This is a genomic window from Streptomyces sp. NBC_01498 (assembly GCF_036327775.1).
Lineage (GTDB): Bacteria > Actinomycetota > Actinomycetes > Streptomycetales > Streptomycetaceae > Streptomyces.
The window spans coordinates 6,994,312-7,051,982 of record NZ_CP109598.1 but is presented as its reverse complement, the minus strand read 5'-3'; the positions used below and the strand labels follow the sequence as shown (position 1 = coordinate 7,051,982).

39 protein-coding genes and 4 pseudogenes (2 of these 43 only partly in view) are annotated in these 57,671 nt (G+C 72.0%); 22 read left to right on the top strand and 21 right to left on the bottom strand.

The window, feature by feature from the left end:
• The 3 genes and pseudogenes from OG875_RS29975 to paaI form a co-directional block, all read left to right on the top strand.
• On the top strand, window positions 1-389 hold the 3' portion of the coding sequence (locus tag OG875_RS29975) for an MDR family MFS transporter (protein WP_443079300.1). Its footprint begins 1,174 nt before the window's first position; only the last 389 of its 1,563 coding nucleotides appear in the window; the start codon falls outside the window, past its left edge; the stop codon is at window positions 387-389.
• Between the two features lie 241 nt (window positions 390-630).
• Window positions 631-2,008, top strand: a pseudogene (locus OG875_RS29970) (cytochrome P450).
• A gap of 63 nt (window positions 2,009-2,071) precedes the next feature.
• Window positions 2,072-2,494 carry a hydroxyphenylacetyl-CoA thioesterase PaaI gene (gene paaI, locus OG875_RS29965; RefSeq protein WP_330177366.1) on the top strand — a complete coding sequence of 141 codons (423 nt, stop codon included), beginning with the start codon at window positions 2,072-2,074 and terminating at the stop codon, window positions 2,492-2,494.
• 74 nt (window positions 2,495-2,568) lie between these two features.
• Here the strand turns inward: paaI and OG875_RS29960 are convergent, their stop codons facing one another.
• Window positions 2,569-6,060, bottom strand: coding sequence for a phosphodiester glycosidase family protein (locus OG875_RS29960; RefSeq protein ID WP_330177365.1), 3,492 nt, complete (start codon window positions 6,058-6,060; stop codon window positions 2,569-2,571).
• Between the two features lie 313 nt (window positions 6,061-6,373).
• A pseudogene (locus OG875_RS29955) lies at window positions 6,374-7,969 on the bottom strand (SpoIIE family protein phosphatase); the annotation flags it as partial.
• Between the two features lie 434 nt (window positions 7,970-8,403).
• On the opposite strand from OG875_RS29955, the gene OG875_RS29950 reads away from it, so the two are divergent.
• Complete coding sequence (locus OG875_RS29950) at window positions 8,404-8,682, top strand: chaplin (protein WP_330177364.1); 279 nt, start codon at window positions 8,404-8,406, stop codon at window positions 8,680-8,682.
• Between the two features lie 154 nt (window positions 8,683-8,836).
• Here the strand turns inward: OG875_RS29950 and OG875_RS29945 are convergent, their stop codons facing one another.
• The 4 genes from OG875_RS29945 to OG875_RS29930 all read right to left on the bottom strand — a co-directional run bounded on the left by OG875_RS29945 (window position 8,837) and on the right by OG875_RS29930 (window position 12,165).
• Complete coding sequence (locus tag OG875_RS29945; RefSeq protein ID WP_330177363.1) at window positions 8,837-9,706, bottom strand: tyrosinase family protein; 870 nt, start codon at window positions 9,704-9,706, stop codon at window positions 8,837-8,839.
• Window positions 9,707-9,723: 17 nt separating this feature from the next.
• Complete coding sequence (locus OG875_RS29940; RefSeq protein WP_330177362.1) at window positions 9,724-10,284, bottom strand: tyrosinase family oxidase copper chaperone; 561 nt, start codon at window positions 10,282-10,284, stop codon at window positions 9,724-9,726.
• Window positions 10,285-10,453: 169 nt separating this feature from the next.
• Window positions 10,454-11,314, bottom strand: coding sequence for a glycoside hydrolase family 19 protein (locus OG875_RS29935; RefSeq protein WP_443079299.1), 861 nt, complete (start codon window positions 11,312-11,314; stop codon window positions 10,454-10,456).
• Window positions 11,315-11,658: 344 nt separating this feature from the next.
• Complete coding sequence (locus OG875_RS29930) at window positions 11,659-12,165, bottom strand: GNAT family N-acetyltransferase (RefSeq protein ID WP_443079226.1); 507 nt, start codon at window positions 12,163-12,165, stop codon at window positions 11,659-11,661.
• A 278-nt stretch (window positions 12,166-12,443) separates the two neighbouring features.
• Between OG875_RS29930 and OG875_RS29925 the strand changes: the two genes are divergently transcribed.
• Complete coding sequence (locus OG875_RS29925) at window positions 12,444-13,472, top strand: fibronectin type III domain-containing protein (RefSeq protein ID WP_330177359.1); 1,029 nt, start codon at window positions 12,444-12,446, stop codon at window positions 13,470-13,472.
• A gap of 49 nt (window positions 13,473-13,521) precedes the next feature.
• On the opposite strand, the gene OG875_RS29920 is transcribed toward OG875_RS29925, so the two are convergent.
• From OG875_RS29920 to OG875_RS29910, 3 genes are all read right to left on the bottom strand, one after another.
• Window positions 13,522-14,706: a DUF6397 family protein gene (locus tag OG875_RS29920; RefSeq protein WP_330177358.1), complete on the bottom strand. Its 1,185-nt coding sequence runs from the start codon at window positions 14,704-14,706 to the stop codon at window positions 13,522-13,524.
• A 105-nt stretch (window positions 14,707-14,811) separates the two neighbouring features.
• Window positions 14,812-15,225: a roadblock/LC7 domain-containing protein gene (locus OG875_RS29915; protein ID WP_330177357.1), complete on the bottom strand. Its 414-nt coding sequence runs from the start codon at window positions 15,223-15,225 to the stop codon at window positions 14,812-14,814.
• 111 nt (window positions 15,226-15,336) lie between these two features.
• Complete coding sequence (locus OG875_RS29910) at window positions 15,337-16,746, bottom strand: NADP-dependent succinic semialdehyde dehydrogenase (RefSeq protein WP_330177356.1); 1,410 nt, start codon at window positions 16,744-16,746, stop codon at window positions 15,337-15,339.
• 283 nt (window positions 16,747-17,029) lie between these two features.
• Between OG875_RS29910 and OG875_RS29905 the strand changes: the two genes are divergently transcribed.
• Both OG875_RS29905 and OG875_RS29900 read left to right on the top strand, forming a co-directional pair.
• The gene (locus OG875_RS29905) at window positions 17,030-17,335 is read left to right on the top strand and encodes a hypothetical protein (RefSeq protein WP_330177355.1); all 306 of its coding nucleotides are present in this window, start codon (window positions 17,030-17,032) and stop codon (window positions 17,333-17,335) included.
• A gap of 132 nt (window positions 17,336-17,467) precedes the next feature.
• On the top strand, window positions 17,468-18,385 hold the full coding sequence (locus OG875_RS29900) for a hypothetical protein (RefSeq protein WP_330177354.1): 918 nt from the start codon (window positions 17,468-17,470) through the stop codon (window positions 18,383-18,385).
• Window positions 18,386-18,440: 55 nt separating this feature from the next.
• Here the strand turns inward: OG875_RS29900 and OG875_RS29895 are convergent, their stop codons facing one another.
• Window positions 18,441-18,623: a hypothetical protein gene (locus OG875_RS29895; protein ID WP_330177353.1), complete on the bottom strand. Its 183-nt coding sequence runs from the start codon at window positions 18,621-18,623 to the stop codon at window positions 18,441-18,443.
• A 128-nt stretch (window positions 18,624-18,751) separates the two neighbouring features.
• A complete protein-coding gene (locus OG875_RS29890) occupies window positions 18,752-19,831 on the bottom strand; it encodes a fatty acid desaturase family protein (RefSeq protein ID WP_330177352.1) in 1,080 nt (359 codons plus the stop codon).
• A gap of 329 nt (window positions 19,832-20,160) precedes the next feature.
• On the opposite strand from OG875_RS29890, the gene OG875_RS29885 reads away from it, so the two are divergent.
• From OG875_RS29885 to OG875_RS29845, 9 genes are all read left to right on the top strand, one after another.
• Window positions 20,161-23,301, top strand: coding sequence for a DEAD/DEAH box helicase (locus tag OG875_RS29885; protein WP_330177351.1), 3,141 nt, complete (start codon window positions 20,161-20,163; stop codon window positions 23,299-23,301).
• The gene (locus tag OG875_RS29880; protein ID WP_330177350.1) at window positions 23,298-24,620 is read left to right on the top strand and encodes an SWF or SNF family helicase; all 1,323 of its coding nucleotides are present in this window, start codon (window positions 23,298-23,300) and stop codon (window positions 24,618-24,620) included. The genes OG875_RS29885 and OG875_RS29880 overlap by 4 nt, the downstream gene beginning before the upstream one ends.
• 171 nt (window positions 24,621-24,791) lie before the next feature.
• The gene (locus OG875_RS29875; RefSeq protein ID WP_330177349.1) at window positions 24,792-26,045 is read left to right on the top strand and encodes a GAF domain-containing protein; all 1,254 of its coding nucleotides are present in this window, start codon (window positions 24,792-24,794) and stop codon (window positions 26,043-26,045) included.
• A 103-nt stretch (window positions 26,046-26,148) separates the two neighbouring features.
• Window positions 26,149-27,672, top strand: a complete 1,524-nt coding sequence (exaC, locus tag OG875_RS29870) for an acetaldehyde dehydrogenase ExaC (RefSeq protein WP_330177348.1) — start codon at window positions 26,149-26,151, stop codon at window positions 27,670-27,672.
• Window positions 27,673-27,946: 274 nt separating this feature from the next.
• Complete coding sequence (locus OG875_RS29865) at window positions 27,947-28,144, top strand: hypothetical protein (RefSeq protein ID WP_330177347.1); 198 nt, start codon at window positions 27,947-27,949, stop codon at window positions 28,142-28,144.
• Window positions 28,145-28,239: 95 nt separating this feature from the next.
• On the top strand, window positions 28,240-29,301 hold the full coding sequence (locus OG875_RS29860) for a CdaR family transcriptional regulator (RefSeq protein ID WP_330177346.1): 1,062 nt from the start codon (window positions 28,240-28,242) through the stop codon (window positions 29,299-29,301).
• Between the two features lie 201 nt (window positions 29,302-29,502).
• The gene (locus OG875_RS29855; protein WP_330177345.1) at window positions 29,503-30,630 is read left to right on the top strand and encodes a glycerate kinase; all 1,128 of its coding nucleotides are present in this window, start codon (window positions 29,503-29,505) and stop codon (window positions 30,628-30,630) included.
• Window positions 30,631-30,735: 105 nt separating this feature from the next.
• Window positions 30,736-32,166, top strand: coding sequence for a GntP family permease (locus OG875_RS29850; RefSeq protein ID WP_330177344.1), 1,431 nt, complete (start codon window positions 30,736-30,738; stop codon window positions 32,164-32,166).
• Between the two features lie 686 nt (window positions 32,167-32,852).
• Entirely contained in the window at window positions 32,853-33,671 is an 819-nt protein-coding gene (locus OG875_RS29845) for a MucR family transcriptional regulator (protein ID WP_330177343.1), read from the top strand.
• Between the two features lie 101 nt (window positions 33,672-33,772).
• Here the strand turns inward: OG875_RS29845 and OG875_RS29840 are convergent.
• A pseudogene (locus OG875_RS29840) lies at window positions 33,773-34,279 on the bottom strand (molybdopterin-dependent oxidoreductase); the annotation flags it as partial.
• A 211-nt stretch (window positions 34,280-34,490) separates the two neighbouring features.
• Here OG875_RS29840 and OG875_RS29835 point away from each other — a divergent pair.
• The 5 genes and pseudogenes from OG875_RS29835 to OG875_RS29815 all read left to right on the top strand — a co-directional run bounded on the left by OG875_RS29835 (window position 34,491) and on the right by OG875_RS29815 (window position 39,587).
• A complete protein-coding gene (locus OG875_RS29835) occupies window positions 34,491-36,080 on the top strand; it encodes an ABC transporter substrate-binding protein (protein ID WP_330177342.1) in 1,590 nt (529 codons plus the stop codon).
• A gap of 20 nt (window positions 36,081-36,100) precedes the next feature.
• Window positions 36,101-37,068, top strand: a pseudogene (locus OG875_RS29830) (ABC transporter permease).
• Between the two features lie 5 nt (window positions 37,069-37,073).
• Entirely contained in the window at window positions 37,074-37,964 is an 891-nt protein-coding gene (locus tag OG875_RS29825; protein ID WP_330177341.1) for an ABC transporter permease, read from the top strand.
• Window positions 37,965-38,008: 44 nt separating this feature from the next.
• A complete protein-coding gene (locus tag OG875_RS29820) occupies window positions 38,009-38,947 on the top strand; it encodes an ABC transporter ATP-binding protein (protein WP_330177950.1) in 939 nt (312 codons plus the stop codon).
• The gene (locus OG875_RS29815) at window positions 38,931-39,587 is read left to right on the top strand and encodes an ABC transporter ATP-binding protein (protein WP_330177340.1); all 657 of its coding nucleotides are present in this window, start codon (window positions 38,931-38,933) and stop codon (window positions 39,585-39,587) included. The genes OG875_RS29820 and OG875_RS29815 overlap by 17 nt, the downstream gene beginning before the upstream one ends.
• Before the next feature lie 646 nt (window positions 39,588-40,233).
• Here the strand turns inward: OG875_RS29815 and OG875_RS29810 are convergent.
• The 3 genes from OG875_RS29810 to OG875_RS29800 all read right to left on the bottom strand — a co-directional run bounded on the left by OG875_RS29810 (window position 40,234) and on the right by OG875_RS29800 (window position 45,248).
• Entirely contained in the window at window positions 40,234-42,225 is a 1,992-nt protein-coding gene (locus OG875_RS29810; protein ID WP_443079225.1) for a CocE/NonD family hydrolase, read from the bottom strand.
• 228 nt (window positions 42,226-42,453) lie between these two features.
• Entirely contained in the window at window positions 42,454-44,607 is a 2,154-nt protein-coding gene (locus tag OG875_RS29805) for an MMPL family transporter (RefSeq protein WP_330177339.1), read from the bottom strand.
• A gap of 161 nt (window positions 44,608-44,768) precedes the next feature.
• On the bottom strand, window positions 44,769-45,248 hold the full coding sequence (locus OG875_RS29800; protein WP_330177338.1) for a MarR family winged helix-turn-helix transcriptional regulator: 480 nt from the start codon (window positions 45,246-45,248) through the stop codon (window positions 44,769-44,771).
• Between the two features lie 577 nt (window positions 45,249-45,825).
• On the opposite strand from OG875_RS29800, the gene OG875_RS29795 reads away from it, so the two are divergent.
• Window positions 45,826-47,361 carry a GMC family oxidoreductase gene (locus OG875_RS29795; RefSeq protein WP_330177337.1) on the top strand — a complete coding sequence of 512 codons (1,536 nt, stop codon included), beginning with the start codon at window positions 45,826-45,828 and terminating at the stop codon, window positions 47,359-47,361.
• 129 nt (window positions 47,362-47,490) lie between these two features.
• Here OG875_RS29795 and car read toward each other — a convergent pair whose 3' ends face one another.
• The 6 genes from car to pabB form a co-directional block, all read right to left on the bottom strand.
• A complete protein-coding gene (gene car, locus OG875_RS29790; protein ID WP_443079298.1) occupies window positions 47,491-50,973 on the bottom strand; it encodes a carboxylic acid reductase in 3,483 nt (1,160 codons plus the stop codon).
• Window positions 50,974-51,076: 103 nt separating this feature from the next.
• Window positions 51,077-52,738, bottom strand: coding sequence for a carbamoyltransferase N-terminal domain-containing protein (locus OG875_RS29785; protein WP_330177335.1), 1,662 nt, complete (start codon window positions 52,736-52,738; stop codon window positions 51,077-51,079).
• A gap of 72 nt (window positions 52,739-52,810) precedes the next feature.
• Entirely contained in the window at window positions 52,811-54,049 is a 1,239-nt protein-coding gene (locus OG875_RS29780) for a cytochrome P450 family protein (RefSeq protein ID WP_330177334.1), read from the bottom strand.
• Between the two features lie 28 nt (window positions 54,050-54,077).
• Window positions 54,078-55,499 (bottom strand): 3-deoxy-7-phosphoheptulonate synthase class II, encoded by a 1,422-nt coding sequence (locus OG875_RS29775; protein ID WP_330177333.1) that lies wholly within the window; start codon window positions 55,497-55,499, stop codon window positions 54,078-54,080.
• A 40-nt stretch (window positions 55,500-55,539) separates the two neighbouring features.
• Window positions 55,540-56,469, bottom strand: coding sequence for an AurF N-oxygenase family protein (locus tag OG875_RS29770; RefSeq protein WP_330177332.1), 930 nt, complete (start codon window positions 56,467-56,469; stop codon window positions 55,540-55,542).
• A protein-coding gene (gene pabB, locus OG875_RS29765) for an aminodeoxychorismate synthase component I (protein WP_330177948.1) crosses the window boundary here: on the bottom strand, window positions 56,466-57,671 show its 3' portion. It continues 912 nt past the right edge of the window; 1,206 of the gene's 2,118 nt are visible here — the last part of the coding sequence; its start codon lies beyond the right edge, outside the window; it ends in the stop codon at window positions 56,466-56,468. The genes OG875_RS29770 and pabB overlap by 4 nt, the downstream gene beginning before the upstream one ends.

Here is a 57,671-nt window from a genome sequence, read left to right as displayed (position 1 = left end):
CCGCCACCTCCGTGCTGTCGTTCTTCCGCAGCATGGGCGGCACCATCGGCACCAGCGTTCTCGGCGCGATCCTCGCCAACCGCGTGGCGTCCGAGATGGCCAAGAGCATGGGAGCCGCCGGTGGCGGGTCGGGCGGAACGAGTGACGCCGTCCCGGACGTCACCGAACTCCCGGCGCCGGTACGGGAGATGGTGGAGCACGCGTACGGTCTGGCCACGGCTGAACTGTTCCTGGTCTCCGCACCGTTCGCGGCGCTCGCGCTGGTGGCCGTGCTGTTCATCAAGGAGAAGCCGCTCAAGACGACCAGCGGCATGGAACGGCTCGCCGAGGAGGCCCGGCAGAAGGTGGCCGACGGTGACAAGCCGTCCTCGCCGAGCCCGGTGAGCTGACGGCACCCGCACCTGACGAGGGCGGTCGTTCCCCCTGTCGCCGGACGGCGTCGCGGGGAACGGCCGCCCTCACGGCGTCCGGCCCGTGGTCACGCGATCACGGGCCGAATGTCGTCTGGCGCCCGGCGCGCGCGGCGGCTTGGCTGAAGACCGTACGGCCTTCCGTACGTCCGTACGCGGCTGACTAGCGCGCGGGCTTCCGTACGCGCCGCCAAGCCGCCCCCAGCACCGAGGACTTCAGATGACCACGGGTACGTCTTCCCCGACCGGCCGGGGCACCTCCGCACCGGGTCCCTCCGCCACGCCGGTGCCCGGCCCCCGGCAACTGCCCCTGATCGGCAACCTCCCGGCCTTCTCGCGCGACCCGCTGGCCTTCTTCGGGCGGCTGCGCGGCCACGGCGACGTCGTGTCCTGGCGGCTCGGCCCGCAGCGCGCGCTGTTCCTGTCCCGGCCCGAGCACATCGGGGAACTGCTCGCGGGCGTCGAGACCGAGTACCGCCACCCCGAACTCGGCTGGGCGTTCAAGCGGGTGCTCGGCGACGGCGTCGTCACCACGGAGGGCGCCGCGTGGCGGCGCAAGCGCGCGCTGGTCCACCCCGGTGGTCCGGCCGCGCCAGGTGCGCGGTTACGCGGGCACGATGACGGACTGCGCCACCTCGCTGGCCGACACCTGGAAGCCGGGCAGCCGGATCGACGTACGGCGGGAGATGCTGGGCCTCACCCAGCGCATCGCCGTACGGACCCTGTTCGGCACGGACACGGCGGGCCGCGAGGACACCATCGGGCCGGCCATGGATGTCGCGCAGGCGGCCATCGGCGACGAGTTCCGGGGCCTGACGCTGTTCCTGCCGTCGTGGGTCCCGACGCCGGGCAGGCAGCGACTGAAGAAGGCCGTCGCCGTCATCGACAGCGAGGTGAACCGGGTGACGGAGGAGCGGCACCGTGACGGCGCGGACCGCGACGACCTGCTCAGCAGACTGCTCGCGGCCCGCGACGAGCGGGGCGACCGGCTGTCGGACAAGGAGATCCGGGACGAGGCGGTCACGCTCTACATCGGCGGCCACGAGACCACCGGTACGACGCTGACCTGGGCCTGGTACCTGCTCTCGGCCAACCCGGAGGCGCGGGAGCGGCTGGCCGGCGAACTGGACCGGGTGCTTGAGGGGCGCCCGCCGGGCTTCGACGACTTCAAGGAGCTGCGCTGGACGGAGCAGATCATCAAGGAGACGCTGCGGCTCTACCCGCCCGTGTGGCTGCTGACGGGAATCGCGAAGGACGGCTCGACGCTCGGCGGCCGTCCGGTGCCGGAGGGCACCGTGCTGTGGGCGAGCCAGTGGAGCGCGCAGCGCGACGAGCGGTGGTTCCCGGAGCCGGACGCGTTCCGGCCGCAGCGGTGGGACGAGGGCGCTCCGGCCGTGCCCGACCACGCGTGGTTCCCGTTCGGGGGCGGGCCCCGGGCGTGTCTGGGGGCCCGGTTCGCGACGGTGGAGGCGGTGCTGGTCCTGGCCACGCTGGCGCAGCGGTTCCGGCTGGACCTGGAGCCGGGCGAGATCCCGCCGAGGCCGGGCCTGACGCTCCAGCCGGGGCGACCGGTACGGGCGACGCTGCGGAGCGCGTGACGGGGCCGGGCGGGACGGAGCGGACGCGGCGGGGCGTCGCAGGGGCGGCTTGGGATCGGCGGCATGGCGGACGGTGACGAGCAGGGGATTCCCGGCGGTGTGGGGCACGGGCGGGCGTACTTCGACGCCGACCCGGCGGCGCGGGGTCTGGGCATCACGCTCGTGGACACCGGCCCCGGGCGGGCCACCCTGCGGATGACCGTGCGCGCCGACATGGTGAACGGGCACGGCACCGCGCACGGCGGGTATCTCTTCCTGCTCGCCGACAGCGCCTTCGCGTGCGCCTGCAACAGCCACGGCCCGGTGACCGTCGCGTCGGGCGCCGACATCGACGTCGTCCGTCCGGCCCGGGAGGGGGACGTGCTGACCGCGACCGCGCGGGAGCGGACCCGGCCGGGGCGGGGCGGGATCCACGACGTGACGGTGAGTCTCGGGGACGACGTACTGGCCGAGTTCCCCGGTCGCGGCCGGGCGCCGCGGTCCTGACCGGGAGCGGATGACGGCAGGGTGGCCCGCGTCCGGGGTCGGACGCGGGCCACCCTGCCGTGGCCGGGGCTCGGTCAGGCGGCGGACCGGATCGCGGGCGCCCCGGCCGCCGCGACGCGGATCTCGGCGCGCTCCGTGACGCCGTTGACGGTCACGGCGAGGGTGACCGTGCCCCGGCGCAGCGCCGTGAGGGTGCCGGTGGCCGGGTCGTACGCCGCCACGTGGCGGCGGGTCGCCCGGTCCGGGTCACCGATGTGGACGTTCGGCGAGCCGGTCCAGTCCGCGCTCATCGGGAAGCCGACCGGTACCTGTCGTGTCCCCTGGGTGACGGTGGCGGTGACCGGTGCGTGCTGTCCCGGCTCCAGTGTCGCGGGCGCGTCCAGAGCCAGCGCGTCGGTGTGCGCCCGTGTCTGTACGGAGACCCAGTCGGGCCCGCCCGTCCACGGCCGGTGCCGGGCCGCCGACTGCTCGCCGCCGGAGACCCGGTCGACGCCGACGAGCGACCAGCCGGTGAAGCCGCCCTCGCCGGCCGGGGCGGCCGGGTTCTTCCCGGAGTTGCCGTTGATCAGATACGGGACGCCGTCGACGCGTGAGGCGTCGAAGACCCCGACATGGCTGCCGATGAACCCGGCGCCCTTGCCGCTGACGCGCCGGAAGTCCGCCAGCCAGTCCTCCAGCAGGGCCGCCTCCTTGCGGTCGCCGAGCTGGCTGGCCTTCTGGGCGGTCGGGTCGCGCGGCGGCACATGCGCGAGGACCATCACCGAGCCGACCCGGGGATCACCGGCCGCCGCGTCCAACTGGGCGCGCAGGGCCTCGATCTGGGCGAATCCGCCGCCGCGCAGGGAGAGCGCCGAGGTGTCGAGGGTGACGAACCGGGTCCCCCGGTGGTCGAACACCCGGTGCGCGGGCCCGAATTCGGCGACGAAGTTGTCGATCCGCCCGCCCATCACCTCGTGGTTGCCGGGCACGTAGTACCAGGGCACCTCGTCACCCAGCTCCTCGGTGAGCACCCGCCGCGCGAAGGCGAGATCGGCGGGCGAACCCTCGTCCACGAGGTCGCCGTTGATCACGAGGAAGTCCGGCTTCGCCGCCCTGATCTCGCGCAGGGTGCGCCGCGCCCGGAGCACGATCGCGCCGTCCGGCTCCCGGGCCACGAACTGCGCGTCGGACATCACCGCGAACCGCCAGTCCCGGTCCTCGGTCCCGGCCGCCGTGTCGATCAACGGGTCGGCGGCGGGCCGCTGTTCGGGCAGGTCGACGGTGGGCGGCACCTGTGCGGTCAGGCCGTCGATCAGGATCTCACCGGTGTACTGCTTGTCGGCCGCCGTCTCCGCGAGATAGAAGCGGTGCACGGACAGCGGCGTCGCGACGCCCTGCGGCACCGCGAACGTCACCTGCCGCCAGCCGGTCCAGGTCACGTACGGGCCACGCAGCAACTGATCCGAGCCTGCGGCGTCCTTGAGGTGCAGCGTCGGCCAGGCCCCCTTTCCGTCCCCCTTGATCCACAGGGTGAACGACTGCGGCTGGCCCGGTACGGGGATCTGCCGGGGCGGGTTCGCGTAGGCGGCGCGGGTCGCGGTCGAGAGGCCGAAGTCGTACGTCAGCCTCAGTCCGGTGCCGGTCTGCCCGTCGGGTACGGCCCCGACCGAACCGGCGGCGCGGGCATGGCTGAACGTCCAGTCGGCGGCGTCGTCCAAGGCGGAGACCTGCTGCTCCTGAAGGCCGACGCTCACCGCGAGGGAGGTCGTGACGCCGTCGACGGTCGCCGTGATCAGCCCCGCCCCGGCGCCGGTCCGGGAGGTGACGGTGAAGGCCCCCCTGCCGTCGTCGGCGACGGTGAACAGCGCGCGGTCGTAGGTGAGTTCCACGTCGCGCGGCTCGACGGGCGCGGAGGCGCCGTGCGCGTCGAGTCCGACGATGCCGAAGGTGCCGGTGGCGTCGCCGTCGGCGAGGCCGACGCGGGTGGTGGTCGGCCGGAGGCGGGCGAGGTCGCCGAGGACGGTCAACTCGATGGTTCCGCCGGCGGGTCCGCGTTCCGCGTGGACCTCCGTGGTGCCGCCGCCGCGTGCGGTGAACAGGCCGTCGCCGTCGACCCGGCCGACCCCCGGCCGTTCGGCGCGCCAGCGCGGTTCGCCCCGCGCGGGGCCGTAGGTCTCGTCGTACCCGGCCGCCGTGAGGGCGCGGGTCAGTCCGGGGAAGACGCGCTCGGGTCGGCCGCCCCGGACGGGGTCGTCGCCGGGCGCGGTGGCGGCGGGCGTACGGGTCTCGACCCAGAAGCCGTCGAGGCTTCCGCTGCCGTCGGGCGCGGTGAGGGCGAGGCCGTTGGGGACGGTGCGCTCGCTGCCGTCGGAGGGGGCGTTCTCCACCTGGAGGGTGTCGCTGCCGGGTTCGCGGGCGACGAGGGTCGAGGAGCCTCCGCCGTCGAGGTTGAGCGCGTGGTACGCGCCGGCCCGCCGCATCATCACACCGAGTTCGGTGAGGGTGACTCCGCCGCTGTCGGCCTGCCTGCCGTCGACGGTGAGGACGGTCATCTCCCGGCCGTCCGGGGAGAATCCGACGGCGGTACGGGGCGCGGCGGTGTTGTTGCCCTGGCCCTCGTGGTTCTGCGGGACACCGTCCACGACGAGGAGTTCACGCCCGCCGACGGCCGTCCGGGGCAGGGGGCCGCTGTCGGTGCGCGGGCGGTACTCCATGGCGACCGGGTCTCCGGGGCGCAGTGCCCTGAGCCGTACGGCTCCGGCCTCCCGCCCGACCAGGACGGTGCTGCCCGGTTCGATCGGGCCGCTGCCGGGTGCGTCGGTGACGGTGACGACCTTTCCGTCCCGTACGACGGCCTCGGCGGCGGGGGTCGCCCTGTCCACGGTGAGCGCGCGGTCGGCCCGGCCCCAGGCGGGGGTGTAGGCGCCGATGCCGCCGGGCGGCACGTTCGCGGCGTTGTACGCGGCGAGGGGGTGGGTCCCGGTGGGCAGCGTGAGGGTGCCGTCGAAGTACAGCTCCAGTACGCGCCCGGCGTTCCCGGGGCCGATGCCGACGGCCCGGTGGGCACCGGCGGCGGGCGAGTGGGTGAGGGCGCCGTCCCTGATCCCGGGTCCCTGCGGGGCCCCGGTCTCGTTGATGTCGAAGAAGTCGGCGTTGACGGCGGCGACGGTACGTCGGCCCTCGCCGGGGTCGTGCGCGGCGGCGAGTTCGGAGACGCTGCGGCGGTCGGCGACCGTGCCGGAGGACAGGTAGTCGGCCCGGACACCGCCGGCGCCGAGGTCCACCGACAGCGTGTCCACGCGCAGCCATTTGTCGGATTCGAGCCGGTCGTAGGAGGTGAGACCGATGCCCGGTGCGACGGGCCGGGTGCCGCGCGCGGTCTCGATGCCGTCGCCGTCCACGACGGACCTGGGGGCTCCGCCCGGTCTGCCCGCCGGTGGCGGGGTGACGGGGCGCAGCACCTCGGCGGCGTCGCGCGGACGGGGGTCGGGGGTGGAGTCGGCGAGGGACGGGGTGATGGCGCCCGTGGTGAGTGCGGTGACCGCCGCGATCAGCACGACGGACCGGCGGGCGATGCCTGGGCCCACAAGTTCTCCTGGTGTATGGGGGGTTGGCGCGGGAGGTACGCGCTGTCAGCGGCCCAGCATCGCCGGGGTACCGCTCGTTCGCCAGAGGTCCGGGGACACGCCGGGGAGAACAGGGGGCACCGGGGAGGTGACGCGGGGTGACCACCGTTGTGGGCGGGCGGAGTGCTTTCGCCCGGCACGCCGTCGGCCCCACAGGTGGGTACGTGTATGACGATCCGTCAGCCGCCACATCCTCGTATGTGAGCGCCGACGATCTGTCAGCCGTCGATTCCACGTATACGACGGCCCGTCAGGCGCCTTGCCGCGTGGGGTCCCTGCGCATGAGCAGCAGGGCCATGTCGTCGCCGCCGCCGTGTTCCCCGACCAGTTCGCCGAGGCTGTCCGCCAGGTCCTGGATGCCGGGGGGACCGTCCACCACCGCGCGGGACAGCCGGTCGAGCCCTTCGTCCAGGGTGGCTCCGGGCCGCTCGACCAGTCCGTCGGTGTAGAGGAGCAGGGTGTCGTCGGGCGCGAGGGTCGTCCGGGTGACGGGGTAGTCGGCGCCGCCGCGCCGGTCGGCCCCGTAGGAGAGACCGAGCGGAAGTCCGCCCTCGGTGTCGATCGTGACGCAGCTGCCGTCGCCCCGGCGCACCATCGGTTCGAGGTGTCCCGCGCGGACGATCTGGAGCGCCCCTGTCGCCAGGTCGACCTCCACGTAGGTGCAGGTGGCGAAGCGGTCGGTGTCCAGTTCGCGGAGGAAGACGGAGGCGCGGGCCATCGCCGTGGCGGGCGCGTGGTCCTCGGAGACGTACGCCCACAGCACCATCCTCAGCTGTCCCATCACGGCGGCGGCGTCGGTGTCGTGGCCCTGGACGTCGCCGATCATCAGTCCGGCCCGGCCGCCGGGCAGCGGGACCACGTCGTACCAGTCGCCGCCGATGTCACGTCCGGCCCGCGCCGCGCGGTAGCGGACGGCGATCCGGGCGCCGGGGACGTCGGGGATGCGGTGGGGCAGCATCGCCCGTTGGAGGCTCTCGGCGAGGTCGTGCTCCTGCTCGAAGAACATGGCGCGCTGGAGACTCTGGGCGATGGTGCTGCTGAGGGTGACCAGGAGATTGCGTTCCTCGCCGGTGAAGCCGCCGTGCCGGGAGTAGAGGAGCCCGAGCGCGCCGATCGTCCTGCCCTGGACGATCAGCGGCAGATAGGCGCCGGAGGCCACCGGGAGGTGGGCGATGTGTTCCCAGAGCGGCGGGAAGCAGCGCCGGAACTCGTCGCGCGAGGTGATGTAGCGGGGCTCGACGGTGCGGACGACCTCGCTCATCGGGAAGCGCGCGTCGATCCGGGTGTACTGGAGTTGCGGGACGTACAGCCCGAACCGTCCCTCCGTGACGAGGTGGACGCGTCCGTTCTCGACCACGCCGAGCATCACGCTCACGGCGCCGAGACTGCTGAGGGCCTCGGTGTCCTTCAGGGCGTCGGTGACGTCGTTGACGGTGGTGGCGCGGGCGAGGAGGGCGGTGATCCGGCGGACCATGCTGGTGAGGCGGCGCCGGGTCTCGACCAGTTCGCTGCGCAGTGCGGCGTCGTCCAGCTCGCGGGCGGCGTCCCGGACGATGCCGATGGCCCGGTACGGGTTGCCGTCCTGGTCACGGACGAGGTGGCCCTGGGTGTGGAGCCAGCGGGGCGAGCCGTCACGGCAGCGGATGCGGAAGTAGGCGCCGTAGACGTTCCTGCCGTTCTCCAGCGCCCGCCGGATGAGCGTGTCCAGCCGTTCCAGTTCCTCGGGCGCCACCCGGTTGGCGACCGCCATGTGGCCGTCGTACTCGTCGGGGCGCAGGTCGAAGACCTCGAGCGCGCCGGGGTCGAGGTGCATGCGCTCGCTGGCCAGGTCGATGTCGAAGCTGCCCATGCGGTTGTACGCGAGGGTCAGGTCGGGGCCGGCGGGCCAGTCCGGTTCGTACGCCTCGGGAGGGCCGGGCGGTTCCGGCGGGCCGGGTCGGGGAGGGCCGGGCGGCGGGTCGACACTCACAAGCCCCTCTTCCCAGTCGCACGGGTACGGCGGGTCGTTCTTCGGCGGGTCGTTCTCGGCGGGTCACTCTTCGGCGGGTCGTTCCGTTCTGTGCCTTCTGCTTGTTCCGCACCTTCTGCGATCAATTGTGTGCCCGGCACCGGTCCGTACCGCAAGCGGACGGAACGGCAGGATACGGCGCCGTACGCGTACCGCCGGGCCCGGGCGCGCGGCCGTCCGCTCCGTTCCGTCGACCGATTGGCACAGATCCGTTACCGAGGGTGAGTTTGCGCGTTGAACGTGCGTGAAGGCCGCACCTCCTGCGGCTGGACTCACCACGTTCAAGGAGAATTCTGATGTCGCGTATCGCGAAGGCCGCCGCTGTTCTCGCCGGCACGGGCGCCGTGCTGGCCGGCGGTGCCGGTATGGCCGCCGCCAACGCCGGTGCCGAGGGTGCGGCCGTCGGTTCGCCCGGGGTCCTGTCCGGCAACCTGGTCCAGGTGCCGGTGCACATTCCGGTCAACCTCTGCGGCAACACCATCGACGTGATCGGTCTGCTCAACCCGGCGTTCGGCAACCAGTGCGCGAACGTCGACCTCCAGCCCGCCCCGGTCGCCCCCGGTTACGGCTACTGAGCCCTCCCCCGGCACCGGGGCGCCATGTCCCCGGGGTGAGTGAGGGATGACGCAGGTGCCGAACGGCCTCCCGCAACGGATGCGGGAGGCCGTTCGGCACTGTCGCCGGCCGGTGGGCCCGGACCGCCCGGCTGCCACGGCCCGGCGGCACGGGTCAGGTCTCGTACCGGTACAGACTCCGATGGCCGAGCATCTCCGCCGGGGTCGTCCGCCAGGGCGGCATCGGCTCGTCCAGGGCGATGGCACGGCCCGCCTGCGGATCGCCTGCGGACAGCTTCCGCGCGGGCAGATACCCGGACTTCGGGTGCTTGCGCTGCCAGCGGTCCCAGAGCAGGTCGACAAAGGCGTGGTGAAGCCAGAAGACCGGGTCGTGGGGTGCGGCGGCCCCCAGCATCTGGCCGCCGATCCAGCGGTGCACCCGGTTGTGGTTGCGCCACCGCGCCGTGCCACTGCCCGCCGCCCAGCCCTCGAGACGGTTGCGGAAACCACGGGCGACCGTGGAGTCCCAGGGAGCGGCGTCGTAGAGGGACTCGTTCATCGCCCAGTCCAGCTCGTCCTTGGTGGGCAGCGCGATCGGGGAGGAGGGGCGGCCGAGGGCGCGGACGAGGTAGGTGCGTTCCAGCACCCCGTCGTCGATGGTCCAGTTGCCCGTCGCGTACGCGAACGCCCCCGTCGTCACCTGCCCGTCGGACCGGCGGCCGTCGCCGCCGAGGAAGTCCTCGGACCAGAGGGAGGCGGCCGGCGTGTTGTCGGTCGTCCAGTCCCAGTACGGTACGGTCACCGCCGGGTCGATCACCTGGAGAGCCCGCTCGAACTCCAGCAGGTACTTGCGGTGCCAGGGCAGGAACGACGGCGCCATGTGTCCGGTCCGGAGACCGCCGGTGCCGTCGGCCCGGTAGTGGCGGACGTGCAGACGGACGAGTTCGTCGTACACACCCCGCCGTTTGAGCTCCAGGAGCGCGGCGACGAAGCGCTTCTTCTCCGCGCCGGTGAGGTTCCGCTGGTTCTTTCTGATGTGCGCCATGGAGATCCTCCCCGCGGTCAGTGGGGTGCCGGGCCGGCGGGCACCAGCCGGGTCCCGCCGAGGTCGTCGACCGCCGCGCGGGTGGCCGCCAGTGCCGTCGGGAAGGACTCGACATGGTTGACCACGCTGACGTGGCCGCCGTCGGCGCGCCGCATGAGGTGCAGGGGCCGGCCGTCGATACGGACACCGGTCCCGGTCCCCCGCAGGTGCCGGCCGCGATACATCTCGTCGAAGAACTCCGGGAGCGGTGGGCCGCCCACGGCGCCCTCGGCCTTCTCCGCTCCTGCGGCTCCGCCGGCTTCGTCGGGCCGTGCGGCGGCCTCGTGGTGTGGGCCGGCCCGGAGAACGGGCACCAGGGCCGCGGCCGTACCGCCGCTCACACCGAGGGCGAACGCGGTGCGCAGCACCAGCCGCCGGGCGCGGCCGGGCGGGGTGGGCGGCGCGGGCGGAGGCGCCGACGCGAGAGGGCCCGGCGACTCAGGGGGACGCGGCGATTCGGGCGGGGGCGCCGCGAAGGTCGTCGGCCCCTCGGCCCGTACCTCCGGGGGCCTCGGCTCCAGTTTCGTGACGTCTGTCATGGCGAACCTCCGCTCTCGGCCGTGCCCCGCCCCGGGGCACGGGGCGGGGCAGGCGCACTGATCCGGTGTGGGGCGGAGTGATCTCCGCCCCACACCGGTCAACGAGGAGGTCCCGGAACAGTTCTGCGAACTGGGTTCCGATTGTCTTCGTGCGGGTACGGGCGCGGGCTCAGCAGTACAGGTTGCCGCCGGGCGTCGTGCCGAGGATCTGGGTGAAGCGCTGGTAGTTGTTGATGCGGCTCTGGACCTGCGCCGGGTTGCGGCCGTCGCATTCCAGGGAGCCGTTGATGGAGCGGATCGTCTGGCCGAAGCCGGCCTGGTTGACCATGGCGTTGTGCGGGGTCATGGTGCCGGGGCCGTTCTGGGTGTTCCAGTACCAGAGACCGGTCTTCCAGGCGACGGCCGCGTCGTTCTGGACGAGCCAGGGGTTGTTGAGCAGGTCGATGCCCAGCGCGTCGCCGGCGGCCTTGTAGTTGAAGTTCCAGCTGAGCTGGATCGGACCGCGCCCGTAGTACGCGGCCTGACCGGCCGGGCAGCCGTAGGACTGCGAAGTGTCGCAGTAGTGCGGGTAGTTGGCCGTGTTCTGCTCGACCACATGGACCAGCCCGCCGGTCTCGTGGCTGACGTTGGCGAGGAAGGCCGCGGCCTCCTGGCGCTTGACGGTGTCACTGCCGGTGTTCGCGAAGGCCGGGTAGGCGCTCAGCGCGGCCTTGAGACCGTTGTAGGTGTAGAAGGAATTGCGACTCGGGAACATCTGGTTGAACTGCGCCTCGCTGACCACGAAGCCACCGGCGGGCGGCGGGTCCGTGGGGCCACCGCCGCAGGCGCCGTTGTCGGCCCAGACGTCGACCGTGCCTGGTCTTTCGTTCTGGGTCCACCACTTCGCGGTCCAGTTGCGACCGTTGTACGAGGCGACATCGTTGCCCCAGTACACGGTGGACGCGTTCCAGGGGGTGACGCACGCGGCGGCCGTGGTGGCCGCCGCCGAGGTCGAGGCGGGCAGGAACACCGCGAGGGCCAGGGCCGACATCAGTGCGGTGAACAGGGAAAGGATTCGCTGTCGCAAGCGACTCACTCCTTCGCGCGGCCGGCGTTGAGCGACGGCCGCCATGGGGGTGAGGGAACCAAACCGGAAACCCTTGGGGACTGTCAAGGTCTAGACCAACGGATCAATTTCGGCCGGGCCTGGCCAATCGGCCGGTATGGGGCCTTCGTCGACCGCGCGGGGCGCCGGTCGGCGGCGGACAGCCGGAGCGCATGTCCGCAGCCCCCGCCGTCACGCCCGGTGGGCCGTCGCCCCGTCGGCCGGCGGTGGCACGGCGGTGCGCCGAGCCCGCCGTCCGGCGGGATCTGACGCGATCTCGCTCACGCGCGTCACAGGGAAGGGCGGCCACCCTCACTTCCGGGGCCCGCGTTTCCGTCCGGACCGGGGTGCCAGCGGTAGCGCACGTCCGGCTCGTTCTCCTCGTTGCTCCGGCCGTCGGTCTCCTCGACGGCGACGAAGCCGTGCCGCTCGTAGAACCGCCGCGCCGGACCGTTGATCTGGAACGTCCACAGGGACAGTCCGTCCGGCCGTCGCCGCTTCGCCAGATCGAGCAGGCGCGCTCCGATGCCGCAGCCCCGGTGGTCGGGGTCCAGATACAGCTGGTCGACGTCCCCGCCCTCGATCACCATCATGCCGACGACCGCCTCTCCGGAGGTCGCCACCCACGTCTCCTGGGTCGGCAGGACGATGTCACGGATCCAGGCGTGCACCCGCTGCTCGGAGTGGGGGCGCCGGACGCTCGGGAGGGCAGCCGCGAAGGATCGCAGCCACAGTCCGGAGATGTCGGACGCGTCGGCGGGTACCGCGCGACGGACGACAAGTGTGTTGGTCTGCACGACGAGCCATCCTGTCATCAATCCGGCCCCGGCAACGGGGAGTCGACGCCCGGGGAGCCCTCCGGGGACCGCGAGGACGGACAGCCGTCGCGGGGCCGCTTGCGGGGGCGGCGCCGGGTGGAGGCGGGGAGGGGCAGCCGTCGCGGGGCGGTCGCGCGAGCGGCGCCGGGGCGAGGCTCGGCGTCACGACCGGGCGACCCCGTCGGCGTACCGGCTTTCGCCGTTTTCCCATTCCGACGGGCACCGACTCTTGAAGTGAACCCGACACTGTGTCATATATGTCTAGACCAATCCCCTGGCTCTCGACGGAGGAGACGACCGTGCGACGGACCCCCACCCAGGTCGCGCTCGTTACCGCTACCGCCCTCACCCTCGTCGCCTGTGGCGGTGGCGGTGACGACAAGGACTCGCAGGCGCCGTCGGCCCCGACCGGTGTCAGCGTCCAGGCCGGCAGCGCGCTGTCCGCTCACGTCATGTGGGGCAAGGCCAAGGACAATGTCGCGGTCAGCGGCTACGTGGTGTATCGCGGCAAGGAGAAGGTGAAGGACGTCTCCGCCGATCAGCTGATGATCGACGTCACCGGGCTGAAGCCGTCCACCGCCTACTCGTTCTCGGTGCGGGCCAAGGACGCCGCCGGGAATCTTTCCTCGCACAGCGACAAGAAGGCCGTCACCACACCGGCAGCGGCGGCCGAGGACAAGAAGGCGCCGGCGCAGCCGCTGAAGTTGCGCGGCAAGCACGAGGGTTCGCGGGGCGCGGCGCTCACCTGGAGCGCGCCGGCCAAGGACGAGGGCATCACCTCCTACGACGTCCTCCAGGGCGGCTCGAAGATCCACAGCGTGGGCGGGGACGCGACCTCCGCCAAGGTCACCGGCCTCCGGCCCGGCACCGACTACTCGTTCACCCTCCAGGCCCGCGACGCCGCCGACAACGCCTCTCCGGCCAGCGCCCCGGTGGAGCTCAGCACCCCGAAGGGGTCGGGCGACGACCCCGACACCGCGCCGCTCGCCTTCGAGGCCAACCGCAGCAAGAGCGACAAGGACGGCGCGTACTACCTCGACCTGTCGTGGCTGCCGCCCGAGATCGACGGCGACGTGCCCTCGTACGAGATCCATCTCAACGGGAAGCTCACCACCACGCTGGTCTGGGGCAACAATCCGCCGGTGGGCCGCAGTACCGAGAGCGTCTACGCGGGCAAGAAGCCGGGTGTCACCTACAAGGTGAAGATCCGCGCGAAGCTGCCGGACGGCGAGTGGGGCCGCTTCTCCCCCGAACTCACCGTGGTCACCGGCGAGGCCAACTCCTGACCACCGGGCGACCGGGCCGCCGGTCCACGACCGGATCGGGCGGCCCGTCTCACCGGGCGGCACCGGCGCCATGGTGCGTGGTGGCAGCCCGCCGGGGCCGGTTCGGACTGCCGTCCGGGACCCGGTCCCGGTGACGCCCGATCCCCAGCCGCGTCAGCAACGGACGTCCCCTTCCCCCACCGCCCGCCCCGGTCCGTACCGGTTCGGCGGCGCGTTCCGGTACGGACCGGCCCGCCCGCTCCGGAGTCGGGGCCGGGGCTGGGGCCGGGAGGACCGGAGCGGGGGGCGGCGACGCGATCGGTCCCGGGAGCGGGTCGGGCGTGCCGAACGGGTCGGGCGCCGCCCCGGCCACTTCGGAGGTCCGGTCCCGGTCGGGTGTCCCGGACGGGTCGTGGGCCGGGGCGCTCGGGCGTGGCGCCTCCCGCTCCCGCCGGGCGTCGGCCAGCAGCGCGGTCAGGCTGGACCGGTGCCAGCTGATCTCGTCCGGATCGTCGGCGGTCAGCAGCCGTCGTAGGGCTTCCCGCCCGACCTCCGTACCGGGACGGCCCGGTGCCAGGTCCGGCCGCAGCCGGTTCAGACACGCCCGCTCGTACGGATCCGGCACCAGCTCGGCCAGTTGGAGCGGATCGAGGACGGACCCGACGATCGCCGCCCGCTCCCACCGGTCGTCGCTCTCGTGCAGGAGCAGACCGATGCGACGGCCGCGCCAGTTGCGCGGGCGGCAGTCCTCGACCGGGGCGGACCCGGAGCCGGCGATGCCGGCCGACTCCCCCGGCTCCGGGTGCGCCCGCGAGTCCTCCCCCGCGCCCTCGCCCGTCCGTGTCCGCGGCAACCGGCCCGTCAGCAGGCCCGGTTCACCGCTCGCGAACAGACGGAGATCCTCGGCCAGATAGAGCCAGACCACCGCCCGATAGCGATTGAGATAGAAACGCACCGGCACCAGATACCCCGCACGGGCGAGCCGGGTGAAGCGGCCGGAGCTGACACCCAGCAGCTCCGCCCCTTCGGCGGTCCCCACCGTCCGCACCCGTTCGCGCAGCGCTTCCGGGAAGCCCGGGGACCTCCGCAGCCGCTCGATCTCTCCCCGCGCGACCCTGCGGCGGCCACTCACGAGCCCGCCCACGGTGCGCACATGACCCAACTGGGCGGCCAGCTCGAACTCGCCCCGCTTCAGGCGCAGTTCCTGGGCCGCTCGGCCGGCGGCCAGTGTTTCCGAGATTTCCCTGACAGACATGACAGACATGACGTCTCCCCCGCGAGCGATTGACTACTCTCGGTGACGAATCTATCTCCCCGCCGGACATCCCGCTCGGCCTGTGGATAACTTTCCCGAGGCCCCTCAGATGTCCCCGACCGTCGTCTGTCCCGACTGCCGTGCCCCGATGCCGAGATGCTCCCCGACCCGGTTCACCAACAAGGTCATCTCGTAGGCGATCTGGCCGACGTCCGCCTCCGCGTCGCTCAGCACGCACAGGCAACTGCCCTCGCCCGCGGCCGTGACGAACAGCAGCGCGTCATCGAACTCGATCATGGTCTGCCGTGCCCGCCCCGCGTTGAAGTGCCGGCCGGACCCCCGCGCCAGGCTGTGCAGACCGGACGAGACCGCGGCCAGATGCTCGGCGTCCTCACGCGCCAGACCGGAACTCGCCCCCGTCACCAGCCCGTCGTTGGACAGCACGAGTGCGTGCCGTATCGGCTCGACCCGTCCGGTCAGATCCTCCAGAAGCCAGTCAAGTCCGTTTTCCAACGCCATTGCCGACCACTCTCCCCGTTCGGACAGGTACCGCGCCCTGTGCCCCGTATCTCCCCCGCCGGTCGCCAGCCTTGCGCACCGAATGCTCACGGGCAAGCGGTCCGCCCCCTCTCAGCCCTCGTCGCCCGGTGCGGCGCCGTGCCAGACGGTCGTCACGTTGCAGAATTCTCGGATCCCGTGCTCCGACAACTCCCGCCCGTAGCCGGAGCGCTTGACTCCGCCGAAGGGAAACGCGGGGTGGGACGCGGTCATGCCGTTGAAGAAGACCCCGCCGGCCTGAAGGTCGCGGACGAAGCGCCGCACCTCCGTGTCGTCACGCGTCCAGACGTTGGAGCTGAGACCGAAGGGTGTGTCGTTGGCGACACTCACCGCCTCGTCGAGATCGGCCACCCGGTACAGGGTGGCGACCGGGCCGAACGCCTCCTCGTGGTGGATGCGCATGTCGGGGGCGATATCCGTGAGGACGGTGGGTTCGTAGTACCAACCGCGGTCCAGGCCCTCGGGGCGCCGTCCGCCGCAGCGGGCCATGGCGCCGCGGTTGACCGCGTCGTCGACGAGTTCCTCCAGGTCGGCGCGGCCCTGCCGGCTGGCGAGCGGCCCGATGTCGGTGGACTCGTCCAGGGGGTCGCCGACGGTCAGCTTCCGCATCCCGGCGACGAACCGTTCGCCGAACGCGTCGTAGACATCGGCGTGCACGAGGAAGCGTTTGGCGGCGATGCAGGACTGTCCGTTGTTCTGTGTACGGGCGGTGACGGCCGTACGCGCGGCGCGGTCGATGTCCGCCGAGGGCATCACGATGTACGGGTCGCTGCCCCCGAGTTCGAGTACGGTCCGCTTCACCTCGTCGCCGGCGACCGCAGCGACGGCGCGCCCGGCGGGCTCACTTCCGGTGAGGGTCGCGGCAGCCACCCGGCGGTCGCGCAGAATGCCCTCGATCGCGTCGGATCCCACCAGCAGCGTCTGGAAGCAGCCCTCCGGAAAACCGGCCCTCCTGAAGAGGTCGTCCAGATACAGCGCGGTCTGCGGGACGTTCGAGGCGTGCTTGAGCAGGCCGACGTTGCCCGCCATGAGCGCGGGGGCGGCGAACCGTACGACCTGCCAGAGCGGGAAGTTCCAGGGCATGACCGCCAGGACGACTCCCAGGGGGCGGTAGCGGACGTACGCGCGCGACGCGCCCGAGTCACGTACGTCGGCGGACGACGGGTGTTCGTCGGCGAGCAGTTCCGCCGCGCGACGCGCGTACCACCGCATCGCCGTGACGCACTTCGCCGCCTCCGCGCGGGCGGCCCCGATCGGCTTGCCCATCTCCGTGGTCATGGTGCGGGCGATGTCGTCGCGGTCCTCCTCAAGAAGGTCGGCGGCGCGGTTCATCAGGGTCGCCCGGTGGTCGACGTCGGTGGTGCGGTGGCGGCCGAAGGCGGCGGCAGCCGCGGCCAGCCGCCGCTCGATCCCGTCGGGCCCCAGGGCGTCGAACGTCTTCAGGGTCTCGCCGGTGGCGGGGTTGACCGTGGCGATGGGCATGGGACAGTCCCTCCGATTCGTGCTTCCTCACTCGTGTCCCGACAGTCGCGCGGCACCGCCGGAGCCGCAACGCGGGCTCCCGGCGCCGGGCGCGCCCGGACGGCCCTGTGGGACGCCGTGGGGCCGCGGGTCGGAGTGCCGGGCGCCGGGTCCGATCGCAGGGACGTTCGCGGCGGCCGTACGAAGCGGTCCGGACGGGTGCCGAGTGCGGCGCCGTATGAACGGGTATCGAACCTGTGTGTAAGGCGGAGACCCCGGCAGACGCGCGGAAGGTGGACGGACCATGTTCGACAAGCTGCGCCGGTTGTTCGTACCGAACCGGACCGCCGCACCGGTCGCGGAGCCGGGAGCGTCGCCCCGCGCGCGTACGCGGCAGCACAATCTGTTCGAGGCGGCGGCCACCTACGTCTCGGCGACCGCCGACGACGACCAGGACCGGATGGACGAGGCGTCCGGGTGGGTCTCCCCCGAGGCGCTCTCCTTCGGGGTCAGCGAGCTGGCGTGCCGGGCCGTGACAGCCCTGGCGCGCGAGCGGGACGAGTCACCCCAGACCGTGGCACGGAGCCTTCTGGGGCTGCCCGCCGCGTAACGGCGCATCACGGACGCGTGACGCCTCCCGCCGACCTCCCGTCCACCTCTCGACGGCCGGGCGGCCGACTGGCTAAGGTGCGCCGACACCGATCGGACACGACCGATCGGATGGGTCGGATGGGGAGGGGTCATGACAGGTGCGGACGAATCCGTAGACAACGACGCACTTTTCGTGCTGTCGGCCGTGCTGCTGACACCCGCGCGGTTCCCCAGCGTGCTCGGCGACGACTTCCCGGAGGCGTGCGCGGCTCTCGGGCTGGAGCCGTACGAGCGCGGTTACGGGCTGGTGCTGGGCCAGGACGGCACGGGCGCGCGCTGGACGGTGGCCGTGCACGACGTGTCACTGGTCGCCGTCGCCATCGCCGCCTGGGACTGCGGCATGGACCACGATCTGTCTCCCGACGAGCGCACGGTGGTCGCGGCCCTGCCGGGCTGGCCGGTGGCCCTCTCGGTCGCGGCGCCCGGAATTCCCGCACCGCACGATCCGGATCCGGAACCGGGCCCCGGGGGCGACGGAGAGAGACCGCCGCTCGCGCCGCCGGACACGGCGGGCTGGGGCCCGGCGCAGCGCCGTCTCGGCGCCGACGAGATCGCGCTTCAGTGGGAGGTGTGGCGGGAACAGTTCGACGCCGAGGACGAGCCACCGCCGGGAGAGTCGGACGTGCCGACGTCGGACGGCCGATCCGGGCCGGACCGCAGCGGCGACGAAGCCGACGAGGGCGACCAGGAGCCGGACGTGCTCCCGGCCACGGACGGGGACCCCGACGGCCCGGACGTCCTGCACGACGGCGTACGGCACGTCCTGAAGCAACTGCGCGGCTATCTGGAGGCGCCCCCGCCACCGGGCCGTGTCCGCTCCGCCTTCGCCCCCGCCGGCGCCCGGACGCTCCGCGCCGACGGCCCCGGCTGGTCCCTCGTCGCCAGGACCGACGACATCGCCTACATCCTTCTGGACGACCAGCCGAACGAGGTCCTGCCGGTGGGGCGCGGATCCGAATTGCCGAAGCTCCTCGAAGCCCTCGACAGGATCGCCGTGCGCCCTTCCTGACCAGTCGCTTCCCGACCAGATGCTTCCCGACCGGGCCCGGCCCGCCCGGCCGGGGTCAGCGGCCGATCTCCTTGCGTGAGATCCGCCGGAGCCGGCGGCGCTGGGACGGGTCGAGCATCAGATAGGCCACGGCGGGCACGCCCAGCACCACCAGCAGCGAGAACCAGAATCCGATGAACGGGATCAGCAGCAGACCGACGGCCACTCCCCCGACAGCGATCTTCGCTCTGTTCGACATTTTCGACGCCTCCTTGCGCGGCCGAGGCCGCTCACTGCTGAATCAACGCGCGCGGGCATCCGCCAGTTCCACTATGCGTCGCCCGCGCGCGTGACGCTCCGGTGAGCGGCACTCCTTTTCCGGCGAGGTCAGGCCGCGGCCCGCAGCGGGGCGCCGACCTCGTGCAGATGGCCCAGTGCCTGCCGGTACGAGTCGACCAGTCCGGTCTCCACGTAGAGGACGTCCAGTTCCTGGCAGTGCGCGCGGACCAGCGGCTGGGCGAGCCGCAGGTGGGGGCGGGGCATGCTCGGGAAGAGGTGGTGTTCGACCTGGTAGTTCAGACCGCCCAGGAACCAGTCGGTGAAGAAGCCGCCCCGGATGTTGCGGGAGGTGAGGACCTGCCGGCGCAGATGTCCCCAGCTCGCGAACTCCTCCTCGGTGGGGATCTTCATGCCCTTGTGGTTCGGCGCGAACGCCATGCCCAGGTGGAGGCCGTACATCATCTGGTGGATCAGCAGGAAGACCACGGCCTGGCCGACGCTGAGCGTCGTGAAGAGGAGCGCGAGGTAGGCGACGACGTGGATGACGAGCAGGGAGCCTTCGAGGAGCCGTTCACGGGGCGTCTGGCGGCTGCCGGCGCGGGAGAAGACGGACCGGAAGCCGTACACCTTGAGGGCGATGCCCTCCAGGGTCGTCAGCGGGAAGAACATCGCCGCCTGGTGGCGGGTGAGCCAGCGGCGGAAGCCCGTGCGCCCGCCGGTCTGGTGCTGCGCGAAGACGAGGATGTCGGCGCCGACGTCCGGGTCCTTCTCCAGGTGGTTGGGGTTGGCGTGGTGCCGGTTGTGCTTGTCGTTCCACCAGTCCTGGCTCATTCCGAGCAGAAGATTGGCGTGGAAAAGCTGTACGAGACGGTTCCGCCCCCGGGTGGCGCATATCTGCGCGTGGCCCGCGTCGTGGGCGACGAACGACATGCGGGCGGACAGGAGCGCCAGCGGCGGAGCCAGCAGCAGGGCCCACCAGGACGCCCCGACGAGCACCAGGCCGGTCACGACGGCGACGAGCCCGAGCAGATTGACGGCGATGCCGCGGGCGTACCAGGCGGTTCGCCGTTCGAGGAGGCCCTGCTCCCTGACCGTGCGCAGCAGGGGCGCGAAATCGCTGCCGCCTGTGCGGGCGGCAGCGGAGCCGGGGAGAGTGGTCTCCGCAACTTCTGCGGGGGCCTGGGACATGTGGTCTCCGGTCTGTAGGCCGACGATCGCATGGATCGTTGAGGTGAAGATATGGGGAGGTCTGTAGGGCCGTTCGAGTGGCGCCGCCGAAGCATGATCGCGCCGATCGGGAGAAACGTACGCGGAGTTGGCCCTCCAGGGCCATGCGGCCACCACCCCGGGACGGCGGGGGGTAATTCCCGACCGCGGGGGTGGTGCTTCCTCCACCCCCGCCGCCTCCCGCACACGGCGCATGATTCTTGTCACCGCATCGCGTCGCCCGTGACCCCCGTGTACGAGGTATCGTCGGCCCTCCTTCACTAGTCAAACTTGAGGAATGCGTCATCGCCGTGTCCCGGCCCTTCGCCGTTACGCCGTTCCCGATCGCCGAACTCGCCCGTTGCCACGCGCTCTTCCTGCCCGCCGACCCGGCCAGGGTCGGCCGGGTCGCCTTCTGGTGCCCGGACGGCACCGCTCCCCCGGGCACCAGGGCCTCGGCGGGCACCGTGCCCCCACCGGATCGCCCGGCCACCGCCGCCCGCCCGACCGACCCGGACACGACCGACCCGGACGCGACCGACCCGGCCGGTCGCGTCGAGGACCTGACCGTCGTCGGCGACGACGTACGCGCGCGTACCGTCCGCGCGCTCGTTCTGCCCGTCGGCATCGCGCTGCCCGTGCTGACCCGTGCCAGGACAACGGCCGACGCCTCCCCCGCCGTGTCGTTCTGGGCCGCCGCCGCGCTGCTCGCCCTGCAACTCGCCGCACGCGGACTGCTGTTGCCGGGGCTCTCCGCCTCCGGCCACGACGCCTGGCGGGTCGGCCCCCTCACCGCCGACGACCTGGAGCGGATCCGCGCGCTCGCCGCGTCCATGCCGCCCGCCGCGCACGCCGTACCGCTCGACAGGGCGACACCGGGTCCGGTGCTGCTCGCCGAGCCGGAACGGCTGCTGAGGCAGTTCCTCGACGCCGTCGCCGACGGCATCGTGCGCACGCCCGCCGCGCCGCTCGCCACCGGATCGCCGCTCCTCACCGCCGTCGCCCCGCGCCGAGCGCCCGAACTGCGCGACTGGGCGGCCGACGTGGCGGCCGGGCACGACGCGGGGGTACGGCTGTCACTCCGGATCGAACTGCCCGGCCTGACCGCCGCGTCGGACGACGACGCCCGTGCGTACGGCCCCTCCCGCGGACAGGACGGCCCCTCCCAAGGAGGTGACCCGCTCGACGGCGACCTCGACGGCGAAGCCGTGGGAGCCGCCCCCGCATTCCGCGCCGTCCTACAGATGCACCGCGTGGGCGATCCGGCGGTGGTCGCCGACGCGGCCCAGGTGTGGGCGGGAGAAAGCGCCACGGGCGCCTCGGGCGGGGTGTTCGGCCCACGGGCCCGGATGGACGCCCTGCTGGCCCTGCGGCGCGCCGCGCGCGCCTGGCCGCCCCTGACGCCGCTCCTGTCGGCCACGGTGCCCGACTCCGTCGACCTCGCCGACGAGGACATCACCGACCTGCTCGGGGAAGCCTCCCGCGCCCTGGCCGCCACCGGTGTCCAGGTGCACTGGCCGAAGGCGCTCGCGCGCAAGCTGACGGCGCGCGCCGTCATCGGACAGCCCGGCCACGGAAAGGACGTTCCGCCCTGGGGCGCGGGCGCCGACACGCCGGGCGAGGCCCACGACGGCAACGACGACACGCGCGGCAACGGAGCCTCCGGCAGGGACGGTTCGGGCCTGCCGTCCTTCCTGTCCGCCGACGCGCTGCTGGCCTTCGACTGGCGGTTCGCCCTGGGCGGGCGGGAGTTGACCCGTACCGAGCTGGACCGGCTCGCCGAGGCGACACGCCCCGTCGTACGGCTGCGCGACCAGTGGGTGCTCATCGACCCCGAGGAGGCCAGGCGGGCCAGGGAGAGCCGGGACCGCAAGCTCACCCCCGTCGACGCGCTCGGCGCCGTCCTCACCGGGTCCGCCGAGATCGACGGCCGCCGGGTCGAGGTCGAGGCGGCGGGCCCGCTCGCCGCGCTCCGGGACCGTCTCGCCGACCCGGAGGGCGCGGACCTGGAGATCGCGCAGCCCGCGGCCCTCACGGCCACCCTGCGCGACTACCAGCTGCGCGGCCTCAACTGGCTGCACCGGATGACCTCGCTCGGCCTCGGCGGCTGTCTCGCCGACGACATGGGGCTCGGCAAGACCGTCACCGTCATCGCGCTCCATCTGCACCGCCGGACGGACCCGTCGGCGGCCGGCCCCACGCTGGTGGTCTGCCCGGCGTCGCTGATGGGCAACTGGCAGCGCGAGATCGAACGGTTCGCACCCGGCACTCCCGTACGCCGCTTCCACGGCGTGTCGCGCGGCCTGGACGCCCTCGCGGACGGCGAGTTCGTGCTCACGACGTACGGCACGATGCGGATGGACGCGCCGAGGCTCGCGGCCGTCGGGTGGGGCCTGGTCGTCGCCGACGAGGCCCAGCACGTGAAGAACCCGTACTCCTCGACCGCGCGCCAACTGCGCACCATCAACGCCACGGCGCGTGTCGCCCTCTCCGGCACGCCGGTGGAGAACAACCTCTCCGAGCTGTGGGCGATCCTCGACTGGACCACGCCGGGGCTCCTCGGGCGGCTCACCGCCTTCCGTACCCGCTATGCGCGGGCCGTCGAGGGCGGTGACCCGGCGGCGGCGGAGCGGCTGTCCGCGCTGGTACGGCCGTTCCTGCTGCGCCGCCGCAAGTCGGACCCGGGTATCGCGCCCGAGCTGCCGCCGAAGACGGAGACCGACCGGGCGGTGTCGCTGACGACGGAGCAGACGGGGCTGTACGAGGCGGTCGTACGCGAGACCCTGGCGGCCATCTCGGGGGCGGACGGCATGGAGCGCCGCGGCCTCGTGATGACGCTGCTGACCTCGCTCAAGCAGATCTGCAACCACCCCGCGCAGTTCCTCAAGGAGGAGGACGACCCGGTCCGCGTCGCGGGGCGTTCGGGCAAGGTCGAGCTGCTCGACGAACTGCTCGACACGATCCTCGCCGAGGGGGCGAGCGTGCTCGTCTTCACGCAGTACGTGCGGATGGCGCGGCTGCTCGAACGGCATCTGGCCGCGCGGGGAGTCCCGACCCAGTTCCTGCACGGCGGCACACCGGTACCACTGCGGGACACGCTGGTGCGGCGGTTCCAGGACGGCGAGGTGCCCGTCTTCCTGCTGTCGCTGAAGGCGGCGGGCACCGGGCTCAATCTGACCCGCGCCGAACACGTCGTGCACTTCGACCGCTGGTGGAACCCGGCCGTCGAGGCGCAGGCGACGGACCGCGCGTACCGCATCGGCCAGGACCGGCCGGTGCAGGTGCACCGCATGATCACCGAGGGCACGATCGAGGACCGGATCGCGGACATGCTGGCGCGCAAGCAGCGTCTCGCGGACTCCGTCCTCGGCGCCGGGGGCGAGGCGGCCCTGACCGAACTGACCGACGACGAGCTGGCGGAGCTGGTCGAGCTGCGAGGGAGTACGCGATGACCGGGGCCGACAGTGGTGGCGACGGCCTCCCTGCGGAGGGCGACGAGCGCACCTTCGCCGCACTGCCGCCCGCACCGGGCCGCGCCTTCGCGCGGACCTGGTGGGGACAGGCGTGGCTGAAGGCCCTCGAGGGCACGGCACTCGATGCGACGCAGCTCAAGAAGGGGCGCCGGCAGGCCCGTGCCGGGGCGGTCGGCGCGGTGTCCGTACGGCCGGGCAGGATCACGGCCGTCGTGCGCGACCCGGACGGCACGGCGTGGCGCGGCGACGTGCTGTTGCAGCGGCTCGGTACGGAGGAGTGGGACCGTTTCCTGGACATGGCGGTCGAGCGCGCCGGGCACGTCGCCGCGCTGCTGGACCGCGACATGCCACCGCACCTGGTGGAGGACGCGGCGGGCGCCGGAGTGGAACTGCTGCCCGGTATCGGGGATCTGGAGCCGGAGTGCGGGTGCGGCGCCTGGGACCTCTGTCCGCACACGGCGGCGCTGTGCTATCAGGTGGCGCGTCTGCTGGACGAGGACCCGTTCGTCCTCCTCCTGATGAGGGGCCGGGGGGAGCGCCGGCTGCTGGACGAGTTGCAGGTGCGCTCGGCACGGGCCGCGCGGACGAGCCGGAGTACGGCGGGCGACGTGCCCGGGACCGGCGCGGGCGGTGCGGAGCCCGAGGGCGTACCGGCGGACGAGGTGTTCGCCGCGCGGGACATCCTCCCGCCGCTGCCGCCTCCTCCACCCCTTCCGGGGGAGCCCGGTGCGCCGCCGTCCTTCGACACGGAGGCGACGCCGCCGGCCGGGATCGATCCGGCCGCGCTCGGTCTCCTGGCCGCCGACGCGGCGGCGCGGGCGGTCCGGCTGCTGGCCGACGCGCTGTCGGCCGGGCACACGCGGCAGCCGTTGGAGACCGGGTTGACGTCCCGTCAGGACGCGGTGCGGCTGGCCGCGTCGTCCGGCGGTCCGCTGATCGCGGCGCGGCTCGCCGAGGCGACGGGCCGGCGGCGCGCGGACCTGGAACTGGCGGTGGACGCCTGGCGGTACGGTGGCCCGGCGGCGCTCGCCGTACTGGAGGAGGAGTGGCAGCCGGGACCGGAGGCGCTGGCGCGCGCCGAGGCGGAGCTGGCGGGGGCCTGGGAGGACGGCGAACGGCCGCGCCTGCGGGCGGGGGCGGGCGCCCGGTGGACGGTCGTGGGGACGGACACGCAGCTCCGCCACGACCGCGACGGGCGCTGGTGGCCGTACCGCAAGGTCCGGGGCCGCTGGGGCCCCGCCGGCCCGTCGGCGCCCGATCCGGGGTCGGCCCTGGCGAGTCTGTCGGTGGAGGACTGACGGGCCCGCCCTGAGCGGCCCTGCCCGTACGGGCGTAGGGGCAGGGCCGTCCTCCTACGGAGGCGACCGTCCGCCGGACGGCGTCTCCATCGGGTGACCGCGGCCTTGCCCGGGGGTGCACGCCGGGCGACCATGGACAGGCCGGTGCAGTAGTGGCCTCGGGAGGCCGAGTTGACCGACACGTGGGTGGCCCTGGCAGAAGGAGCCGATCCGGCGGAGCGGCGCGGGGCGCTGGGTCGCGCGTACGAGTCGTTCGCGACCGCCGGCCGGGTCGAGCGGCCCGTACGCGCCGTGGTGGCCGACTCCTGGCAGCGCTCCGCCCGCGCGCGGGTCCGCCCCGAGGGAACCGCCCGCGTCGAGCTGTCCGACGACGACCTCGGTGCCTACCGGGACGCCCATCCCCTGGCGCGTGTGATGCCGCTCTTCCGCGAGCTGATGGGCGCGTACGCGTCCGACGGCGAGCATCTGATCGCCGTGTGCGACGCGCACGGACGTCTCCTGTGGGTCGAGGGCCCCGCCGCGACCCGGGCTCGGGCGGGCGGCATGAACTTCGTTCCCGGTGCCCGCTGGTCGGAGCCCGTGGTGGGCACCAACGCCCCCGGTACCGCCCTCGCCGTCGACCGGCCCGTCCAGGTGTTCGCCGCCGAGCACTTCCTGCGCCCCGCGCACCCGTGGACCTGCGCCGCCGCGCCGCTGCACGACCCGCGTACCGGGCGGCTGCTCGGCGCCGTGGACATCACCGGCGGCGACCGGCTGGCGCACCCGCACAGCCTGGCGTTCGTGGGCGCCGTCGCCAGGGCCGCGGAGTCGCAACTCGCCCTGCTGGCACCGCCGCCGGAACCCGGCACCGTACAACTGTCCGCCCTGGGGCGCGACGAGGCCCTGCTCGTCGTGGACGGCCGCAGGACCCGGCTGAGCCGCCGCCACAGCGAGATCCTGACCGTCCTCGCGCACCGCCCGGAGGGCGTCTGCGGCGACGAACTGCTGAGGGAGCTGTACGAGGACGAGTCCGTCCCGCCCGTCACGCTGCGGGCGGAACTGTTCCGGCTGCGCGGTCTGCTCGGTCCCGACCTCCTGCGTTCGCGGCCGTACCGGCTCACCGCCGTCGTGGACACGGACTTCGACACCGTCGGCAGGCGGCTGGCGTCCGGGGCGGTCACCGGTGCCATGGGCGCGTACGCGGGACCGCTGCTGCCCTCCTCCCTGTCCCCCGCCGTCGTACGGCTGCGCCGCAGGCTCGCCGACCAGCTCCGGGCCGCGCTGATCGCCCGGGGTGATCCGGCGCTGCTGGCGGACTGGGCGTACAGCCCCTGGGCCGAGGACGACCTCGCCGTCTGGTGCGCGCTGGCCGACGCGCTTCCCGCCCGACAGCGGCCCGCCGCCCTCGCGCGCGTACGCGAACTCGACGCCTGGCAGCGGTCCTGACCCAGCGGGGCAGGGACGCAACCTGGTCGCAACGTCCCCGCTCCTAGCCTCGCGACGAGCGCCGCCCAAAGGCGGGCGGCACCCTCACCGGGAGGCCACAGAGATGACCCGATACGCAGCGCCGGGCACCGAGGGCGCGATCGTCTCGTACGAGTCCCGCTACGACCACTGGATCGGTGGCGAGTACGTCCCGCCCGCCCGGGGCCGGTACTTCGAGAACCCGAGCCCGGTCAACGGCCGCCCCTTCACCGAGGTCGCGCGCGGCACCGCCGACGACGTGGAGCGCGCGCTGGACGCGGCCCACGGAGCCGCTCCGGCCTGGGGCAGGACCTCGGCGGAGACCCGCGCGGGCATCCTCCACAAGATCGCCGACCGTATGGAGGCGCACCTGGAGGAACTGGCCGTCGCGGAGACCTGGGAGAACGGCAAACCGGTACGCGAGACCCTGGCCGCCGACATCCCGCTCGCCATCGACCACTTCCGCTACTTCGCCGGCGCGCTCCGGGCCCAGGAGGGCACGCTGAGCGAACTCGACGACGACACCGTCGCGTACCACTTCCACGAGCCGCTGGGCGTGGTCGCGCAGATCATCCCGTGGAACTTCCCGCTCCTGATGGCGACCTGGAAGCTGGCGCCCGCGCTGGCGGCGGGCAACGCCGTGGTCATCAAACCGGCCGAGCAGACCCCCGCCTCGATCCATCTCTGGATGAGCCTGGTCGCCGATCTGCTGCCGCCGGGGGTGGTGAACATCGTCAACGGTTTCGGCGCCGAGGCGGGCAAGCCGCTCGCGTCCAGCGCGCGGGTGGCGAAGGTGGCGTTCACGGGCGAGACCACCACGGGGCGGCTGATCATGCAGTACGCCTCGGAGAACATCAAACCCGTCACGCTGGAGCTGGGCGGCAAGAGCCCGAACATCTTCTTCGACGACATCTGGTCGGCCGACGACGACTTCCGTGACAAGGCGCTGGAGGGCTTCACCATGTTCGCCCTCAACCAGGGTGAGGTGTGCACGTGCCCGTCCCGCGCGCTGATCCAGCGCGGTCACTACAGCGAGTTCCTGGAGGCGGGCATCGCCCGCACCGAGGCGATCGTCCCGGGCCACCCGCTGGACACGGACACGATGATCGGTGCCCAGGCGTCCAACGACCAGCTCCAGAAGATCCTTTCGTATCTGGACATCGGCCTTCAGGAAGGCGCGAAGATCCTGACGGGCGGTCGGCGGATCGAGCACGAGGGCGAACTGTCCGGCGGCTACTACGTCGAGCCCACGATCTTCGAGGGCGACAACAGGATGCGGGTCTTCCAGGAGGAGATCTTCGGCCCGGTCCTCGCGGTGACGTCCTTCAGCGACTTCGACGACGCGATCAAGACGGCCAACGACACACTGTACGGCCTCGGCGCGGGCGTCTGGACCCGCGACATGAACACGGCGTACCGCGCGGGCCGCGCGATCCAGGCGGGCCGGGTCTGGACGAACTGCTACCACACCTACCCGGCCCACGCGGCGTTCGGCGGCTACAAGCAGTCGGGCATCGGGCGCGAGAACCACCGGATGATGCTGGAGCACTACCAGCAGACGAAGAATCTCCTGGTCTCGTACTCACCGAAGAAGCTGGGCTTCTTCTAGGCACCAAGAAGGGGCGCCTGACCTGGGCGGATGCCCGTCAGGTGCCCTGGTCCGTACACACCTGGGCCGCGAGTTGAAAGTTCCCTCACTCCCCTGTCTCCCACCGCTGTCCCAGCTCTGACCAGCGGTTGCGGGGCATTTCCGGGCCAGGATGCCCCTGACGCGGCCTCCGTGTCGTCCGTGGACTCCTCCTCCCACCGCCGCATGGAGGTCTCGATCAGGTGGTTGGCGTGGTCCCGCGCTTCCGCCAGGAACGTGGCGTGGTGCCACGGCCGTGACCGAAGCGGCGATCGTGAAAGCGGGTTCGACCCTGACCATGTCGCCCTTCGACTTCGACTCCGACTTCGACGTGATGGTCACATTGAAGGGCGGCACTCGCCGGCGGGAGGGTGACGCGGTGAAGTTCACGCTGCGCTTCCGCCACAGCGGCTCCATGGAGGCAGTCGCAACGGTGGTCCGGCCGGGAAGCTGACAGATTCCGCGACGAAACCTTGAGGGTCGGCTGACGTGGGATGTGGTGTGGGGTGACGTTCGGGGGTGATTCGGGCACGCGACTATATTCCGGGGGTGCTCTCGGAATCCGTCGCCCAGTCGATCGTCGATGATGTCGTGGCCCGTCTCGGGGTCCCGGTGAACATCATGGACGAGCGTGGGGTGATCGTCGCCAGCAGTGACCGCAGCCGGCTGGGCCGTGTGCACGAGGGGGCCGTGCGGGTGCTGCGGACGGGTGAGCCACTGTCCCTGACGGAGGAAGCGGCGCATGCGCTCGGCGGGACCCGGGCGGGGGTGAACCTTCCGCTGCGTGTGGACGGCCGGCTTGTCGGGGTCGTCGGGGTACGGGGCGCGCCGGAGTCGGTGGGGGAGATCGCGCGAGCGGTCGCCCGGCTGGCCGAACTCATGGTGATGCGCGAGACCTTCGCGGGCGAGTCCGACTGGCGCCACCAGGTGCGGCGGCAAGTGATGCTGGATCTGCTCGCGGGGCAACTGCGTGAGGAAGCCTGGGTGCAGGGGCAGCAGTTGGGCGGTTGCCGGGTCGATCCCCCGTACGCGCTGTTCGCCGTGCGGTCCTCCGCTCCGGCGCCGGAAGCCGGGCCGCGTGGATGGTACCGCGCGCTGGAGATCGACGAGGGGTCCGCGCTGATCGCCCGGGACGGAACCGGCACGGTGTGGATCGTGGTCGGTGGCATCGCGTCCGCCGCGCTGCGCGACCGGCTGACCCGGCTCAGTGACACGAACGCGGACGTACTCGACGCCGGTCCGACCAGGGGCTTCGCCGATCTGCTGGAGCAGGCGGAACGGGCAAACCTGGCGATACGGCGCCGACTCGCGGGGTCCGTACGGCTCGCCGATCTCGAACTTCCCGTGCTGCTGGCCCGACTCACCCCGGAGATCCGGAACGCGACGGCACAGCGGGTGCTGGGGCGCCTTCCGGCCGAGTACCGCCGGACCTTGGGTGTCTACTTCGCGCACAACTGCTCCGCCGCCGAGTCCGCCGAGCGGCTGAGGGTGCACCGCAACACCCTGGCGTACCGGCTGGGGCGGATCACCGAGCTGACGGGCCGGGACCCCCGGGTCTTCCAGGACGCCGTGGTGCTCCAGGCGGCGCTGTACCTCGTCGAGGACAGCTGAGGCGGGACGGCTGAGCGGGTCCTGCCCGGCCCGTGGTCGCTCGGACGCGAGTTGTGCGCCGTGCACAAAATCGGGATCGAGACCAGGGTACAAATCCGTTCACCGAACCAATGTTCGGGAATGAAAGCGTGCACCTACAGTGCCGATACGGCTCAACAAGCGCCGGGCAAAGCGAATCTCCTTCCGAAATGGTTACTTTCTGTGCGTGTTGTCCTTGCCCCCGACTCCTTCAAGGGCAGCCTGAGCGCCACCGCGGTCTGCGCCGCGATGAAGACCGGTGTCCTCCGCGCGGTGCCCGACGCCGAGGTCCTGAGCGTGCCCATGGCCGACGGCGGCGAGGGGACGCTGGACTGCGTCGGCGCAGCCACCGGAGGCCAGGAGATATCCCTCGATGTCACCGACCCCCTCGGCAGGCCGGTGACCGCCCGGTACCTGCTCGCCGCCGACGCCACCTCCGCGGTGGTCGAACTCGCCTCCGCGTCCGGTCTTACGCTGATCGATCCGACTGACCTGGCGCCCCTGCGTGCCGACACCCACGGCACGGGCCAGCTCATCGCGGACGCCATCCGCCGGGGAGCCCGTTCCGTGCTTGTCTGTGTGGGGGGCAGTGCCTCCACCGACGGGGGTACGGGACTGCTGCGCGCGCTGGGTGCCCTGTTCCTGGACGCCTCCGGGGCCGAACTCCCACCCGGCGGGGGCGCGCTGGCCGACCTGGAGCGAGTGGACTTCACCCACGTACTCCCCGAGGTCCACGCCACACGCTTCCACATCGCGTGCGACGTCACGAACCCCCTCGTCGGCGCCCGGGGAGCCGCTGCGGTCTTCGGCCCCCAGAAGGGCGCCGGCCCTGACGAGATCGCACTCCTCGACCGGGGTCTGGCCCGACTGGCGGACGTATTCGCCGGCGCCTTCGGTACCCCGGTGCACCATCTTCCCGGCGCCGGAGCGGCCGGCGGCACCTGTGGCGGCATGCTCGCCGCGCTGGACGCCACCGCCGAGCCCGGCTGTGAGCTGGTCGCCCGGAGTGTGGGACTGGCCGACGCGCTGACCGGCGCGGACCTGGTCCTCACGGGCGAGGGACGGCTCGACCGGCAGAGCGCCGACGGCAAGGTCGTCTCCCATGTCGCCCGGCTCGCCGCCGAACAGGACATCCCCGTCGTGGCCCTCGCCGGCCAGACCGTCGCACCGCTGGACGACCTGTACGCGCTGGGCCTCACCGCCGGGCTCAGCATCGCGGACGGCCCCCGCACCCTCGACGCCATGACCACCTCGGCCGCCGAACTGCTGGCCCACGCCGCGGAGCAGACGCTCCGGCTCCGCCTCGGCTGACCGCCCCGGGCACCCGCCACCCGCCCGCGCGTCCCCTCAGACTTCCCACGCTCACCGCACCCCCAGGGCACACCCGTGCCGCACCTCGCTAGGAGTTCCGTTCCCATGAGCACCGCCGGTCCCGCTCTGCTCGCCGCCCTCGCGGCAAGCATCGGGCTGATCATCCTTCTGTGCGGACGCTTCCGTCTGCACCCCTTCCTCGCCATCGTCCTGTCCACCTACGTCTTCGGACTCCTGGCGATGGGCATCGGAGCCGCCACCGGCTCCGACCGCAAGTTCGTCGACAACCTCGCCGGAACAATCGCCGAGGGCTTCGGCTCCATCCTCATCAGCATCGGCCTGGTGATCCTCTTCGGCACGATCATCGGCAAGGTCCTGGAACGGACCGGTGCGGCCGTCACCCTCGCCGAAGCCGTGCTGAAGGTCGTCGGCAAGCGGCACCCCGCCCTCGCCATGTCCCTCATGGGCTGGGTCGTCTCCGTACCGGTCTTCTGCGACTCCGGTTACGTGGTGCTCTCCCCGCTCCAGCGCTCCATCGCCCGAAAGACAGGCAAGAACCCCGTCGTCCTCGGCACCGCACTCGCCACCGGTCTCTACGCGTCCCACACCTTCGTCCCGCCCACGCCCGGACCGATCGCCGCCGCGGGCAACGTCGGCATCGGCTCCGAAGGACTGATCTGGGTCATCCTCTTCAGCATTCCCGTCTCCCTCGCGGCGGCCGGCGCCGGTCTCTTCTGGGCCCTGCGCCGCACCGGTGACCTCGAAAGCAAGCTCCCGGACGCCCAGCAGACCTTCGAGGAGTACAAGGCCCAGTTCGACCGGCTGCCCTCCATCGGCCGCGCGCTGGCACCGATCCTGGTCCCCATTGTTCTGATGGCGATCGGCTCCGTCGCGGCCTTCCCGGCCGACGGCGGCGGCACCCTCGTCGACGGGGCATTCGGCACTCTCCTCACCGATCTCGGCAGCCCGGTGAACGCCCTGCTCATCGGCGTACTGCTGGCACTCGGCCTGCTGCCGCCCAAGCGCGATGCCACGGCGCTGACCACCTGGGTCGCCGAAGGGCTGGCAGACGCCGCCCCCATCCTCGTCATCACCGGCGCCGGCGGTGCGTTCGGCGCCGTCATCAAGGGCACCCCGATCGCCGACTACATCGCCTCGCTCATCGGCGACGGCTCGGCCGTGAACGGAGTCACCGCGCTCCTGGTCCTCTTCGGACTCTCCGCGCTCCTCAAAACGGCTCAGGGCAGCACCACCGCCGCACTCATCATCACCTCCACCCTCGCGCAACCCCTCCTGCCCGCCCTCGGCCTCGACGGAAGTCTCGGCTCCATACCCATCGGCCAAGTCATGGCCGTGCTCGCCATCGGCGCCGGTGCCATGGTCGTCAGCCACGTCAACGACTCGTACTTCTGGGTCGTCTCCCAGTTCTCCGGCATGGACGTGAAGACCGCCTACCGCGCCCACACCGCCGCCACCCTGGTACAGGGCCTCACCGCGCTCGCCTTCGTCCTCGCCCTCGGCGCGGTGGTGCTGTAGAGGTGACCGAGAAGGGGCCGTCGCGTCTGCGCGGCCCCGCCCGGTCCGCCTGTCACGGAGTCTCCGCAGAACCGCGAAGAGATGATCACGGAGTCGCCCACCCGCTCACCGAGGGTGTCCGTCGGCGGGTGTCTTCCAGGGCCCAACCGCGGGCGTGCGCACCCTCTCCAGCTCATCCGTCCCTTTCGGTGGTCGATGAGACTCGTGCCACCCCAGTCGTCGGTGTGGCAGACGGCGATATTCGCCACCCGGCCTGCGGTCTGCTCCAGTTCAGGGCTCATCGCGTTCAGGAGACCCACCACGGCGCCCTGCGACCGCCAGTTGCGCCGCCTGACGATCGGTCTCACGCGTGGGTCATCGATGTCCGCACAGGGCCTCCGCAGGATGGCGCGCTGATCTCCGTCGACCGCACCGCACCCCGCTCCATTCTTATTGCGTATAGGTTGCAATTAAGATTCATGTGCAGAAAGGTCGGGCTGGTGAAGGCTCCGGTGGTGCTCGGCATTGAACCCCCGTGCGACGAGACCGGCCCGGGGCTGTCGGGCGCGCTTCAGAAGCCTCCCGTGCGGCGAGGGCGGCGGCGCCCGGCAACCGGCCCAGGGCAGCGTGCCCGCCGACCGCCTGCCCGGCCTCCTCGCCTCGCTGCACACCACCTGACCTCGGACCGAACTCGAAGAAGAACAACCGTGAGCCGATTCAACGGATCTCAGGACGTCGTACAGGGGGCCCGGCATTCCCACTACGGGCAGCTGATCCGCGATGAGGACACCGACACCGTCGTGTGCCACGTCTGCGGACGCGCCTTCCGCTCGCTCGGCGCCCATGTACGTGTCCACCGGATGACCGCAGCCGAATACCGTCAGGAGTTCGGGCTGCTGAGGACCAAGCCACTGAGCGCCAGGTCCCTTTCACAGGAGCAGTCCCGCGCCCACGTGGCGATCTACGCGGCCTCCGAGGAAGCCCGGGGTCACCTGTCGGCAGGCCAGGACATGGCCCGCTCCGGGGAACTGTCCCGCAAACGCAGGGACGCGGATCGGGGAAGGCCGGATCCGCCTCAGCTGCGACAGACCCAGCAGGACTCCCTCACGGCAGGCCGGGGCACCCGCGCCTCGGCCGCGGACGCCCGGCTGGCCACTGCCCTGCGAGCCGGCGGCTTCGGGGACCTCGGCCAAGCGCTGCACGCGCTCTACGTCACCAGCCAGCACAGCATCGATGACACCGCACGCGCCCTCTCCATCGGCCGGGGCCGAGTACGGCGACTGCTGGCCGAACACGGCATCGCGATCCGGTCCACCGGACAGAACTCCGCCGCCGGACGCCGCGCCCGAGCCCTGCTCAACGACCGGAAAGCCGCCCAACGGGTCGGCACTCCGGACATCGCGTCCTGGCTGCGCGAGCGGCGGAAGGAGGGCGCCACCTTCCGGGAGCTGGCGAAGGCGACCGGTCGCAGCATCCCCTGGGTGACGGCACGAACAGGCACTTGCGGACCGTCGCGCACCCAATAGGGCCACAACCCGCCGACCGCCTTCAACTCCTGTCTGAGCAGCGGGTGGGTGACACACCATCACTCGGGCTCGCCGGTTCAGCCGACGGTGAGGACGACGGACGGACGTCGGCTGTCGATGCGGCGCTGCGTCTTGACCGGCGCCTTGCGCGCCCAGGTGCGTTTGACCCAGTACGACTCGACGTCCGTGAACGTGGTCAGCTCGATGTCCTGAATCCACTTGCGCGCCGAAACGTATCCGTACAGTCCCGGCACGAGCATCCGCACGGGGAAGCCGTGGTTGAAGGGCGGCGGCTGCCCGTTCATGCCCACCGCCGGCATCGCTTCGCGCCCGTCCATCACGTCCTCGACCGGGGTGCCGAGCGTCATGCCGTCCACGGAGCGCGAGACGAGCCGGTCGGCAGGGCCGCCCCTGGACGACGGCCTGACACCCGCTTCCGCCGGCGGATCGGCCAGTTGTCCACCGCGCCCCCGCGCGTCGCCGACGCAAGGCCCGTCCACCTCGTTCGACAAGCACCTCAACGTGGTCTCCCGCTCGATCAGCTCACGCCGCAGCAGATCCTCGGAGGTGACGGTGACCGGGCGAGTGACACCTTTGCCGTGGATGCGCGGCCCGCAGAACCAGAGGCCGTACGACCCCTCGGAGGGCCGTGGGGCCGTGCAACCAGGGGGCGGCAGCTTCGTCACGGCCACTCCCCTCGCGGCTTTCTTGTTCGCGGGGTTCATCTCCCCTGCCCGATATCCCAGGTGTACCCGCACGCGCTTTGCTGCACATAATGTGCAACAACGAATCGGTAGCGATACGAGTGTGGAGTTCGTGATGACCCGTCGAATACGAAGTGCCGCCCTCGCGGCGGCGATGGTGACGGCGGCCGGTGCCGCCGCCTGCTCCGCGCCCAGCGACGGCAGCGAGGGCGGCGGCGCTGCCGCATCCGTCGTCATCGGGGTGGCCTCCGAGCCGGAGACGCTCAGTCCGCTGCTCGGCTACGGCAAGGACGGCAACTCCAAGCTCTTCGACGGCCTGCTCGCCCGGGACGTCGACCTGAAACTCAAGCCGGCTCTCGCGACGGCGCTTCCCGAGGTCGCCGACGACGGGCTGCGCTACACGTACACCCTTCGCAAGGGTGTGAAGTTCAGCGACGGCGAACCCCTCACCCCCGCCGATGTCGTCTTCACCTACAAGACCGTCCTGGACGCGAAGACCAACAACGCCCACCGCACCGAACTGGACGCCATCAAGGACGTCCGGGCCGACGGCGGCGACAAGGTCGTCTTCACGCTCAAGTACCCTTACGCGCCCTTCGCCGCGCGCACGGTGATGCCCGTGGTCCCCGAGCACGTCGCCGGCGGGCAGGACCCCAACACCGGTTCCTTCAACACCGAGCCGGTAGGCACCGGGCCGTACGTCCTCTCCGCCTGGAGCAAGGGCGAGAAGCTCACCTTCAAGGCCAACCCGGACCACTGGGGCGGCACGCCGCAGGTGAAGACCTTCACCACGGCGGTCGTCGCGGACGACAACGTACGCGCCACCCGGCTGCGTGCCGGCGATCTCGACGGCGCGATCCTCCCGCCCAGCCTCGCCGCCACCTTCAGGAGCGACGACGGCATGAAGACGTACGAGGCCAAGTCGTACGACTTCCGGACGGTCACCCTGCCGACCGGCAACAAGGTCACCGGTGACCGGGCGATCCGGCAGGCGCTCGACGCCGCCGTGGACCGCGAGGCGATGGTCGACAAGATTCTCGACGGCGCGGGCACACCGGCGTACGGGCCGCTGCCCGCCGACGACCCTTGGTATGCCCAGGGGATCGAGCGCCCCCAGGATCTCGACAAGGCCCAGCGGATCCTGGACGGGGCGGGCTGGAAGGCCGGCGACGGCGGCATTCGTGCCAAGGGCGGGCTGCGGGCCGCGTTCACGCTGTTCTACCCGTCGGGTGACAAGGTCCGCCAGGACCACGCGCTGGCGTACGCCTCCGACGCCAAGAAGGCCGGCATCGAGGTGACGGTGGAGAGCGGCACGTGGGAGGTCATCGAGCCGCGGATGAAGACCGACGCGGTCCTCGCCGGCAACGGCAGCACGGGCGACCCCGACTTCGGCCTGTACACACTGCTGTACTCCTCCCTCGCGAACGACGGCTTCAACAACATGGGCGGCTACCGCAACCCGGCCGTGGACGAGGCCCTGGACACCGGCCGCCGCACCCAGGACCCGGCGCAGCGCGAGGTGGCTTACGAAGGGCTCCAGCGCGAGCTGGTGACTGACCCCGGTTACACCTTCCTCACCCACATCAACCACCTCTACGTCCTCACGGACCGCTGGGAGGGCCTGACCACACAGCTCGAACCACACGAACACGGCTTCTCCAGCGGCCCGTGGTGGAACATCGAGGACTGGCAGCCCAAGAAGTGACGCCTCTGCCCTGGGGAGGAATGGCACGTCTGGCGGGACGCCGGGCCGTGTTCGCCCTCCCCGTTCTCCTCGTCGTCACCTTCGGCGTCTTCGCGATCGCCGCCGCGTCCCCCTTCGACCCCGTCAAGGCGTACGCGGGCACCGCCGCGCTCGGCGCCGACCAGGAGACCCTGGACCGGCTGCGGGACAACCTCGGCGTCGACCGGCCCTTCACCGCGCGGTGGTGGGACTGGCTGACCTCCGCCCTCGGCGGCGACCTCGGCCACTCCAGCGTGCTGCGCCAGCCCGTGACCCAGGTGATCGGCGAACGCCTCGTCTGGTCAGTGCTGTTGTGCACCGTCGCGTTCGTGGTCGCCGTGCTGGCCGGCACGGTGCTGGGGGTGCTGGCCGCCCGCCGTCCCGGATCGTGGGGGGACAGGATCGTCAGCTCGCTGGCGTACGTCCTGGAGGCGGCGCCGGTCTTCTGGGTCGCGCTGCTCGCCGTCTGGCTGTTCGCGCTCCAGTGGGACGTGCTCCCGGCAGGCGGCCTCACCGACACCGCGAGCGAGCAGGTCACCCCGGGCAGGTGACGCACCATCTGATCCTGCCCGCCGGGGTGCTGGCCCTCTCCCAACTCCCCTGGTTCGCCCTCTACGTACGGCAGGGGGTCGGCGACGCGCTGGCGGAGGATCCCGTACGAGGCGCCCGCGCCCGGGGACTGGGCGAGCGCACCGTCCTGCTCGGCCACGCCCTGCGCTCAGGGCTCCTGCCGGTCCTCACGCTGATCGGCTCCCGCGTCCCCGAACTCATCACCGGCGCCCTGCTGGTGGAAACGGTCTTCAGCTGGCCGGGCATCGCGGCGGCCACCGTCGAAGCGGCCACCGCGGTCGACTTCCCGCTGCTCGCCGCACTGACCACGCTGGCCACCGCCGCCGTCCTGGCGGGCAACCTGCTCGCCGACCTCCTCTACGGACTGTTCGACCCGAGAGTGAAACTGGGTGACATGTGACTCCCGTGACTGAGACCGAGGCCGCGCCCGCGACACGGACCGTCTGGCGTGCCGCAGGCCCGAACCGCGTCTCCACCCGCGCCCTTCGGGTACGCGCCTCGGCCGTCCTGGTGACGGTGATCGCGCTCGCCGTCCTGCTCGTTCCACCCTTCGCGCAGCTCGACCAGCAGGCCGTCGACCTGGCGGCCAAGCTTCAACCGCCCTCCTGGGCGCACCCGTTCGGCACCGACGATGTCGGCCGGGACCTGCTGCTGCGCTGCGTGTACGGGTTGCGCGTCTCGCTGCTCGTCGGCCTGGTCGCCGCGCTCACGGCGACGCTGATCGGGACCGCCGTGGGGGCCGCCGCCGGCGCCCTGGGCGGCTGGGCCGACCGGGGTCTGATGCGGGTGGTCGACGCCCTCGCCTCCGTACCGCACCTGCTGCTGGGCGTCTTCATCGTCGCGATGTTCCGGCCGGGGGTCTGGCCCGTGGTGGTGTCCGTCGCGGTCACCCACTGGCTGTCCACCGCCCGGATCGTGCGCGCCGAAGTCCTCTCCCTGCGCTCCCGGCCGTACATCGACGCGGCCGTCTCCGGCGGCGCGTCCCGGTGGCGGGTCGCCGTACGGCACCTGCTGCCCGGTGTGTTCCCGCAGGCCACCCTGGCCGCCGTGCTGATGGTGCCGCACGCCATCTGGCACGAGTCGGCCCTGTCCTTCCTCGGGCTCGGACTGCCCACCCACACCGCGAGCCTCGGCACACTCATCCAGAGCGCGCGCGGCTCGCTGCTCGCCGGCCAGTGGTGGCCGACCCTCTTCCCCGGCCTGTTCATCATTGTCCCCACCCTCGCCGTCGCCGGACTCGCCGGAGCCTGGCGCGAGCGGATCAACCCCCGCCGCCGATCGGAGCTGATGCTGTGACCGAGCGACCGCCCCAGCCGGGGGCCTTGCTGTCCGTACGGGGCATGTCGGTGCGCTTCCGCATGCCCGGCGGGCGTCACGTCGCGGCCGTCACCGACGCCGACTTCGAGGTGGCGCCCGGCGAATGCCTCGCCCTGATCGGCGAGAGCGGCTGCGGCAAGTCCGTCCTGGCCGCTGCCCTTCTCGGGCTGCTCCCCGCCAACGCGCAGACCACCGGCGCGGCCCGTCTCGGTGACCTCGACCTGCTGGCCGCCGACGAACGCACTCTCGCCCGTACCGTACGGGGCCGGCTGATCGGCCTCGTACCGCAGAGCCCAGCCGCGCACCTCACCCCCGTCCGTACCATCCGCTCCCAGACGGAGGAGACCGTCACCGCGCTGACCGGCGTCCGGGGCCGCGCGGCGGTACGTGCCGCAGCCGAGAAAGCGGCCGAACGGGCGGCTTTCCCGATGGACCATCTCGACCGCTACCCGCACGAACTCTCCGGCGGCCTCGCCCAGCGCGCCGCCACCGCCCTGGCTCTGATCGGCGGCGCGCCCCTCCTGCTCGCCGACGAACCCACCACCGGACTCGACCGCGACCTCGTCGAGCACACCATCGACGAACTCCGTCGTCACATCGACGGCGCAGGCCGGAGCCTGCTGCTGATCACCCACGACCTGCCCGCCGCCGAACGCATCGCGGACCGGGTCGCCGTCATGTACGCGGGCCGGATCGTCGAAATCACCGAAGCGGCCGACTTCTTCGGCACCCCCGGCCCCAGCCACCCCTACAGTCACGGTCTCCTCCATGCCCTGCCCGACCGCACCTTCACCCCCATCCCCGGTCTGCCCCCGGAACTCGGCGACCTGCCCGACGGCTGCGCCTTCGCCCCCCGCTGCGACCGCGCCACCGGCGCCTGCATCACCCCGCCGCCACTGACCGGCACCGCCGCCTGCCACCACCCGCGCGTACCGGAGGACGTCCGTGCTCGAACTGTGTGACATCACCGCCGGATACGACCCGGGCGCCCCCGTCGTACGCAACGCCTCCCTGACCGTCGAGCCGGGCGAATCCGTCGGGCTGCTCGGCCCCAGCGGCTGCGGCAAGTCCACTCTCGCCCGCGTCGCGGCCCTCCTGCACCAGCCCGACTCCGGCACGCTGACGCTGGACGGCGTTCCGATACGGCGCTGGCGCCACCGGGCCCCACGCGTCTCCCGCACGGCGTTCGGCGCCGTCTTCCAGCAGCCCCGGCTCTCCACCGACCCGCGGCTCCGGCTCCGGGACCTGATCGCCGAACCCCTGCGCGCCACCGGCCAACGGGACGCGGTGCCCGGACGGGTCGCGGAGCTCGCCTCGACCGTCGGCCTGACCGGGGACCTGCTGACACGGCGCCCGCACGAGGTCAGCGACGGCCAGCTCCAGCGCGCCTGCCTCGCCCGCGCCCTCGTCCTGCGCCCCCGCTGGCTCATCTGTGACGAGATGACGGCCATGCTCGACGCGTCCACCACCGCTGCCCTGGTCGCGGCGGTCGAAGAGTACCGCCGCTCCACGGGAGCCGGCCTGCTCGCCGTCGGTCACGACCGCACGCTGCTCGGCCACTGGTGCGACCGCACCCTCCACTGGGACGCGCTTCATGGATGAGCGCCTTGTGTCTATGCCCCGTTGAGCACGCCACTTCCACAAGGAGGACAACACCCCTTCCGGACCGCCGACGACCCGCCGCCGGGCGGCATTCCGCCGCGGCCGGAATCTACGTCGTCATCGCTGGAGACGGCGTTGAGGAGCACGACGGCACCTCCATGCAGTACGGCCGCGAAGTCCTGGAGAGCTGGATCGCGCCGATCAGCGAACCCTCGTCCCACGAGGCTCCTCTCCAGCTCACCGACGACAGCATCGAATGGTTCTGCCTCTCCGACGAGTACGACAACCTGGTCACCATCGTGGGTTCCGAGGAGCGAGAAACGTCTGTGGCCGCCGAACTCATTGGACGACTTGGCCCTCTTGGGGGCCGCGGGCCGCCGTGCTCCTTTGGCGGAATCGGCGACCGAGGCGCAAGGGGCGCTCATCACCAAGCGCCTCATGCGCCGGGGCACAACGGGCCCGTGCCTCGGAAAGGGTGCCCGGACTGCCGCGAGACCGGCCCGTCCCCGGATCTCTCGGATCTGATGCGAGTCGCGGGGCCCCGGGGGCGGAGTGATCCGCCGGCTCCGCGAAAGCAGCGTGCCGCCGCCGTTGAACGGGGACGGCACGCTGCTCGGTGGGCACACGGTCGCGGACGACCCGACGGTCAGTGGCGCCCGGTGGAGGGGAGCGTGAACGACGGGGGGCCGGCCGGCAGGTCCACCGTGTACTGGCCCAGGTAGGTGTCCAGGAACGGTGAACGGGCCCCGGGGGTGGGGCGGTCGTCGGCCGGGCCGTCCAGGGCCAGGTCGAGCCGCGCGTTCTTGACCTCGATCGTCTCGCCGGAGGGCGTGTCACGCCACGAACCGGTCTGGATGGAGCCGATTTCCACCGCCAGGACGTGCCCGGGGGCCAGGGTCCAGTCGGTCGCCTTCAGGTCGACCCTCAGCCTGCCGGAGTCCAGCAGGGAGACCTGCTCGTCGAACATGACGGCGGTGCCGTCCGGGGCCACGTCGTACAGCTTGACCATGACGTTGCCCGCGCCCTTCGCGGTCAGGGAGACCTGCGGGGTGCCGGTGACCCGCACGGCCCGCTCGACCGGCTTGGACCACACGAAGAAGCTGGACGTGATCTCGCCGGCCTTCTGGCGCTTCGCCTGCGCCTTCGCCAAGCCCTTCGGCGCGGCCGGGTCGAGGGCCGGAGCGTTCTCCATGTCCCACTCGCCGGAGGGCTGTTCGCCGGGCCCCGGCGCCGCCTCGCCGGACGGAGCCAAGCCCTCGCGGGCGGAGGCGCCACCGTCGTCGACGTACGAGCCGTCGCCGAGCGGGAGGGTGACGGGCCGTTCCACGACGGGCCACGTCTTCTGGGCGCGCCAGGTGCCGGTGGAGTCCTGGACCGAGTAGGCCGGGTAGTCGACCTTCGGTTTGACGCCCTTGAGGTACTGGTCGTAGAAGGAGAGGGTCTCCTCGTACCAGCCCTCGCGTCCCATCGCCAGGCGCCCGTCGCTGGTGCGGTCGCCGCCGCGCACGTGGTCCCACTGGCCGAGCCATCCGCGCTCGGGGCCCGTGTGATTGCCGAGGTACTCCTGCATCTCCTCGGGCTTGGTGTTGTTCTCGATGAAGCCCTGGGTGACGAACAGCGGGGTGTCGGTGCGCTTGGCCATCCTGGCCAGGTCACGGGAGGTCCAGTGCGTGTCCCGCTGGTCGGCTATTCGGTATCCGGCCGAGTTCTCCGTGAGGCACTCCGGGTGGGTCTCCTCCCACCGGGAGTTGGCCAGGTAGCGCGGGTCGTCGTCCGCCATCTGGTCAACAGTGGCGATGGAGTTGTAGGCGTTGGCGGTGCCGGTGACGTTCGGGCGGGGCACACCGTTGGAGTAGATGTACTGGTACATGTCCCACACGGGTTCCTGGGCGACGACGGCCTTGAGCGCCCGCTGGTCCAGGTTGTTGCCGATGAGGCCGGTGACGGCGTCGTACGACTTGCCGTACATACCGACCGCCCCCGTGGACCACGGCTGGCCGGCCGCCCAGTCGACGGCGGCCCTGACGTCGGCCTGCTCGCCGGGTCCACCCCAGTCGAGGCAGCCGGTGGAGCCGCCGAAGCCGCGCAGGTCCACCATGACGAAGGCGTATCCCTCGTCGAACAGGTCGGTGCCCTCGATGAAGTCCTGGAAGCGGTTCGAGGGACCGGTGTGTGTCCAGTTCTCGGGGCCGGTCTGCCCCGAGTGGCCGAAGTAGGGGCCGATCGACAGGATGACGGGCACGCGCTTCCGCTTCTTCCTGGCCAGGGCCTCGGGGAGCAGGACGTCGGCGTGCAGTTCGGTGCCGGAGCCGTCGGAGGACGGGAAGTAGCTCTGCGTCCAGACCGAGCCCTCGGGGACACGGTCGTTCTCCGCGTGCGTGACGGGGTCGGTCGCGGTGGCGACCGCACCCGCCCGGTCCTCCGCCGCGGCCACGGGGCCGGTGAACGTGCCGGTCAACGCGAGAGCTGCGACGAGTGATGAGGCGGCCCAGGTGGTCACGCGATGTCTGTTCACAGGCGTCTCCCAGAGTTGTGGGTGGGGAGCGGTGCGGGTGCGACGGTCGGGCGGTGGCCCTGACCTGCGGTGGAGGGACGATCGCAACTCCCGCGCGTGCGCGGGGAGTTGCGTCATGGACATGGCCGAAACCGACGGCGAGGCAGCCTACGATCATCGGCAAATCACGTCAACGGGGCGGCGCGTGAGGTGTGGGCGAGGGCAGCCCGGATCAACGCCGTGGCACAGTCGACCGACGCCCGCCCGCGCGTCTTCCCGTGCGCGGGAAGACGCTTCCCGTACCGGCCCGCGCCCTGCGGCCCCGTGCGCCGGATCGTCCCGACCAGGATGACGTGCCGTCGGGCTGCCGGGTCAGTGGTGTGCCTGGGCAGGTGCCGCGGCGTCCTGGGGCTTTCCCGGCCGACCGTGCGGTCCCCGGCTGAGCGCTCCCGGCCACCAGGCGGTGGGGCCGATGTCCCGGACCAGCGCGGGGACGAGCAGTGAGCGGACGACCAGGGTGTCGAGCAGGACGCCGAAGGCGACGATGAACGCGATCTGGAGGAGGAAGGCCAGCGGGATGACTCCCAGGGCGGCGAAAGTGGCGGCGAGTACGACACCGGCCGAGGTGATGACACCGCCGGTGGCGGTCAGTCCGCGCAGAACGCCCCGCCGGGTGCCGTGCAGCAGCGACTCCTCGCGGACGCGCGACATGAGGAAGATGTTGTAGTCGACGCCGAGGGCCACGAGGAAGACGAAACCGTACAGCGGGACGGACGGGTCGGTGCCGGTGAAACCGAGCAGATGCCGGAAGACCAGCGCGGAGACGCCGAGCGTGGCGAGGAAGTTGAGGGCGACCGTGGCGACGAGGAGCACGGGCATCAGCAGTGAGCGGAGCAGCCCGACGAGAATCACGAGGATGATCGCGAGGACCACGGGCACGATGAGCAGCCGGTCCTCCTCGGCCGTCCGGCGGGTGTCGTACTGCTGGGCGGTGTAGCCGCCGACGAGCGCGTCCGCGTCCGGTACGGCGTGCACCGCGTCGCGCAGCCGGGCCACCGTGTTCTTGGCCGCGTCGCTGTCGGCGGCGCCGTCGAGCGTGGCGTCGATCCTGACCCGGCCGTCGACGACGAGCGGTGTTCCGCCGGGGCGGCCGGACTCCGCCACGGGGGCGGCGTCCGCGACGCCCCCGGTGCGTTCGACGGCCCTGAGGACCGGCCGGAGCGCGTCGGCGTCGGCGATCACCACGGCCGGGTTGCCCGAGCCGCCGGGGAAGTGCTCGCCGAGTGTGCGCTGGGCGGCCACCGAGGGGGCGTCGTTGACGAATATCTCGTCCAGGGGCACGCCTTTCGCGGTGAGCGTCGGGGCGAACGCGGCGCAGGCGATCAGCGCGGCGAGGGTTCCCGCCCACACGGCGCGCGGGGCGCGGTCGACCAGGGCGGCGACCCGTGTCCAGATGCCGTGACCGCCGTAGCCGCCGGGCTCGTTCGGGTCGTCGGCCGCGCGAGGGGGTTTCGCGGGCCAGTACGCGGCGCGGCCGAGCAGGAGCAGGACGGCGGGCAGGAAGCTCAGGGTGCTCAGTACGGCGCAGACGATGCCGATCGCGCCGACGGGGCCCAGCGCGCGGTTGTTGGTGAGGTCGCTCAGCAGCAGGGCGAGCAGGCCGAGGGCGACCGTGGCGGCGCTCGCCGTGATGGGGCCGGCCGACCGGCGCAGGGCGGAGCGCATGGCGGTGATCCGGTGCGGTCGCAGAGCCAGTTCTTCACGGAAGCGGGCGGTGAGCAGGAGGGCGTAGTCGGTGGCGGCACCGATGACGAGGATGGAGAGGATGCCCTGTACCTGGCCGTCGACGCGTACGACGTCGTGGTCGGCCAGCTCGTACACGACGGCGCAGGCCAGTCCCAGGGCGAGGACGGCGCCGGCAATGATGATCAGCGGGAGGAGCAGGCTGCGGTACACGAGCAGCAGGATGACCAGGACGGTGAGGAGCGCGACGCCGAGCAGCAGGCCGTCGATTCCGGCGAACGCGTCGGAGAGGTCGGCCTGGCTGGCGGCGGGACCGGCCAGTTGGGCGGTGGTGCCCGGTACGGCCGCCGCGGCGTCTTCGATCCGTGCGAGGGCGTCGGGCAGTGTGTCGCCGAGGTCGGGGCGCAGTTGGACGACCCCTTGGAGGGCTTCGCCGTCCTTGGACGGCAGGGCCGGGGAGACGCCGGCGACACCCGGATCACCGGTGAGGGAGGTGAGGGCGCGGGTCGCGGCGTCACGCCGGTCGTCGCCGAGAGGGGTACCGGCCCCGCCGTCGGCCGTCCAGACGACGATCGCGGGGAGTGTCTCGTCCTGGTCGAACGCCCGCTGTGCGTCGATGACTTGGGTGGACTCGGCGTTCGTCGGGAGAAAGGCCGCCTGATCGTTCGTGGCGACCTCGCCGAGCTTCCCGGCGTACGGGCCGAGTGTGGCACCGATGCCGAGCCAGGCGATCAGGAGGAGGACGGGGACCAGCCATCGGGCGGCGCGAAGGGTGGTGGGCATGTCTCTCCCGGAGCGAGGGTACGGACTCGAAGGCACGGATGGCGGGTAACCAACTCAACGAACAACAATCTCAATGATTGAATTACCCTAACCGACGCGTACCCCGGCACCGGCCGACGGTGTGTTTCGCCGCGGTGCGATCGTGGCACCGCGCGCGGTAGTCAGCGGCGGGGCGGGCGCAGCTCGGTCAGTTCCTCGTTCACCGAGGCGAGAAAGCGCAGGACCACGGCCAGTTCAGGGTCGCTGAAACCGGCCCGCGCGCGTTCCGTGGCCTCGGCCAGGGGCAGGAAGTAGCTCCGGGCGGCCGATCGCGCCCCCGCCAGATAGTGCAGATGAACCACCCGCCGGTCGGCGCTCTCCCGGACCCTGCGGATGTGCCCGGCCCGTTCCAGCCGGTCCAGACACGCCGTCACGGCGCCCGATGTCAGACCGAGATGGTCGCGGAGCCGACCGGGAGTGAGTGGCGTCTCCGCGTCCAGGATGGCGGCCAGCGCCTGAACATCCGTCGCGTGCAGACTCTGGTCGTCGGCGAACCCGTGGACCATCCGATTGATCTCACCGTTCATCCGGCGCAGTTCCACCGCGAAGGCCCGCAGGTCCGCAGCGCCGGACGTCGGCGGGCCGTCTTCAGCACTGGTCACGCGGTCAGCCTATCGACACCTCCGGACCCCGGCGGCTCAGCGGCCCGCACGGGAGCATCCGCCGCCTCCGGCCGGGCAGTCCGGTACTCGCCGAGGAAGCCGGGGCCCTTCCGGACTCGCCGGAGAAGTGCGTCCGCCCCGGGTGACCCTCGTCAGGCGCCTTTCGTCCGGGCCGTGGGCGGCGGCGTCCACGGAGGTGCCGGCCTCACCACCGTCGGGGCGGCTTCGTACGAACTTTTGGGGACAGCGCACATGTCCGTGTTCCGCTGACGCAAGGTCAGTGCCGATGGCAGGCTGGTGTCATGGCACTGGACCGCGCGGCGCGGCGGCAGGCGCGGGACGCCGCGAAGGAGCGGCCCGGCGAGCGGTACGACGGCGGTGACGTGCGGCCGCCCCCGCTCAACGAACTCCTGGACGTGCGCCGCGGACGTCGCGACGCCGATGGCGCCCCCGGGGCCGGTGGTCCGCTGACGCCGCCGCCGGTCGGATCAGCGGCCGGAACCCGCGGTGCAGGCGTACGGTGCGGGCGGGTCCGCCGGTCACCGGGGGCGCCGGGCAGTCCGTGACGAAACTCCGGATGAAAAGGACGGCTGTGGAGCAGATCTTCGACTACGTCATCGTCGGCGGCGGAACGGCCGGCGCAGTGCTGGCCGCCCGGCTGTCGGAGGACTCCGAGGTCCGGGTGGCCCTTCTGGAGGCGGGAGCCAGAGGTGGCCCCGCGATCATGTCGGACGGGAACCCCGAGGCGGCGGTCGGTCTCTGGGGATCGTCGGTGGACTGGAACTACACGACGACACCTCAGCCGGGTACCGACAACGCCGTCCATACCTGGCCCAGAGGGCGGGTGTTGGGCGGTTCCAGCAGTATCAACGGCATGACGCACCTGCGCGGCCGCGCCTCCAGCTACGACGCCTGGGAGAAGCAGGGCGCCGCCGGCTGGAACTACGAGGAGATGCTGCCGTTCCTCATGCGCAGCGAGCAGGCCAGGGGCAGGGATCCGCGTTTCCGGGGACAAGCGGGTCCCATGATCATCGAGGAGCCGCCCGCCGCCACTCCTCTCGCGCGGGACCTGCACGACGCGGCGGTCGACGCGGGCTTCCCGCGCTGCGAGGACGGGAACGCCCCGGAGGCCGAAGGGGTGTTCTGGTGCGAAAGGAATGTGGCCGGGGGCCGCAGGCAGAGCGCCGCGGACGCGTATCTGTTCCCGGTGCTCTCACGGCCCAATCTCACCGTCGTCACCGACGCGCAGGTGCACCGTCTCCTCATCGACAACGGCCGGTGCAGAGGTGCCGAATACGTTCGGAACGGAAAGTCACGCACCGTCCACGCCGAGCGGGAAGTCGTGCTGAGCGCGGGCGCCGTCGGCTCTCCGCAGATTCTCCTGCTCTCCGGCATCGGCCCCGCCGACCAGCTGCGACAGCTGGGGATCCCGGTGCGTGCCGATCTCCCCGGTGTGGGCGCCAACCTGCACGACCATCCGCTGGCCTGGGTCTCCTACGGGGTGAAGAAGTCCCCGGTGCTCGGCCCCTCGCGGCAGGCGATGCTCCTCGCACGCACCGACCCGGGCAGGGACCCCGACATCCTGATGAGCTTCACTCCCGTGGCGCTGGAGCCACGATGGGCGGGTGCCCAGGAGGGCTTCTCGATCCTCTTCGGCCTCGGGACCCCCACCAGCCGGGGCAGCGTGCGCCTGCGCAGCGCGGACCCCACCTCGTACCCGCTCATCGACCCCGCCTATCTGACCGAGAGCGACGACGTGGCCCGTATGGTCGCCGCCTTGCGCACGGCACGGCGCATCGCGCGGGCCGACGCCCTGTCGGCCTGGCGGGCCGACGAGATCCTCCCCGGCCGGGACGTGGTCACCGACGACGAGTGCGGTGCGTTCCTCCGCCGTACCGTCGGCACCTACTTCCACCCGGTCGGCACCTGCCGCATCGGCACGGACGAGGAGGCGGTGGTCGACACGGCCCTGCGCGTCCACGGTGTCGAGGGCCTGAGGATCGCCGACGCCTCCGTGATGCCCTCGGTCGTCTCGGCCAACACCAACGCGGCCGTGCTGGGCATCGCCGAACGCGCGGCGCACCTGGTCTCCGCTCCGCCGACGAACACCTAGGCCGGGATCGCCCGGCAGCAGAGGGGCCCGTGTCGCGCGGACCCGGCCGGACGAAGCGCGCCGGTGCCGCCGGCCTCCGCCCCGCCGACGAAGGAGTACGGCGGGGCGGAGAGCGGCGTGGTCGCCCGGTCAGGAGGTCATCAGGCGCCGCAGGTCCGTCACGTACTTGCGGATGAGGGTTCGGGACACGTGCGGCACCTCCCGGTCCGGTCCGATGCCGTCCTCCCGGACGGCCTCCTGGAAGCGATCCGACGGGACGTCCGAGCCGGGCACGGCCGGTCCCGGTTCCTGGAAGCCTTCCAGCAGGGGAAGGACGGAGTAGCGGCGTTGCGCCCCCGGCAGGTTGCGCAGGGCGGCTTCGACGCGGACGAGCCAGTCGCCGTAGTCCCCGATCCGTTCGACACCGTGGCCGTCCTCGATGAGCCAGTCCACGAACGTGTCGAGCGAGATGCCGTCGTCGTGCGGGTTCACCAGGCTGAAGGTCCGGTGACCGGAGGTGCTCCGTCCCAGCGTGACGACCGATGCCGCGGTGAAGTCGACGGGCAGGCCGTCGTAGTGCGCCCGTGACCCCTCGTCGCCGCCGGTCCGGTAGAAGGAGTCCGGAGCCACGCCCGTCGCGAGGAGGGTGAACAGCAGCCGGCTGAACATGTCGTGCGCGTTCAGCTGCCCGGTGTACCGGCGGTGCGCGAGGATCATGGTGGAGCGGAACACCGTCACGGGCAGCTCGCACAGGTCGTGCGCCTCCCGCAGCAGCACTTCCCCCGCCCACTTGCTCGTCGTGTACCCGCCGGCGTACCCGTCGTCGACAGGCCGGTCCGGCAGCGCGGCGCGCACGTCGGTGTCCTCGTCGAGGGGCCGGCCCCTCCGGGCTGTGGACACGGCCACGCTGGAGAGGTACGTGAACGGCTTGAGCCGCTTCGTCAGGGACAGCCGGACGAGCTCCGCGGTTCCGAGGACGTTGGCGTCGAACAGGTGGCGGTAGGGCAGCACATGGTTCACCAGGGCGCCCGCGTGGACGATCAGGTCCACCTCACCGGTCAGCCGTTCCCACGTCTCCTCGTCCAGGCCCAGTCTCGGCTCGGCGATGTCTCCGGCCAGCACTTCCAGGTGCTTCGCGGCCAACTCCTCGTAGGCGCGTGTCAGTTCGGCGTCGTCGCTGCCGAAGGCGTCGGCCAGTCGCCGTCCGGCGGCTTCCGGGTCCTCGCCACGGACCACGACGATCAGCCTGCCGTCGGCCGGGGCCAGCCGGCGGAGCCATTCGAGGGTGAGGAAGCGCCCCAGGTACCCGCTCGCGCCGGTCAGCAGAACGCGGCGCGGTTCCCCGGCGGGGCGCGGCAGGTGGCGGGTGCCGTCGAGCGTCGCCGCGTCGATGAACCGGCCCAGGACGAGGTCCTTGGCGTGCGTCTCGGTGGCGTCCTCGCCGTGCACCGACGCGAAGGTGGGCCGCGTCACGGTGGCCGTGCGCTTGGACTCGACGTAGGCGGCCAGCTGCCGCAGGTCGTGCGCGGGGCTGATGACGACGTCGACCGGCACCCGGACACCGAAGGTGTCGTGCAACAGGTTCGACAGTGACACCGCGGACAGCGAGTCGCCGCCGAGGTCCCGGAAACGCGCGGAGGGACTCACCTCCGTCGTCGAGCCCGCCAGCAGCGCCCGCGCGGCCAGCTGGACCGTCTCCAGCACCGGCCGGTCGCCGCCCGTGCGGCGCAGTTCGAGCAACTCCCGTGTCTCGCGGGCCGACATCTCGGCGTACAGCTGCTCCAGTCGCTCGCCGTAACGCTCCACGAGCTTGGGCCACAGCAGCTTTCCCTGGTCCGAGAGCAGACCGCCGGCCTGGCTGAACGGCTCGGTCTCGACCAGCAGACCCCGGGGGATCTCGTACGCCTGAAGGCCGGTGTCCTCGGCGATCCGCCGGAGCGATTCGCTCAGCAGGTCCTGGAGTCCGTCCCGGTCGTCCCCGTACCGCCGCAGGGCGTCCGGGGTGGGCACGACCACGGCGAGCAGATGGGAGCGCTCGCTGTTGCCGTAGAGGAAGATCTGCCGCACCGACGGGCAGGCGGCGAAGATCGATTCCAGCTTGGCGACGGACACGAACTCGCCCTGGGACAGCTTCAATACACTCGTGCGGCGGTCCAGTACGGCGATACGGCGTGGACCGAGCTCCGCGACGATGTCGCCGGTCCGGTAGTAGCCGTCGCCGTCGAAGAGTTCCGCCGTCAGCTCGGGCCGCTTGTAGTAGCCGGGGATGCCGTCGGCCTTCACCAGGAGCTCGCCGCGCGGGTGGGGGGCGTCGGTGCGGAAGTAGCCCAGCTCGGGCGCGTCGGCCAGCTTGTAGTCGATCACCGGCGGGCTCTGCAGCATGCCGTCGGCGGCGATGCCCATGACCTCCGTGGAGCCGTACCCGTTGTGCAGCGGAATGCCGAGAAGGGCCTCGGTGAACTCGGTCAGCGCGGCGGACAGCGGCGCGGAGCCGGTGCCGGCCACGCCGACGCGCCCTCCGAGGACGTCCTCGCGGAGCCGGCTGAGCACCTCGGTCGCGGCCCGCTCCGGGTCGCCGCCCGCGGAGGTCCGCCGGTCCAGCTCGCCCCGGTAGAGCTGGTGGAGCATCTCGCACACCCGGGGCACGAGGAACAGCTCGGTGGGCCGTACGAGAGCGAGGTCCTCGAGGAACGTCGACAGGTCGCTGCCGGCGGTGAAGCAGCTGGAGGCTCCGCGGGCCAGTGCGTTCATCAGCAGGAAATGGCCGGCGACATGGCTCAGCGGCATGTAGTTGATGGCGACCGCGTCCGTGGCGGCCCCCTTCGACCGGTCCTCCCACATCACCCTGGCGAGCCGCTCGGTGTATATGGCGCCCTTCGGTGTTCCGGTACTCCCCGAGGTGTAGACGAGCATCGCGAGGGGATCCTCGTCGTCGCCCGGGATGTACAGCGGTGCCTCGGGCAGGCCGGCGCCGCGGTCGAGGACCGCCGACAGGGCGACGACCTCCACGTCCCGTCCGGCCTCGGCCAGGCTCTCGCGGGCGGCGGCGAACCGCTCCGCCTGGTCCTCGGCGCGCGGATGGTAGTCGAACACGACCAGCCGCCGGACCGAAGGGGTGCGCAGGGACAGCTCGGCCGCGGCGTCCAGTCGCTCGATGCTCGCGGCGACGAGGACCGGCTCGGTCTCCGCCAGGATGGACGTCAGATTGTCGATCGGCGCACTGATCTGCAACGGCACGTTGACGGCGCCCAGACAGGCGCACGCCAGGTCCAGCGTCGCGTAGTCCCGGCTCGTGAAGCCGAGCAGGGCCACCCGGTCGCCCGCGACGAGAGGGCGCCGCGGGTGGTGGTGCCATTCGCTCGCCACCGCGCGGGTACGGCTCCACAACTGCCGGTAGCTGGTGGTCTCGTAGCGCGGCAGCAGACGCGCCGACACGCGCCCGGTCCGGGCGTCCCGCACGAACTCCCTCGCCCGCTCACCGACGGCGGGCCGGTCCTGGTGGCGCTCAAAGGCATGTGCCATGACTTGCGCGAGTCGCACGGTGATCTCCGCGTCGTATCGGTGGCGGACGTGTCCGGAAGAAGGGCGGCCTGCGACGGCCCCTCGCCGGGCGTCGGCGGGCCGTCTCTCCAGGGCACGACATTCTACAAATGCCTTGTGGTCGACGGGAGTTGCGGCACCCGGCGATCCGGGCGCCGCTCCCCCGCCGGCCGCCGCACGGACCGGCGGGTGAACGTCACTCCACGCGGGGGTTCGTGTAGAGCGTCCCCTCGGACCACAGGTAACGGGTCCCGCCCCAGCGGGCCGCCGACTCGACGTCGGGGAAGAAACCCCGTCCTTCGAGGTTCGCGCTCGTGTTGCACAGCACGGGTACGCCGCTGATCTCCGCGTAGGCGGTGAGGATACGCGCGGTGTCGGTGTCCTGGGTCGACGCGATGGTCTGGAGCCGCGCGGTGCCGTCCAGGTGGACGACCGCCGGGACGCGCTCGGCCCAGCCCTCGCGCATACGGTGCTCGAAGATCATGTAGGGGTCGGGAGTGCCGGGGGCGAAGACCTCCGGCGCGCGGTCCTCCAGGCAGATGGGCGCGACGGGCCGGTACGCGGCCCGGTTCTTGATGTCGTTGAGCCGGTCCTTCATCCGCGCGTCGGTCGCGGGCGCCAGGATGCTCCGGTTGCCCAGCGCGCGCGGGCCCAGCTCCGCCCGGCCGGAGAGGACGACCACCGGTTCGCCCTCGGTGTGCAGCAGGGCGGCCAGCCGCCGTTCGTCGCAGGGCTCGGCCCGCCACCCGTCCGGAAGGGTGCCGGTGGTGATCCGGGGTCCGCTGTAGACGTCCCACTCCAGCGCCGTCCGGCCGCGCCGGAACATCTCGCAGGCCGCGGTTCCGATCGCCGCCCCCGCGTCGTTGGGGAAGGGCGGGACGAAGACCTCCTGAAAGACCCCGGCGGCCCGGATCCCGGTGTTCCACTTGATGTTGAGGGCGCAGCCGCCGCCGAGCACCAGGTTGTGGCCGCCGTCCGGGGAGTGGCCGCGCACCGCCGTGGTGAGCCGCGCGAGCAGGTGGTGGCCGATGTAGGCCTGGTAGGTGGCGATGAGGTCCGCGTTGGACAGACCCGGCATCAGCTCGTCCCTGTTCGCGGCGACCTTGTCGCCCAGCACGCCCACCTTGTCGAAGGAGATGTCGCGGAACTCGGCCATGAGGTCGTCGAGGACGGCGAACGCACCGGTCTCGACCCGGCCTTTGGCCGCGTACGCCATGGCCTTCCCCGCGACGGAGAGGTGCTGGCGGATGTAGGTGTCCGACGTGACGTCGTCGGTCTTGAGCAGGTACGGCTCGAACCGCGAGCAGAACGCCGCGAAGCTGCCTCCGAGGATGGGCAACAGGGCCTCGACGAACGTCACTTCACGGGTGGCGGCCCGCACGTGGTAGAGGCGCGGCGTGATGAGGCCGTCCCAGACCACGACGAACGCGTCCTCGCCCCTGGCGGCGAACGGGCTCGAACAGTACGTGCCGATGAGGTGGTTGGCGACGTGGGTGTAGCCGGAGTAGCTGTCGAAACCATGGCCGCTGAAGGTGTGACGTTGCAGCGGCCCGTCGTCGCCGGGGCTCTCCAGGTACGGTGCGACCCGGAGCTGTACCGGCAGGCCACCGGCGTTCACCTTGACGGCGGTGTCGCCCGCGGCGTCTTTCGTGTACCAGCCGTCGACCACGAACTGATCGACGTCGGCGGGCGACAGCCCCTCCATGGCGAGGATCTCCGTCACGCGCTCCAGGTCTCCGAGAGAGCTGTAGCGTTCGCCGTTGTTCAGCTTCTCGATCTCGTAGCTGAAGAGAAGACGGCCGTCTTCGATGACGGCGACCCCGCCGTCGTGCGATGCCTTGATCCCGCAAATGAGCATGTGGTCAGCCACACCTTTCTCGCCGCACAGCGGCCTGGAATCCGGCGGTCGATCAATGTCGTTCAGGCGCCGCTAGCGGCGGTTCAGCCGTACCGGCAGTGCGTGGAGTCCGCGAATGATCGTGCTGTTGCGCCACCTCAGTTCCTCGGGGCGGGCCGCGAGCGTCATCCCGGGGAACGCGTCGAGCAGGGCGTCGAACGCCACCCGCAGCTCCACCCTGGCCAGCGGCGCCCCGAGGCAGTGGTGGATGCCGTGTCCGAAGGCCAGCTGGCCGCCGTCGGTGGGCCTGCGGACGTCCAGCGCGTGCGGATCGTCGAAGCGCCGCGGGTCCCGGTTGGCGGAGGCGATCGCCAGCAGGACGAAGTCGCCGGCCCGGATCTCGACGCCGTCGACGGTCAGGGACTCGGTCGCACACCGGAAGGAGGCGTGCTTCAGCGGGCTCTCCAGCCTCAGGAACTCCTCGACCGCGCCGGGGAGCAGGGAACGGTCCTCGCGCAGTGCCTCCCACTGGTCCGGGTTCCGCATCAGGTGGAGCGTGCCGTTGCCCAGGGCGTTGAGGGTGGTCTCGAAACCGGCGATGAACAGCAGGTAGGCCGTCGAGACCAGTTCGAGTTCGGTGAGCCGGTGGTCGACGTCGTGTGCCGAGACCAGGGCGGAGAGGATGTCGTCGGTGGGTACGCGGCGTTTGCGCTCGATGAGTTCGCGGAGGTACGCGACCACCTCGGTCGTGGCGGCGGCAGCCGCTTCGGGGGAGTCGCCGGAGACGAGTTCCCCGGACCAGGACTTGAAGTTCTCCTGCTCCTCGACCGGCACACCCAGCAGCAGACAGATCACCCGGATCGGCAGCGGAAACGCGAAGGTGTCCAGCAGGTCCACCGTGTCGTCGTCCGGGAGGGCGTCGATCAGTCCGCCGGTGATCCGCTCGATCGCCGGCCGGAGGGCTTCGACGGCGCGGCTCGTGAAAGCCTTGCTGACGAGCTTGCGCATCCGGGTGTGGTCCGGCGGGTCGGCGTTCAGCATGTGGCTGGCGATGGCCGTGGAGAAACCGGCACGCCTGTTGCTGTCCGGCACGTTCTGCGCGAACAGCCTGTCCATCCTGGTCAGATCGGTGCTCAACCGGGGGTCCGCCAGTGCGGAGCGCACCGCCGCGTACCCGGTGATGAGCCAGACCGGCAGTCCGCCGACCGTGGGGACTCCGGGGGGCATCCGCACCCGGTGCGCCGAGCCTTCGGCGCTGAGCTTCGCGTACACCGAGTAGGGGTCCTGCACGAACGCGTCGTCCAGTTCCAGCAGGGTGGAGTCCTGATCCATGGGCGCATCCTCGAAGATGTTGACGGTTTCACGCGCCGGACGACGCGGGCGAATCGTGGTGACGTGCGCCCCGGACGGCGGCCTTCACCGCTGCGTCCGGCGCCACGGCGGCGGTTGCTCCCGGGTCGAACATCTCGGCGACCAGGAAGGCCAGGTCGAGTGCCTGGCCCGGGTTGAGGCGCGGGTCGCACGCCGACTCGTATCGGCGGTGCAGATCGTCGAAGCCCAGGCCGGCGCCGCCGCCGACGCACTCGGTCACGTCCTCGCCGGTCAGCTCCACGTGCAGTCCGCCGGGGTGGGTGCCGAGCGCCCGGTGCACCTCGAAGAAGCCGGCGGCCTCGGCGAGGATGTCGTCGAACCGCCGGGTCTTGTGCCCGCAGGGCGCCTCGAAGGTGTTGCCGTGCATCGGGTCGCACACCCAGACCACCGGCGCGCCGGAGGCCGTGACCTTCTCCACGAGGTCCGGCAGCAGGTCCCGCACACGGTCCGCCCCCATGCGCACGATGAACGTCAGCCGGCCCGGCCGCCGGCCGGGGTCGAGGCGGTCGGTCAGGGCCAGTGCCTGCTCGGGCGTGGCGGCGGGGCCCAGCTTCACCGCGATCGGGTTGTCGATGGTCGCGAAGTAGGCGACGTGGGCGCCGTCGAGCTGTCTGGTGCGGTCGCCGATCCACAGCAGGTGGCCGCTGCCCGCGTACCGTCGGCCGGTAAGCGGGTCGTGGCGGGTCAGCGCGGCCTCGTAGTCGAGCAGCAGTCCCTCGTGGCCGGCGAACAACTCCGTGGTGCGCGCCGGATCGCCGCCGGACGCGTCTTCGCGCGACAGTGCCCGGCCGATCCGGCCGGCGAGCGCGCCGTAGCGTTCACCGGCGGGCGAGCGCGAGACGAAGTCCTGGTTCTCCTTGTGCGGTTGACGCGGGTCGGTGCCGTTGCGGGCGAGGTCGCGCATGATGTCCAGGGTGCGGCGCGAGGCGTCGTACATCCGAAGCAGCCGGGCCGGGTCCGGTCGTCGTTCGGCCGGGCTGAAGCCGATGCCGTTCACCGCGTCGCCCCGGTAGACGGGCAGCGTGCGCCCGTCGACGGTCTCGGTCGGCCGGGATCGGGGTTTCGCGTACTGCCCGGCCATCCGGCCCACCGTGACCACCGGCACCGCCGACGCGTACGCCAGGATCACGGCCATCCGCTCCAGGAGGCGCAGTTTGCCGTGGATCGCCGGTGTCGTGAGGCGGTCGAAACGTTCGGCGCAGTCGCCGCCCTGCAACAGGAACGCCTTGCCCTCCGCCGCGCGGGCGAGTCGTGCGGTGAGCGTGTCGCACTCCCGCGGCGTGACCAACGGGAGCAGGGCCGCCAGGCGGTCCGCCACGTCGCCGAGCTCGGCCGGGCTGGGCCACTCCGGCCGCTGGTGGGCGACGAGTGTCCGCCAGTGCGCGGCGGCTTCGCCGGTGGGGGTCAACATGCTCTCCGTCCGCTTCTCGTGGCTGGGCGGCGCGGGGCCGTCAGCGCCGGACCATTTCGACGAGGTCGTGGCTGATGCCCAGGTCGTCGAGCAGCAGTTGCAGCGGTCCGGTGTCCCGCGCGGGCACGGGGCGGGACGCGGCCCACTCGCTCAGCTGGCCGGTGTCGATCTCGAAGCCGCCCCGGGCCGCCACGGTCACCCAGGGGTCCAGGTCCGCGGAGCGGAACGCGGTCAGCCCGGTGACGAGTGCCTCGCGGAACATCCGCCGCTGTGCGCTGTCCAGGTTCCGGTAGAGCGAGCCGCACAACTCGCGGAAGACCACCGCGTGTCCGCTCTCGTCCCGCCGGTGCAGATCGGTGGTGATCCGGTTCATCGGCTGGATCTCCTGGGCGGTGGCGAGTGCGGAGAGGAACCCGCTGATCGTGGTCTCGGCGGCCAGGGAGAACGCGATGTCGACGATGTCGCGGTCGAAGCCGGACAGCCCGGCGCGGACCGCGTCGTGTCCCTGGACGACGGACCAGACGCCGGGCGCGAAGCGCAGGTCCGCGAGGTCGCGCCGCCTGCGGGTGACGCCGACGGCGTTGTGGCACATCAGGATGTGATAGTGCTCATCGATGATCGTCTGGTGCAGCGCGTCGACGGCGACGTCGTCGCGGCGGACGGGAATCCGTTCCTGGAGCATCAACCGGCAGGCCGGCAGGATGATCTCGTCCTCGATGGCCGCGGTCTTGGCGTTGTAGGCGATCCACGCCGCGGACAGGATGCGCTCGCGCGCGTCCGGGTCGAGCCGGTCGGCGCCCGGCAGGCCGAGCACGGGGACGAGGTGTTCGGGGAAGTCCGGCAGGGCCGCGTCGAAGTGACCGTCGAGGTCGAGGTCGTCCTTCTTGACGGCCACGCGCTTCCCCCAGCGGAGCGTCAGCTGCTCCAGCAAGTCACGCTCGTACGCGGGCACTTCACGGGCCGGGGTCATCGGGAAACCTCCTTCATCGTGGAGCCGCCCATGTCCGGCACCGCCGGCGCACGCCGGGCCCGGAGGGACGCCGCCGCCTTGAGGAGCATCTCCTCGTACTCCTCGTGCGGGTCGGAGTCGAGGACGATCGCCCCGCCGGCTCCGACGGTCAGCCGGTCGCCGACGCGGACGGCGGTGCGGATCACGATGTTCAGGTCCGTGCCGCCGGAGAGGCCGAAGTAGCCGAGGGCGCCGGAGTAGACGCCCCGGGCCTCCGTCTCCAGGCGGTCGATGATCTCCATGGTGCGCAGCTTCGGTGCCCCGGTCATCGACCCGCCGGGGAAGCACTGCCGGGCGCAGTCCATCGCGCTGACCCCGTCCTTGAGGCGTCCGCGAACGGTGGAGACCAGTTGGTGCACGGTCTCGTAGCTCTCGACGGCCAGGTACGGGTCGACCTCGATGCTGCCCACCTCGCACACCCGGCCGAGGTCGTTGCGCAGCAGGTCTACGATCATCAGGTTCTCGGCCTGGGTCTTCGCGCTCGACGCGAGGGTGGCGGCCAGTTCGGCGTCGCGCACCGGGTCGGCGTCGCGAGGGGCCGTGCCCTTGATCGGCTTGCTGGTGACCGTACGGTCTCTCTCGATGCGCAGGAACCGCTCCGGCGAGGAGCTGAAGACCGTGACGTCACCGAGGCGCAGGAGCGCGGCGTACGGTGCCGGGTTCGCCCGGCGCAGCCTCAGGTAGAAGGACGTGTCGTCGTCGTCGAACGGCAGGTGCAGCGTGTCGGTCAGGCAGATCTCGTAGCTCTCGCCGCGGTTCAGCTGCCGGCGGCACTCGGTGATGTCCGCCAGGTACTGGCTCCGGCCTCGGCCGAGGTACTCCTCGGCGTCCGGGGGCCGGCCGGCGGCGGGTTCGCGCGGCGGCGCGGCGGCGGCCGGGTTCAGGCCCCGCAGGAGCGCGGACGTCCGTTCCACCCACTCGTGCGCGTCGCGCCGGGTGTTCTCGTCGTGGACGGCCACCAGGTAGGTCACGCCCTCCTGGTGGTCGACCGCGACGACGCGATCGGCGAACATCCAGACGGCGTCCGGCGTTTCGGCGGTGTGGCGGGCCGTGGCCCCGCATTCGGCCTTGAGTTCGTAGCCGAAGTAGCCGACGTAGCCGCCGGTCAGGTCGAAGGGCAGATCCGGGGTGGGGATGCGCCGGTCGCGCAGCCGCCGGTCGAG

Bases quoted from the DNA above. Each gene is read 5' to 3' on its own strand.
- paaI (WP_330177366.1), top strand. From the start codon at position 2,072: ATGGCGGACGGTGACGAGCAGGGGATTCCCGGCGGTGTGGGGCACGGG.
- OG875_RS29950 (WP_330177364.1), top strand. From the start codon at position 8,404: ATGTCGCGTATCGCGAAGGCCGCCGCTGTTCTCGCCGGCACGGGCGCC.
- OG875_RS29945 (WP_330177363.1), bottom strand. From the start codon at position 9,706: ATGGCGCACATCAGAAAGAACCAGCGGAACCTCACCGGCGCGGAGAAG.
- OG875_RS29940 (WP_330177362.1), bottom strand. From the start codon at position 10,284: ATGACAGACGTCACGAAACTGGAGCCGAGGCCCCCGGAGGTACGGGCC.
- OG875_RS29935 (WP_443079299.1), bottom strand. From the start codon at position 11,314: ATGTCGGCCCTGGCCCTCGCGGTGTTCCTGCCCGCCTCGACCTCGGCG.
- OG875_RS29925 (WP_330177359.1), top strand. From the start codon at position 12,444: ATGTCTAGACCAATCCCCTGGCTCTCGACGGAGGAGACGACCGTGCGA.
- OG875_RS29920 (WP_330177358.1), bottom strand. From the start codon at position 14,706: ATGTCTGTCAGGGAAATCTCGGAAACACTGGCCGCCGGCCGAGCGGCC.
- OG875_RS29915 (WP_330177357.1), bottom strand. From the start codon at position 15,225: ATGGCGTTGGAAAACGGACTTGACTGGCTTCTGGAGGATCTGACCGGA.
- OG875_RS29910 (WP_330177356.1), bottom strand. From the start codon at position 16,746: ATGCCCATCGCCACGGTCAACCCCGCCACCGGCGAGACCCTGAAGACG.
- OG875_RS29905 (WP_330177355.1), top strand. From the start codon at position 17,030: ATGTTCGACAAGCTGCGCCGGTTGTTCGTACCGAACCGGACCGCCGCA.
- OG875_RS29900 (WP_330177354.1), top strand. From the start codon at position 17,468: ATGACAGGTGCGGACGAATCCGTAGACAACGACGCACTTTTCGTGCTG.
- OG875_RS29895 (WP_330177353.1), bottom strand. From the start codon at position 18,623: ATGTCGAACAGAGCGAAGATCGCTGTCGGGGGAGTGGCCGTCGGTCTG.
- OG875_RS29890 (WP_330177352.1), bottom strand. From the start codon at position 19,831: ATGTCCCAGGCCCCCGCAGAAGTTGCGGAGACCACTCTCCCCGGCTCC.
- OG875_RS29880 (WP_330177350.1), top strand. From the start codon at position 23,298: ATGACCGGGGCCGACAGTGGTGGCGACGGCCTCCCTGCGGAGGGCGAC.
- exaC (WP_330177348.1), top strand. From the start codon at position 26,149: ATGACCCGATACGCAGCGCCGGGCACCGAGGGCGCGATCGTCTCGTAC.
- OG875_RS29850 (WP_330177344.1), top strand. From the start codon at position 30,736: ATGAGCACCGCCGGTCCCGCTCTGCTCGCCGCCCTCGCGGCAAGCATC.
- OG875_RS29835 (WP_330177342.1), top strand. From the start codon at position 34,491: ATGACCCGTCGAATACGAAGTGCCGCCCTCGCGGCGGCGATGGTGACG.
- OG875_RS29820 (WP_330177950.1), top strand. From the start codon at position 38,009: ATGTCGGTGCGCTTCCGCATGCCCGGCGGGCGTCACGTCGCGGCCGTC.
- OG875_RS29810 (WP_443079225.1), bottom strand. From the start codon at position 42,225: ATGTCCATGACGCAACTCCCCGCGCACGCGCGGGAGTTGCGATCGTCC.
- OG875_RS29805 (WP_330177339.1), bottom strand. From the start codon at position 44,607: ATGCCCACCACCCTTCGCGCCGCCCGATGGCTGGTCCCCGTCCTCCTC.
- OG875_RS29795 (WP_330177337.1), top strand. From the start codon at position 45,826: ATGAAAAGGACGGCTGTGGAGCAGATCTTCGACTACGTCATCGTCGGC.
- OG875_RS29785 (WP_330177335.1), bottom strand. From the start codon at position 52,738: ATGCTCATTTGCGGGATCAAGGCATCGCACGACGGCGGGGTCGCCGTC.
- OG875_RS29780 (WP_330177334.1), bottom strand. From the start codon at position 54,049: ATGGATCAGGACTCCACCCTGCTGGAACTGGACGACGCGTTCGTGCAG.
- OG875_RS29775 (WP_330177333.1), bottom strand. From the start codon at position 55,499: ATGTTGACCCCCACCGGCGAAGCCGCCGCGCACTGGCGGACACTCGTC.
- OG875_RS29770 (WP_330177332.1), bottom strand. From the start codon at position 56,469: ATGACCCCGGCCCGTGAAGTGCCCGCGTACGAGCGTGACTTGCTGGAG.